Annotated in this window: 84 protein-coding genes and 1 pseudogene (2 of these 85 cut by a window edge); 82 read left to right on the top strand and 3 right to left on the bottom strand. The window is 68.5% G+C overall.

Features of this window, described 5'->3' with window-relative positions; all coding sequences use genetic code 11:
* The 15 genes and pseudogenes from ACIBQ1_RS09545 to ACIBQ1_RS09615 form a co-directional block, all read left to right on the top strand.
* A protein-coding gene (locus tag ACIBQ1_RS09545) for a hypothetical protein (protein ID WP_397275956.1) crosses the window boundary here: on the top strand, positions 1 to 65 show its end. Its footprint begins 139 nt before the window's first position; the window shows 65 of its 204 coding nt (coding positions 140-204); its start codon lies beyond the left edge, outside the window; it ends in the stop codon at positions 63 to 65.
* Complete coding sequence (locus ACIBQ1_RS09550; protein ID WP_397275958.1) at positions 62 to 448, top strand: hypothetical protein; 387 nt, start codon at positions 62 to 64, stop codon at positions 446 to 448. The genes ACIBQ1_RS09545 and ACIBQ1_RS09550 overlap by 4 nt, the downstream gene beginning before the upstream one ends.
* A gap of 38 nt (positions 449 to 486) precedes the next feature.
* Positions 487 to 1050, top strand: a complete 564-nt coding sequence (locus tag ACIBQ1_RS09555) for a hypothetical protein (protein WP_397275960.1) — start codon at positions 487 to 489, stop codon at positions 1048 to 1050.
* Positions 1047 to 1454: a hypothetical protein gene (locus ACIBQ1_RS09560; protein ID WP_397275961.1), complete on the top strand. Its 408-nt coding sequence runs from the start codon at positions 1047 to 1049 to the stop codon at positions 1452 to 1454. Before ACIBQ1_RS09555 ends, ACIBQ1_RS09560 begins: the two co-directional genes overlap by 4 nt.
* Positions 1451 to 1918: a hypothetical protein gene (locus tag ACIBQ1_RS09565; protein ID WP_397275963.1), complete on the top strand. Its 468-nt coding sequence runs from the start codon at positions 1451 to 1453 to the stop codon at positions 1916 to 1918. Before ACIBQ1_RS09560 ends, ACIBQ1_RS09565 begins: the two co-directional genes overlap by 4 nt.
* 117 nt (positions 1919 to 2035) lie before the next feature.
* The gene (locus ACIBQ1_RS09570; RefSeq protein WP_397275964.1) at positions 2036 to 2410 is read left to right on the top strand and encodes a hypothetical protein; all 375 of its coding nucleotides are present in this window, start codon (positions 2036 to 2038) and stop codon (positions 2408 to 2410) included.
* A 10-nt stretch (positions 2411 to 2420) separates the two neighbouring features.
* Complete coding sequence (locus ACIBQ1_RS09575) at positions 2421 to 2702, top strand: hypothetical protein (RefSeq protein WP_397275966.1); 282 nt, start codon at positions 2421 to 2423, stop codon at positions 2700 to 2702.
* Complete coding sequence (locus ACIBQ1_RS09580; protein WP_397275968.1) at positions 2699 to 2932, top strand: hypothetical protein; 234 nt, start codon at positions 2699 to 2701, stop codon at positions 2930 to 2932. The genes ACIBQ1_RS09575 and ACIBQ1_RS09580 overlap by 4 nt, the downstream gene beginning before the upstream one ends.
* Positions 2925 to 3152: a hypothetical protein gene (locus tag ACIBQ1_RS09585; RefSeq protein WP_397275969.1), complete on the top strand. Its 228-nt coding sequence runs from the start codon at positions 2925 to 2927 to the stop codon at positions 3150 to 3152. The genes ACIBQ1_RS09580 and ACIBQ1_RS09585 overlap by 8 nt, the downstream gene beginning before the upstream one ends.
* Positions 3145 to 4245 carry a DNA cytosine methyltransferase gene (locus ACIBQ1_RS09590; protein ID WP_397275971.1) on the top strand — a complete coding sequence of 367 codons (1101 nt, stop codon included), beginning with the start codon at positions 3145 to 3147 and terminating at the stop codon, positions 4243 to 4245. Before ACIBQ1_RS09585 ends, ACIBQ1_RS09590 begins: the two co-directional genes overlap by 8 nt.
* 372 nt (positions 4246 to 4617) lie before the next feature.
* Positions 4618 to 5097: pseudogene (locus ACIBQ1_RS09595) on the top strand (DNA methyltransferase); the annotation flags it as partial.
* Positions 5090 to 5335, top strand: a complete 246-nt coding sequence (locus tag ACIBQ1_RS09600; RefSeq protein WP_397276744.1) for a DNA methyltransferase — start codon at positions 5090 to 5092, stop codon at positions 5333 to 5335. The pseudogene ACIBQ1_RS09595 and the gene ACIBQ1_RS09600, both read left to right, overlap by 8 nt.
* 53 nt (positions 5336 to 5388) lie before the next feature.
* Entirely contained in the window at positions 5389 to 6075 is a 687-nt protein-coding gene (locus ACIBQ1_RS09605) for a WhiB family transcriptional regulator (RefSeq protein WP_397275973.1), read from the top strand.
* The gene (locus ACIBQ1_RS09610; RefSeq protein ID WP_397275974.1) at positions 6072 to 6344 is read left to right on the top strand and encodes a WhiB family transcriptional regulator; all 273 of its coding nucleotides are present in this window, start codon (positions 6072 to 6074) and stop codon (positions 6342 to 6344) included. The genes ACIBQ1_RS09605 and ACIBQ1_RS09610 overlap by 4 nt, the downstream gene beginning before the upstream one ends.
* Before the next feature lie 65 nt (positions 6345 to 6409).
* On the top strand, positions 6410 to 7312 hold the full coding sequence (locus ACIBQ1_RS09615) for a hypothetical protein (protein ID WP_397275976.1): 903 nt from the start codon (positions 6410 to 6412) through the stop codon (positions 7310 to 7312).
* Between the two features lie 262 nt (positions 7313 to 7574).
* Here ACIBQ1_RS09615 and ACIBQ1_RS09620 read toward each other — a convergent pair whose 3' ends face one another.
* Positions 7575 to 7790 carry a hypothetical protein gene (locus ACIBQ1_RS09620; protein ID WP_397275978.1) on the bottom strand — a complete coding sequence of 72 codons (216 nt, stop codon included), beginning with the start codon at positions 7788 to 7790 and terminating at the stop codon, positions 7575 to 7577.
* A 208-nt stretch (positions 7791 to 7998) separates the two neighbouring features.
* Here ACIBQ1_RS09620 and ACIBQ1_RS09625 point away from each other — a divergent pair, with 208 nt between their 5' ends.
* The 9 genes from ACIBQ1_RS09625 to ACIBQ1_RS09665 all read left to right on the top strand — a co-directional run bounded on the left by ACIBQ1_RS09625 (position 7999) and on the right by ACIBQ1_RS09665 (position 14010).
* Positions 7999 to 8961 carry a hypothetical protein gene (locus tag ACIBQ1_RS09625; RefSeq protein ID WP_397275979.1) on the top strand — a complete coding sequence of 321 codons (963 nt, stop codon included), beginning with the start codon at positions 7999 to 8001 and terminating at the stop codon, positions 8959 to 8961.
* A 2-nt stretch (positions 8962 to 8963) separates the two neighbouring features.
* Positions 8964 to 9545 carry an ATP-binding protein gene (locus ACIBQ1_RS09630; protein WP_397275981.1) on the top strand — a complete coding sequence of 194 codons (582 nt, stop codon included), beginning with the start codon at positions 8964 to 8966 and terminating at the stop codon, positions 9543 to 9545.
* Positions 9542 to 10906, top strand: a complete 1365-nt coding sequence (locus ACIBQ1_RS09635; protein WP_397275983.1) for a replicative DNA helicase — start codon at positions 9542 to 9544, stop codon at positions 10904 to 10906. The genes ACIBQ1_RS09630 and ACIBQ1_RS09635 overlap by 4 nt, the downstream gene beginning before the upstream one ends.
* Entirely contained in the window at positions 10903 to 11586 is a 684-nt protein-coding gene (locus tag ACIBQ1_RS09640; protein WP_397275985.1) for a hypothetical protein, read from the top strand. Before ACIBQ1_RS09635 ends, ACIBQ1_RS09640 begins: the two co-directional genes overlap by 4 nt.
* 78 nt (positions 11587 to 11664) lie before the next feature.
* Positions 11665 to 12174 carry a hypothetical protein gene (locus tag ACIBQ1_RS09645; protein WP_397275986.1) on the top strand — a complete coding sequence of 170 codons (510 nt, stop codon included), beginning with the start codon at positions 11665 to 11667 and terminating at the stop codon, positions 12172 to 12174.
* Positions 12171 to 12515, top strand: a complete 345-nt coding sequence (locus ACIBQ1_RS09650) for a hypothetical protein (protein WP_397275988.1) — start codon at positions 12171 to 12173, stop codon at positions 12513 to 12515. Before ACIBQ1_RS09645 ends, ACIBQ1_RS09650 begins: the two co-directional genes overlap by 4 nt.
* Positions 12512 to 12964 carry a DUF397 domain-containing protein gene (locus ACIBQ1_RS09655; RefSeq protein ID WP_397275990.1) on the top strand — a complete coding sequence of 151 codons (453 nt, stop codon included), beginning with the start codon at positions 12512 to 12514 and terminating at the stop codon, positions 12962 to 12964. Before ACIBQ1_RS09650 ends, ACIBQ1_RS09655 begins: the two co-directional genes overlap by 4 nt.
* A 129-nt stretch (positions 12965 to 13093) precedes the next feature.
* Positions 13094 to 13444: a hypothetical protein gene (locus tag ACIBQ1_RS09660; RefSeq protein WP_397275991.1), complete on the top strand. Its 351-nt coding sequence runs from the start codon at positions 13094 to 13096 to the stop codon at positions 13442 to 13444.
* The gene (locus tag ACIBQ1_RS09665; RefSeq protein WP_397275993.1) at positions 13441 to 14010 is read left to right on the top strand and encodes a hypothetical protein; all 570 of its coding nucleotides are present in this window, start codon (positions 13441 to 13443) and stop codon (positions 14008 to 14010) included. The genes ACIBQ1_RS09660 and ACIBQ1_RS09665 overlap by 4 nt, the downstream gene beginning before the upstream one ends.
* A gap of 4 nt (positions 14011 to 14014) precedes the next feature.
* On the opposite strand, the gene ACIBQ1_RS09670 is transcribed toward ACIBQ1_RS09665, so the two are convergent.
* Complete coding sequence (locus ACIBQ1_RS09670) at positions 14015 to 14257, bottom strand: hypothetical protein (protein ID WP_397275995.1); 243 nt, start codon at positions 14255 to 14257, stop codon at positions 14015 to 14017.
* A 118-nt stretch (positions 14258 to 14375) separates the two neighbouring features.
* On the opposite strand from ACIBQ1_RS09670, the gene ACIBQ1_RS09675 reads away from it, so the two are divergent.
* The 47 genes from ACIBQ1_RS09675 to ACIBQ1_RS09905 all read left to right on the top strand — a co-directional run bounded on the left by ACIBQ1_RS09675 (position 14376) and on the right by ACIBQ1_RS09905 (position 39564).
* Positions 14376 to 14909, top strand: a complete 534-nt coding sequence (locus ACIBQ1_RS09675) for a hypothetical protein (RefSeq protein WP_397275997.1) — start codon at positions 14376 to 14378, stop codon at positions 14907 to 14909.
* A 293-nt stretch (positions 14910 to 15202) separates the two neighbouring features.
* Positions 15203 to 15580 (top strand): hypothetical protein, encoded by a 378-nt coding sequence (locus ACIBQ1_RS09680; RefSeq protein ID WP_397275998.1) that lies wholly within the window; start codon positions 15203 to 15205, stop codon positions 15578 to 15580.
* 64 nt (positions 15581 to 15644) lie between these two features.
* The gene (locus tag ACIBQ1_RS09685) at positions 15645 to 15851 is read left to right on the top strand and encodes a hypothetical protein (protein ID WP_397275999.1); all 207 of its coding nucleotides are present in this window, start codon (positions 15645 to 15647) and stop codon (positions 15849 to 15851) included.
* 35 nt (positions 15852 to 15886) lie between these two features.
* Positions 15887 to 16240 carry a hypothetical protein gene (locus ACIBQ1_RS09690; protein WP_397276001.1) on the top strand — a complete coding sequence of 118 codons (354 nt, stop codon included), beginning with the start codon at positions 15887 to 15889 and terminating at the stop codon, positions 16238 to 16240.
* A 60-nt stretch (positions 16241 to 16300) separates the two neighbouring features.
* Positions 16301 to 16495 carry a hypothetical protein gene (locus ACIBQ1_RS09695; protein WP_397276002.1) on the top strand — a complete coding sequence of 65 codons (195 nt, stop codon included), beginning with the start codon at positions 16301 to 16303 and terminating at the stop codon, positions 16493 to 16495.
* 46 nt (positions 16496 to 16541) lie between these two features.
* The gene (locus ACIBQ1_RS09700) at positions 16542 to 16994 is read left to right on the top strand and encodes a hypothetical protein (protein WP_397276003.1); all 453 of its coding nucleotides are present in this window, start codon (positions 16542 to 16544) and stop codon (positions 16992 to 16994) included.
* A 78-nt stretch (positions 16995 to 17072) separates the two neighbouring features.
* Positions 17073 to 17333, top strand: coding sequence for a hypothetical protein (locus ACIBQ1_RS09705; RefSeq protein WP_397276004.1), 261 nt, complete (start codon positions 17073 to 17075; stop codon positions 17331 to 17333).
* A 3-nt stretch (positions 17334 to 17336) separates the two neighbouring features.
* Positions 17337 to 17597, top strand: coding sequence for a hypothetical protein (locus tag ACIBQ1_RS09710; protein WP_397276006.1), 261 nt, complete (start codon positions 17337 to 17339; stop codon positions 17595 to 17597).
* A complete protein-coding gene (locus ACIBQ1_RS09715) occupies positions 17594 to 18100 on the top strand; it encodes a hypothetical protein (protein ID WP_397276007.1) in 507 nt (168 codons plus the stop codon). Before ACIBQ1_RS09710 ends, ACIBQ1_RS09715 begins: the two co-directional genes overlap by 4 nt.
* A complete protein-coding gene (locus ACIBQ1_RS09720) occupies positions 18093 to 18302 on the top strand; it encodes a hypothetical protein (protein ID WP_397276009.1) in 210 nt (69 codons plus the stop codon). Before ACIBQ1_RS09715 ends, ACIBQ1_RS09720 begins: the two co-directional genes overlap by 8 nt.
* On the top strand, positions 18295 to 18774 hold the full coding sequence (locus ACIBQ1_RS09725) for a hypothetical protein (protein WP_397276011.1): 480 nt from the start codon (positions 18295 to 18297) through the stop codon (positions 18772 to 18774). The genes ACIBQ1_RS09720 and ACIBQ1_RS09725 overlap by 8 nt, the downstream gene beginning before the upstream one ends.
* A gap of 22 nt (positions 18775 to 18796) precedes the next feature.
* A complete protein-coding gene (locus ACIBQ1_RS09730) occupies positions 18797 to 19033 on the top strand; it encodes a hypothetical protein (protein ID WP_397276013.1) in 237 nt (78 codons plus the stop codon).
* Positions 19026 to 19295 carry a hypothetical protein gene (locus ACIBQ1_RS09735; RefSeq protein ID WP_397276014.1) on the top strand — a complete coding sequence of 90 codons (270 nt, stop codon included), beginning with the start codon at positions 19026 to 19028 and terminating at the stop codon, positions 19293 to 19295. The genes ACIBQ1_RS09730 and ACIBQ1_RS09735 overlap by 8 nt, the downstream gene beginning before the upstream one ends.
* Entirely contained in the window at positions 19288 to 19647 is a 360-nt protein-coding gene (locus ACIBQ1_RS09740; protein ID WP_397276016.1) for a hypothetical protein, read from the top strand. Before ACIBQ1_RS09735 ends, ACIBQ1_RS09740 begins: the two co-directional genes overlap by 8 nt.
* On the top strand, positions 19637 to 19843 hold the full coding sequence (locus ACIBQ1_RS09745) for a hypothetical protein (protein ID WP_397276018.1): 207 nt from the start codon (positions 19637 to 19639) through the stop codon (positions 19841 to 19843). The genes ACIBQ1_RS09740 and ACIBQ1_RS09745 overlap by 11 nt, the downstream gene beginning before the upstream one ends.
* Positions 19830 to 20207 (top strand): hypothetical protein, encoded by a 378-nt coding sequence (locus ACIBQ1_RS09750; RefSeq protein ID WP_397276019.1) that lies wholly within the window; start codon positions 19830 to 19832, stop codon positions 20205 to 20207. The genes ACIBQ1_RS09745 and ACIBQ1_RS09750 overlap by 14 nt, the downstream gene beginning before the upstream one ends.
* 35 nt (positions 20208 to 20242) lie before the next feature.
* On the top strand, positions 20243 to 20419 hold the full coding sequence (locus tag ACIBQ1_RS09755; RefSeq protein ID WP_397276746.1) for a DUF6011 domain-containing protein: 177 nt from the start codon (positions 20243 to 20245) through the stop codon (positions 20417 to 20419).
* Positions 20416 to 20814, top strand: a complete 399-nt coding sequence (locus ACIBQ1_RS09760) for a helix-turn-helix domain-containing protein (protein ID WP_397276021.1) — start codon at positions 20416 to 20418, stop codon at positions 20812 to 20814. The genes ACIBQ1_RS09755 and ACIBQ1_RS09760 overlap by 4 nt, the downstream gene beginning before the upstream one ends.
* Positions 20811 to 20972: a hypothetical protein gene (locus tag ACIBQ1_RS09765; RefSeq protein WP_397276023.1), complete on the top strand. Its 162-nt coding sequence runs from the start codon at positions 20811 to 20813 to the stop codon at positions 20970 to 20972. Before ACIBQ1_RS09760 ends, ACIBQ1_RS09765 begins: the two co-directional genes overlap by 4 nt.
* A 137-nt stretch (positions 20973 to 21109) precedes the next feature.
* Positions 21110 to 21883 carry a hypothetical protein gene (locus ACIBQ1_RS09770; RefSeq protein ID WP_397276025.1) on the top strand — a complete coding sequence of 258 codons (774 nt, stop codon included), beginning with the start codon at positions 21110 to 21112 and terminating at the stop codon, positions 21881 to 21883.
* A gap of 59 nt (positions 21884 to 21942) precedes the next feature.
* Complete coding sequence (locus ACIBQ1_RS09775) at positions 21943 to 22077, top strand: hypothetical protein (protein ID WP_397276027.1); 135 nt, start codon at positions 21943 to 21945, stop codon at positions 22075 to 22077.
* Entirely contained in the window at positions 22070 to 22387 is a 318-nt protein-coding gene (locus tag ACIBQ1_RS09780; RefSeq protein WP_397276028.1) for a DUF6221 family protein, read from the top strand. The genes ACIBQ1_RS09775 and ACIBQ1_RS09780 overlap by 8 nt, the downstream gene beginning before the upstream one ends.
* On the top strand, positions 22384 to 22557 hold the full coding sequence (locus ACIBQ1_RS09785; protein ID WP_397276030.1) for a hypothetical protein: 174 nt from the start codon (positions 22384 to 22386) through the stop codon (positions 22555 to 22557). The genes ACIBQ1_RS09780 and ACIBQ1_RS09785 overlap by 4 nt, the downstream gene beginning before the upstream one ends.
* Before the next feature lie 160 nt (positions 22558 to 22717).
* Complete coding sequence (locus ACIBQ1_RS09790) at positions 22718 to 22978, top strand: hypothetical protein (RefSeq protein ID WP_397276032.1); 261 nt, start codon at positions 22718 to 22720, stop codon at positions 22976 to 22978.
* A 265-nt stretch (positions 22979 to 23243) separates the two neighbouring features.
* A complete protein-coding gene (locus tag ACIBQ1_RS09795; protein ID WP_397276033.1) occupies positions 23244 to 23471 on the top strand; it encodes a hypothetical protein in 228 nt (75 codons plus the stop codon).
* A gap of 270 nt (positions 23472 to 23741) precedes the next feature.
* Complete coding sequence (locus ACIBQ1_RS09800) at positions 23742 to 24131, top strand: hypothetical protein (RefSeq protein ID WP_397276034.1); 390 nt, start codon at positions 23742 to 23744, stop codon at positions 24129 to 24131.
* Positions 24132 to 24279: 148 nt separating this feature from the next.
* Positions 24280 to 24786, top strand: coding sequence for a hypothetical protein (locus tag ACIBQ1_RS09805; RefSeq protein WP_397276036.1), 507 nt, complete (start codon positions 24280 to 24282; stop codon positions 24784 to 24786).
* 9 nt (positions 24787 to 24795) lie between these two features.
* Positions 24796 to 25962, top strand: coding sequence for a hypothetical protein (locus tag ACIBQ1_RS09810; protein WP_397276038.1), 1167 nt, complete (start codon positions 24796 to 24798; stop codon positions 25960 to 25962).
* Between the two features lie 14 nt (positions 25963 to 25976).
* Positions 25977 to 26270 carry a hypothetical protein gene (locus ACIBQ1_RS09815; RefSeq protein ID WP_397276040.1) on the top strand — a complete coding sequence of 98 codons (294 nt, stop codon included), beginning with the start codon at positions 25977 to 25979 and terminating at the stop codon, positions 26268 to 26270.
* Between the two features lie 10 nt (positions 26271 to 26280).
* A complete protein-coding gene (locus ACIBQ1_RS09820; RefSeq protein ID WP_397276041.1) occupies positions 26281 to 26694 on the top strand; it encodes a hypothetical protein in 414 nt (137 codons plus the stop codon).
* A 25-nt stretch (positions 26695 to 26719) separates the two neighbouring features.
* Positions 26720 to 27016: a hypothetical protein gene (locus ACIBQ1_RS09825; RefSeq protein ID WP_397276043.1), complete on the top strand. Its 297-nt coding sequence runs from the start codon at positions 26720 to 26722 to the stop codon at positions 27014 to 27016.
* Position 27017: 1 nt separating this feature from the next.
* Positions 27018 to 28766 (top strand): hypothetical protein, encoded by a 1749-nt coding sequence (locus ACIBQ1_RS09830; protein WP_397276045.1) that lies wholly within the window; start codon positions 27018 to 27020, stop codon positions 28764 to 28766.
* 8 nt (positions 28767 to 28774) lie between these two features.
* Positions 28775 to 29050, top strand: a complete 276-nt coding sequence (locus ACIBQ1_RS09835; RefSeq protein WP_397276046.1) for a hypothetical protein — start codon at positions 28775 to 28777, stop codon at positions 29048 to 29050.
* Positions 29047 to 30585, top strand: a complete 1539-nt coding sequence (terL, locus tag ACIBQ1_RS09840) for a phage terminase large subunit (RefSeq protein ID WP_397276048.1) — start codon at positions 29047 to 29049, stop codon at positions 30583 to 30585. The genes ACIBQ1_RS09835 and terL overlap by 4 nt, the downstream gene beginning before the upstream one ends.
* 11 nt (positions 30586 to 30596) lie before the next feature.
* Positions 30597 to 30764, top strand: a complete 168-nt coding sequence (locus ACIBQ1_RS09845; protein WP_397276049.1) for a hypothetical protein — start codon at positions 30597 to 30599, stop codon at positions 30762 to 30764.
* A gap of 117 nt (positions 30765 to 30881) precedes the next feature.
* Positions 30882 to 32957 carry a hypothetical protein gene (locus tag ACIBQ1_RS09850; RefSeq protein WP_397276051.1) on the top strand — a complete coding sequence of 692 codons (2076 nt, stop codon included), beginning with the start codon at positions 30882 to 30884 and terminating at the stop codon, positions 32955 to 32957.
* 9 nt (positions 32958 to 32966) lie between these two features.
* Complete coding sequence (locus ACIBQ1_RS09855) at positions 32967 to 34712, top strand: phage protease (RefSeq protein ID WP_397276053.1); 1746 nt, start codon at positions 32967 to 32969, stop codon at positions 34710 to 34712.
* A gap of 3 nt (positions 34713 to 34715) precedes the next feature.
* A complete protein-coding gene (locus ACIBQ1_RS09860) occupies positions 34716 to 35096 on the top strand; it encodes a capsid cement protein (protein ID WP_397276054.1) in 381 nt (126 codons plus the stop codon).
* 143 nt (positions 35097 to 35239) lie between these two features.
* Positions 35240 to 36169: a major capsid family protein gene (locus ACIBQ1_RS09865; RefSeq protein ID WP_397276056.1), complete on the top strand. Its 930-nt coding sequence runs from the start codon at positions 35240 to 35242 to the stop codon at positions 36167 to 36169.
* Between the two features lie 10 nt (positions 36170 to 36179).
* The gene (locus ACIBQ1_RS09870; RefSeq protein ID WP_397276057.1) at positions 36180 to 36524 is read left to right on the top strand and encodes a hypothetical protein; all 345 of its coding nucleotides are present in this window, start codon (positions 36180 to 36182) and stop codon (positions 36522 to 36524) included.
* A gap of 77 nt (positions 36525 to 36601) precedes the next feature.
* Positions 36602 to 37048: a hypothetical protein gene (locus ACIBQ1_RS09875; protein WP_397276058.1), complete on the top strand. Its 447-nt coding sequence runs from the start codon at positions 36602 to 36604 to the stop codon at positions 37046 to 37048.
* Between the two features lie 8 nt (positions 37049 to 37056).
* The gene (locus tag ACIBQ1_RS09880) at positions 37057 to 37506 is read left to right on the top strand and encodes a hypothetical protein (RefSeq protein WP_397276059.1); all 450 of its coding nucleotides are present in this window, start codon (positions 37057 to 37059) and stop codon (positions 37504 to 37506) included.
* Positions 37506 to 37922, top strand: coding sequence for a hypothetical protein (locus ACIBQ1_RS09885; RefSeq protein ID WP_397276060.1), 417 nt, complete (start codon positions 37506 to 37508; stop codon positions 37920 to 37922). Before ACIBQ1_RS09880 ends, ACIBQ1_RS09885 begins: the two co-directional genes overlap by 1 nt.
* Positions 37923 to 37968: 46 nt before the next feature.
* On the top strand, positions 37969 to 38295 hold the full coding sequence (locus ACIBQ1_RS09890; protein ID WP_397276061.1) for a hypothetical protein: 327 nt from the start codon (positions 37969 to 37971) through the stop codon (positions 38293 to 38295).
* Positions 38295 to 38570: a hypothetical protein gene (locus tag ACIBQ1_RS09895; RefSeq protein WP_397276062.1), complete on the top strand. Its 276-nt coding sequence runs from the start codon at positions 38295 to 38297 to the stop codon at positions 38568 to 38570. The genes ACIBQ1_RS09890 and ACIBQ1_RS09895 overlap by 1 nt, the downstream gene beginning before the upstream one ends.
* Entirely contained in the window at positions 38570 to 39124 is a 555-nt protein-coding gene (locus ACIBQ1_RS09900) for a hypothetical protein (RefSeq protein WP_397276064.1), read from the top strand. Before ACIBQ1_RS09895 ends, ACIBQ1_RS09900 begins: the two co-directional genes overlap by 1 nt.
* A complete protein-coding gene (locus tag ACIBQ1_RS09905) occupies positions 39124 to 39564 on the top strand; it encodes a hypothetical protein (protein ID WP_397276065.1) in 441 nt (146 codons plus the stop codon). Before ACIBQ1_RS09900 ends, ACIBQ1_RS09905 begins: the two co-directional genes overlap by 1 nt.
* On the opposite strand, the gene ACIBQ1_RS09910 is transcribed toward ACIBQ1_RS09905, so the two are convergent.
* The gene (locus ACIBQ1_RS09910) at positions 39555 to 39812 is read right to left on the bottom strand and encodes a hypothetical protein (RefSeq protein ID WP_397276067.1); all 258 of its coding nucleotides are present in this window, start codon (positions 39810 to 39812) and stop codon (positions 39555 to 39557) included. The genes ACIBQ1_RS09905 and ACIBQ1_RS09910 overlap by 10 nt on opposite strands.
* A 26-nt stretch (positions 39813 to 39838) precedes the next feature.
* Here ACIBQ1_RS09910 and ACIBQ1_RS09915 point away from each other — a divergent pair, with 26 nt between their 5' ends.
* The 11 genes from ACIBQ1_RS09915 to ACIBQ1_RS09965 form a co-directional block, all read left to right on the top strand.
* On the top strand, positions 39839 to 43435 hold the full coding sequence (locus tag ACIBQ1_RS09915) for a hypothetical protein (protein ID WP_397276068.1): 3597 nt from the start codon (positions 39839 to 39841) through the stop codon (positions 43433 to 43435).
* Positions 43428 to 44612: a hypothetical protein gene (locus tag ACIBQ1_RS09920; protein WP_397276070.1), complete on the top strand. Its 1185-nt coding sequence runs from the start codon at positions 43428 to 43430 to the stop codon at positions 44610 to 44612. The genes ACIBQ1_RS09915 and ACIBQ1_RS09920 overlap by 8 nt, the downstream gene beginning before the upstream one ends.
* A gap of 3 nt (positions 44613 to 44615) precedes the next feature.
* Positions 44616 to 47693: a hypothetical protein gene (locus ACIBQ1_RS09925; RefSeq protein ID WP_397276072.1), complete on the top strand. Its 3078-nt coding sequence runs from the start codon at positions 44616 to 44618 to the stop codon at positions 47691 to 47693.
* Complete coding sequence (locus ACIBQ1_RS09930; RefSeq protein WP_397276074.1) at positions 47690 to 47881, top strand: hypothetical protein; 192 nt, start codon at positions 47690 to 47692, stop codon at positions 47879 to 47881. Before ACIBQ1_RS09925 ends, ACIBQ1_RS09930 begins: the two co-directional genes overlap by 4 nt.
* Before the next feature lie 28 nt (positions 47882 to 47909).
* Entirely contained in the window at positions 47910 to 48059 is a 150-nt protein-coding gene (locus tag ACIBQ1_RS09935) for a hypothetical protein (RefSeq protein ID WP_397276077.1), read from the top strand.
* 140 nt (positions 48060 to 48199) lie between these two features.
* Positions 48200 to 48643 (top strand): hypothetical protein, encoded by a 444-nt coding sequence (locus ACIBQ1_RS09940; protein WP_397276078.1) that lies wholly within the window; start codon positions 48200 to 48202, stop codon positions 48641 to 48643.
* A complete protein-coding gene (locus ACIBQ1_RS09945; RefSeq protein ID WP_397276080.1) occupies positions 48636 to 49037 on the top strand; it encodes a hypothetical protein in 402 nt (133 codons plus the stop codon). Before ACIBQ1_RS09940 ends, ACIBQ1_RS09945 begins: the two co-directional genes overlap by 8 nt.
* A complete protein-coding gene (locus ACIBQ1_RS09950) occupies positions 49034 to 49183 on the top strand; it encodes a hypothetical protein (RefSeq protein ID WP_397276082.1) in 150 nt (49 codons plus the stop codon). The genes ACIBQ1_RS09945 and ACIBQ1_RS09950 overlap by 4 nt, the downstream gene beginning before the upstream one ends.
* A complete protein-coding gene (locus ACIBQ1_RS09955) occupies positions 49180 to 49938 on the top strand; it encodes a CHAP domain-containing protein (RefSeq protein WP_397276083.1) in 759 nt (252 codons plus the stop codon). Before ACIBQ1_RS09950 ends, ACIBQ1_RS09955 begins: the two co-directional genes overlap by 4 nt.
* A 2-nt stretch (positions 49939 to 49940) precedes the next feature.
* The gene (locus tag ACIBQ1_RS09960) at positions 49941 to 50153 is read left to right on the top strand and encodes a hypothetical protein (protein ID WP_397276085.1); all 213 of its coding nucleotides are present in this window, start codon (positions 49941 to 49943) and stop codon (positions 50151 to 50153) included.
* Between the two features lie 107 nt (positions 50154 to 50260).
* Positions 50261 to 50559 carry the 5' portion of a hypothetical protein gene (locus ACIBQ1_RS09965; RefSeq protein WP_397276087.1) on the top strand. Its footprint extends 259 nt past the window's final position, so 299 of the gene's 558 nt are visible here — the first part of the coding sequence; the start codon lies at positions 50261 to 50263; its stop codon lies beyond the right edge, outside the window.

Below are 50559 nucleotides of genomic sequence, written 5' to 3' on the forward strand. Positions count from 1 at the left end.
CGATCCGCAAGACCCGCCGCCAGCGCGGCGATCTCCTCCCCGACCACAGCAAGGAGCAGTCATGACCATCACTCTCGCTGAGGCCGCAGTTCCACTCACGATCGTGGAGAAGGGCCAGATGGAGTGCGACATCGCCGACTGCGCGAACATCTACGGCCACCCCGTCGTCGTCGACCACCCCACGCTCACTCCCCGCCAGCAGCTCCGTCAGGCCGCCGCCTTGTGCGGGTGGCGGGAGACCGTCGCCGGGCTCGTCGTCTGCCCCGACTGCGTGAACGGCCCGGTCGGGATCGTCGTCCCAGGCTGGGCGCAGAGGTGGGCGCCCCCGTCCGAGATCGAACTGCAGGTGATCCCGCCCGTCATGAACGGCGACACCCAGCAGACCCTCACCATCCCCGCCGTCGTCGAGCCCGCCGGCGGCCACCCGTACGAGAAGACCCCGGCCTGAGCGCCGGCCCCAACCATTTCGACTTCAGGAGAGACCTGATGAGCACCGAAACCCCCGAGACGAAGAACCCGTACCAGGCCCGCCGCGAGGCGATCTGCCGCGCTATCGAGGCGTGGCAGCAGGAGGACGGCAGCGACTCCGGCCACGAGTTGGTCGACGCTGACGCCCTGGACGCCTGCCTGAACGATGTGGGTCTGTTCCTGCTGCCCCGTTCGACTGGGCACGGCGCGTGGCGGGTGCTCGTGGACGGCCAGCCCGCCCCGTACCCCGGCCAGGAGGGGCCGTCGCACCCGATGGGCGCGGAGGAGGCCGTCGAGGCGTTCCTGACCGCGACAGGCGGCGACTACTACAACGAGAAGCAGATCGGGATCCGGCCTGCGACTGACCGGGAGATGGTCACGTCGGCCGTCATCGGCGACACCGCCGTCCACGAGGACCCCACGAGGATCGCCCCGACCGTGTTCATGGTCGAGACCGAGGAGAACGTCGGCGCGACCCTGGTCCGGATGATCGACAAGGACGGCCGGGAGGTCATGGTCGGCCTCGACGACAACACGCGGCGAGTGCTCTCGTCGATGCTCAGCCAGGACGGTGCGGCATGAGCTATGCCCACTTCAGCGCGGACTGCGACCAGCACCACGACCTCGTTCGAGACTTCGGCGGCGACCGCCCGCCGATCGTGGTCCTGTGCGGCAGCACGAGGTTCTTCCAGGCGTTCCGCCGGGAGAACCTGCGTCTCACCCTCGCCGGGACGATCGTGCTCAGCATCGGCTGCGACACCAAGGCCGACGAGGACATCGCCGAGATCCAGGACATGGAGCAGGTCAAAGCCGACCTCGATGAGCTCCACAAGCGGAAGATCGACCTCGCCGACGAAGTGTTCGTCCTCAACGTTGGCGGCTATGTCGGCGAGAGCACCCGCAGCGAGGTCGAGTACGCAGAGAAGCTCGGCAAGCCCGTCCGCTACCTGGAGCCCGTCGAGGCTGAGACGGCGGGTGCCCGATGAGCGACATCACCTCCGAGAGGGTCGCCGCCGCCGTCTGTGAGGGCGTCGTCGGCGGGTGGCGGGACAGCCTGGCGGGCGCCCTGTCCGTGACCGCCGAGGACGGCATGCTCAGCCTGTCGGTCGCCAGGTGGGACGCCGACGACACCGAAACGGTCCGCCACTACAGGGCGGTCGTCGTCCCGGGCGAGACCGAGCCGATCGTGCTGCCCCGCCCCGACCTTGAGGACGGCCTGGAGTTCGAGGGCGAACCCTACGACAACGTGGACGACTCGGACGGCTGGCAGGTGTGCGCCGCCGGGCCCAAGGGGCGCACGACCGGGCTGAAGTACGCGGACAGCATCCTGTTCCGGGGCTGCGGACACATCTCCACCGCTGAGGCTCGCCGGTTCGCTGCCGCTCTGGTCGCGAAGGCTGACGCTGTAGAGGCCGCTCAGGCAGAGCTGAACGGCGGCGGCCATGTCTGAGCCTGTCACCCCTGAGCCCCTGGAAGAGCCGGTGCAGGACACTCCCTCACCCTGGCCGGGAGACCACATGCGGGATGTCTGGGACGCCATGCTCGCCGACCCAAGAGGCGGTACACGATGACCGCCCTCGACCAGATCGCCCCATACCCGCGCACCGAGGAAGCGGCCACTGCGGAGGCGCTGAGAACGCACCTGCTGGCTTTCGCCTACACCGTCTTCTGGGCGATGCCCGAGAGGCCGGGAGGCAGCCTGGACGCCGCCCTGGTGGCGCAGACGTGCGGCGTCGCCCACCTGCTCGGCCGCATCACCGACAGAGACGGCCCAGCAGTCGCTGACGAGGTCGCCCGGCACCTGTGGCGGGAGTGGCAGGACATCGGCGCCCTCGGCTGGGACCTGACCAGATCTCTGGAGGAGGCCGGGATCCGCGCGGACGACGTCATCGCCGCCGCTGTCCAGGCAGACCCTCAGGACGGAGGCGACACCCGTGCCTGAACAGACGACCGTGGACTTCGACCTCCTCCGAGACATCGCCGACGCCACCGACAGGGAACTGGTCAGGCTCAACGCCGAACGCGCGGACCTCGCGGGCGAGCTGGCCGTCCTGCGCGACCACGTAGCCGCCATGGAAGCCGACACCCGCGTCCGGGTTGCTGCAGCCTTCGACCGGGACACCCTTCGGCACGAAATCGTCCGCATCTTCACGGCAGGCATCGCTGGCGGCTTCCCTCCAGCCCGTATCGCGGACGAGGCCATGTCCGCCTTCTGGAAGGCGGTCACGTCGTGAACCTCTCTGACATCGCCGCGTTCTTGAACTCCGCCGCAGGCTGGGCGTGGCTGGCCGGCGGCGGCGTGGTCGCGGTCCTCCTCGCCGCCGCCGCGGTGGCAGGGATGCGGCGCCGTGTCCGTCGTCTCCGCTCTGTCGCCGAGATGGCAGACCCGGCCTACAACCCGGCCCTGGACCGCCACCAGCGGATCCTCCGCGAGGCGCTGCGCGAGGAGGTCGACGATGTTTGACCTCCTCCGCGACATCTGCGCGGTCATCGGCGCCCTCGTCGTGGCTGCTCTTGGGTTCACCGCCACCTGGGCACTGAAGGACGCCCTGACCGGCTGGCGAGCCCGGCGCGACCGCCAGCAGCGGGAGACCGAGGCTGCCGTCGACCAATTGGCCACCGACATCACGGCCTTCGAGTTGCTGACGTCGGCCCGTGACGTTTGGGGAGACGGCGATGACTGAGCGCGCGACCCTGAACCTGTTCGCCGGCCCTGGCGGCTGGGACATGGGCGCCCGCCTCCTCGGCCTGTCGCAGGAGATCCGCGGCTACGACATCGACGCGGACGCCTGCGCCACGGCGGCAGCCGCCGGGTTCAACCGGGTCCGAGGCAGCGTGAAGGATCTCGACCCGGACAGCATGCGGGACGTGACCGGCGCGATCATCTCCCCGCCGTGCCCGACTTTCAGCGCCTCCGGCAAACGGACGGGTGTCAATGACGTCCCGCTGATCCTGGACGCGATCGAAGCGCTGGGGAACGCTCAGGCCGGCATGGGCCCGGACGACGCCTACGCCAAGGTCTACGACCAGGTGCAGGACCCCAGGTCCGCGCTGGTGATCGAGACGTTGCGGTTCGCGCTCCGGCTGCCGCATCTGCAGTGGCTGGTGTGCGAGCAGGTCCCCGCGGTGGACTGGATCTGGCAGAACGTGTGCGCCGAACTGGCGATGGTCCACGACTTCCTCTCGTGCGCAGTCGTCACTATCGACGCCGCGGATCTCGGTGTGGCGTCGAAGCGGGCGCGCTCGTTCGTGATCGCCACCCGCCACCAGGTCCGGGACCTCGCCTCACTGCCAGTGACGTCGTGGTGGACCTGCGGCCGGTTCCAAGCGCCTCAGGTCAAGGCCAACCTGTCCAGATCCGTTTTCCCTCGGGTGACGATGGCGCAGGCTCTCGGCTGGCCGGCAGGTGAGCGAGTCAACACCCGCGGGGCGCGCAGGACATCCGGCGGCAACGAGTTCTCCGCGGATCAGGTGTCGTGGTGCCTGACGGAGAAGGCCCGCTCGTGGAAGCGCGTCTCTGACGGCGCCCAGCTCACTGCGGCGCAGGCGGGACATCTGACCGGCTTCCCTCCGGACTACCCGTGGCGCGGATCCAGGAGCAAGCAGTTCCTTCAGGCCGCGGACGTCGTGTCCCCTCCCGTCGCCGCCGCGGTCCTCGGGACGGCGCTGGGACTCGACTGGGAGCCCGCCGTCCGCGCCTACCTGGCCGCCCTCTACCCGTCCGCTACGGAGCCGCAGGGCGGCTTCCAGCCCTCACTGTTCGAGGAGGTCGCGTGATGACCAACCTCCTCTCCTGCTGCCAGCGAGTCCTCTTGGACCACTACCAGGACTGTGACGCCCGCCGGGACACCCGACCGCGGGTCCAGACCTTCAACGTCCGCCAGTGCGCGGCCTGCCCTCACCCTGACGTGCTTCACAGCATTCGTTCCAACGGCTCCCGAGGTGGCTGCTCTGTCTCGACTGGGGCGTCGGCTGAGCCGTGCGGATGCCCTGGGTTCGCTGCGGCTCCTCCCGTGGACTCTCCGACCTCTTCCGGACTCGTCCGGACAGTCGAGTCCACCCCCACTACAGACGGACCCACACGGACGGAGAGCAGTGATGCCTGAGCCGTACTTCAAGAGCGACGGCGTAGAGCTGCACCTCGGAGACATGCGGGAGGTACTGCCCGCACTCGGCATCACGGCGGACCTCGTGCTCGCCGACCCTCCCTACCAGGAGACGAGCTTGGCGTGGGACCGCTGGCCAGACGGCTGGCTGAAGGTCGCCGCTGAAGTTTCGTCCTCGCTGTGGTGCTTCGGGTCGCTCCGCATGTTCGGCGACCGTTGGAGCGAGTTCCGCGACGCCGCATGGGCGCTCTCTCAGGACTTGATCTGGGAGAAGCACAACGGGTCCGGCTTCCAGAACGACCGGTTCAAGCGCGTCCACGAAGTGGCGACCCACTGGTACCGCGGCGCGTGGGCCGACCAGCACCGCGACGTCCCAGTCACCAACGACGCCGTAAAGCACCAGATGAGGCGAAAGGCGCGGCCGACGCACATGGGCGAGATCGGCGCCGCGACTTACCTGTCCGAGGACGGCGGGCCGCGCCTCATGCGATCGGTGATCTTCTGCCGGTCCATGCATGGCCGCGCTCTGCACCCCACCGAGAAGCCAGTCGGAATCCTTGACCCACTCATTCGTTACGCCTGCCCAACGGGGGGGGGTAGTGCTCGACCCGTTCGCCGGATCGGGCTCCACGTTGGAGGCCGCCCGCCTCTCCGGCCGTCGCGCCATCGGCATCGAGGCCGACGAGATGTACGCCGAGAAGGCCGCTCTTCGCCTGTCTCAAGCCCCTCTGGACTTGTTCTCGGAGGCCTCTGATGCCTGAGACCCCCTCCACCCCCTCCCCCCTGTCCTCTCCCTCACGGATGGAGACACGTGATGGCGACTGAGGCGTGGATCGATACCGCGTGCCGCACGGACGAGGAACTGGCTCGCCGCGGCGTCGGCCCGTCACCACTAGCGGACGCCCGGCACGTGGTGGGCGAACTCGAAGAAGAGATCGACCCCGTCATGCAGGGTCGCGGCTCCCGCTGGCTTCGCCGGAATCGGCCTGCCGAGTGGGAGTTGCTGATCGACGTCCTTGGGCTGCCAGAGGGTGAGGCGCTCACGCCATGGCCGCCCACAGACGATGACGCGTGGATGGTGGTGTGCGGTCGGGAGGCTCGCGCCGACCAGGCCGCCGTCGAGGCGGCATACCAGGCTGCGCTCGCCGAACCCGACCCCGTCCAGGACGGCACCGAGCCGGACGACAAGCCTGCGCCGATCCAGCGGATCAACTGGAAGTGGCAGGACGACGCGATCTGCACGGATGACCCGCTGCTCTTCTTCGGACCGGACGGCGAACGGCAGCCCGAACGAGACCTGCGAGAGAGCCTCGCCAGCGAACTCTGCTCGTGGTGCCCGGTCCGTACCGAATGCCTCGACTACGCGCTGTCCAGGCCCGAAAAGTACGGGTATTGGGCTGGGCTGAACGAGGACGAGCGGAAGACGGAACGCCGACGGCGGCAGCGACGGGCCTCCTACGAGGCTGAACGCCGAGCGGCTAGTCAGGCGGTCGCGTCATGAACGACTGGCGCTCCCGCGCGGCGTGCAAAGACGTCGACCCGGACCTGTTCTTCCAAGACACTGGCCGGCCATCGCAGCGGCTCACGCGAATCTGCCGCGGCTGCCCGGTGCTGATCACGTGCACTTTCGACGCGCTCCGCCGCAACGATCTCGGCTACCAGGCCGGGCTGTCGAAGCAGGAACGCGACCGGGTCCGCCGATGGGACCGGCAGGCCAAGGTGCGGGCCGCGGCAAGAACTGCACGTCAGGGGCTAGGGGAGCCGTCGTGAGCACGTTTAAGGGCCGCCCAGTGGATGGGCGGCCCCTTCAACCACAAGACGCAAGGGAGCACCTCATGTCAGCAACAACCGTAGCGTTCATACCCCCAGAGGCGGACACTGGCGCGGCACCGATCAACGCGGTCCGTACGGTCACGGGCAAGCACAACCCGCGCTCGTTCACCTCCCCGGACGGGGTCAACTACGAGCTGGTGTACGTCACGCCGGACCTTGCTCAACGCTGGCTGCACCGCAACAACGGCAACCGGCCGCTCCGCGGCGAGGTCGTCGCCAGGCTGGCCCGCGACCTGCAGGCGGGGCGGTTCATGGAGAACGGCGACGCCATCCGCGTCTCCGCCGACGGCGACCTGGCCGACGGCCAGCACCGGCTGAACGCGATCGCCGAGTCCGGGGTCGGCGTGTGGATGCTGGTGGTGTCGAACCTGCCGGCCGAGGCCCGCGCCACCGTGGACGACGGCGTGAAACGCACGATGGGCGACCGGCTCGGTTTCCGCGGCGAAGGGTCACCGAAAACTCTGGCTGCGGTCGTGCGGCGGGCTCTGCTGTGGGATCGGCGGGCGTACACCAACGCCACCTACCAGCCGTCCACGCTGGAGTCGTTCGAGTTCCTCGACCAGAACCCCGACCTGCGCCAAGCAGCGTCCGCGGCGGACCACTACCGCAAGGCGCGCATGCTATCCGGGTCGACGATCGGGTTGTGCTGGTGGCTGTTCGCCCGTCTCGACGCCGACCAGTGCAAGGAGTTCTTCGACCGGCTCCAGGACGGCGCGATGCTGGCCAGCGGCCATCCGGTCCTCACGTTGAGGAACCGGCTCAACGCCCTCAACGCCCAGCCCGGCCGGGTCCCGTTCTCCCACACGACCGCTTTGGCGATCAAAGCGTGGAACTACTACCGCGACGGTGCTGAACTGCGGACGATCCGTCACGCCGAGCATGAGAAGTTCCCGACACCGAAGTAGCCCATCCGAGGGGTGGGCTGCTGATGCTCACCCCTCCTCAACAGAGGGGGGACGTCGTGAACACGCCAGACTTCGTGGCTCGCACACCGCAGCACCTTCACGAGGCTCTCGATACCCGCCGCCGAGCCCTGCGCCTGCCGTGGTGGCGGATCGCCATCCAGTTGAAGACCACCGTTGACCAGGTCCGGCGCATGAAGCACGGACAGGTGACTGGGCCGCTTCGTACCCGGGTCGAGGCTTGGCTGGGCGAGAGGTGAAGACCTCAGTCCTGGGACGTGCTGCTCTCGTACTCGCGCTGGAAGCGGCGGACCTGCTCGCGGGTCAGCTTCAACTCCTTGGCGATCGCGTCCTGCGACACCTCTTGCTGGCGCGCGTCGGCGATGGCCCGGCCGAGGTCGAGGCGGGCGCGTTCGACGAGGGCCCGGGCGTCTTCCTGAGCCTGCTCGTACGCCTTGCGGGCGGCGACTACGTCTCCCATCGGATCCGACACCCCTTCATGGTCTCACGGGTTTGCCTACAACCATGATGGCACACTGTCAACGTGGCATATAGGCATACGCCACATGTGGCGTTGGCATATGATGTAACCGAACACCTAAGCGATCGGGGGGACTGCAGTGGACCAACCGCGAAGACAGGGCCCGCTCCGGACCTGACCGACCCACTCACCTACTGGAGCAAGGCACGTGGCACGCAGCGAGGCGCGGATCTTCACCACCATCTGGCAGGACGTGCAGTTCCTTGTTCTGTCGGAAGGTGCTCAGCGTCTGTACCTCTTCCTCCTCTCACAGCCGGACTTGAGCCATTGCGGGCTCATCGCCCTGCGGGAGAGGAGATGGGCTAGGTCCGCGGCCGGCCTCACCGTCGACCGTGTGACTGCCGCTCTCAAAGAGTTGGACGCAGCCCGGTTCGTCGTCATCGATGAGGACACCGAGGAGGTCCTGATCCGCTCCCTGATCCGGCGTGACCAGATCTGGAAGCAGCCGAACGTCATGAAGTCTGCTCGCGAGGCGGCGCAGCTCATCGAGTCGCCCCACCTCAGAGCGTCCCTGCTGGAGGAGTTGCGGCGCATCCCATCCGAAGAGGCGTCGGAGCTTGCCCGAAGGGTTCTGGCGGACTTCATGGGAGATCTCGCAAAGGGTTCCGGGAACCCTTCGTCTAACCCTTCGGGGAACCCTTCCGTCGAGCCTTCCGCCGACCCCTCGGGAGCCCCTTCCCAGGGGAAAGGGGAGGGTTACGGTGGGAAAGTAGAGGCTTCCCCTCTCCCCGGAATCCCTTCGCCCCTTCCGCCTTCGGCGGCCACGGCTCCGCCGCGCCGCGACCCGGCCAAGCCGATCAACGCAGGCGACGTCATCGCCGCGTACATGGACGGCGCCAAGGAAGCCAAACTTCCCCCACCTGCTGAGTCTCTCCGCAGCCGGGTCGGCAAGCAGGCACGCGCTCTCCTCGCAGACAAGAACACCGACCATGAAGCACTCCTGGTCGCAGCCCGAAACATGGGCGCAGGCGGGTGGCAGGACCTCGCAGTCCAGATGCAGCGCGACGCCGCCGCTGCCAGGGACTCGCCCAGCAACGGCAAGTACGCCCCCGGCTCGGATCCCCACCTGAAGCCCAGCACCACACCCATCGACCCGACGAAGGTGATCTAGATATGGCTGAACCGTACGACGACGACGCCGAAATGCACGCCGAGTGGCTCGAGCAGGCGCGAGCTTTCCGCGTGGCGGAGTGGCGCAAGCGCATCCCGCTGTCGATGCGGGCCAAGGGCGAGTTGCACGTTGAGGTGGCCGCGTGGGTGGCGGGCCTGGTGCATGACCGGTCCGCAGCGAACTTGCTGCTGGTCGGTCCGGTCGGGACGGGAAAGACCTGGTCGTGTTGGCACGCCGCCACGGTCGCGCTCGAGGCCGGCTGGCCCGGGGCTCCGGACTTCTACGGGGCGTACGAGTGGCGGCAGCTCACCACCCCGCCTGTCAACGAGCCGGACCTGCGTGACGCCGCCCGGTCGGACCTGCTCATCCTCGACGACCCGGGCGCGATGCGGCTGGGCGCATGGGAGCTCGAACACCTGTACGGCGTGATCGACTACCGGTGGAACCACAGGCTCCCCACCGTGATCACGTCGAACGTGCCCGACCTGCGCGGCATGCTTGGCGAGCGCATCGCCTCCCGACTGGCCGCGAACGTCGCGGTTGTTGTCCTGGACGGCCCGGACCGCCGCCGGGAGGGCGAGTGAGCGTCGAGACCTTCGTCGATGGGTGGACGCCGAGCCCCGCGGTCACCGCCGCCGAGCAGGCTCTGGTTGGTGCGGTGATTCAGAACCGCGAGAACGTTGAGGCCGCCGCCGACATCGTCCGCCCCCAGGACTTCCACAGTCCGCGGCACAGCGTGGTCTTCGCTGCCGCCGTGGAGCTCGCCGAGCACGGCAAGCCCGTGGATCCTGCGGCCGTCCTGAATGCCATCGCGGCTTCGGGGGACTTGGCCAGGATCGGCTCCAACGCTGGGCCTGCTGTGGCCGAGCTGATCGAACACGCCTGTGTGGGCCCTGCTGTGCCGTACCACGCTCGCCTGGTGAAGGCCGACTCCAACCGGCGTGCGCTGCTTGAGGCCGGCCAGCGGATCCAGCAGCTCGCCTCAAGACCTGGGTACGACGATGAGACTGACCCGGACATCGCGCGCAAGATCCTTGAGGACTCCCTGTCCGCGGCGACCGATCGCCCGCTGCTGACTGCCGCTGAACTGGTCGGTCCCGTTATGGACGACCTGGCAGACAAGAGCGCCGAGCAGACCGGCATTAAGACCGGCTATGCGGACCTCGACGACATCCTGCCGGGCATGCGGCCAGGCCAGCTCATCGTGGTGGGTGCGAGGCCCGGAATCGGCAAGACGACGATCGGACTCGACATCGCCCGCCACGTCGCCGTGCGACTCGGAGAACACGCGCTGTTCGTCAGCCTCGAAATGTCCCACACCGAGGTCATGCACCGGCTCATCGCCGCCGAGTCCCGCGTCGACCTTCACCGCATGCAGACCCGCGACCTGTCCGAGGACGACTACGTTCGCATGGCCAAGGGCGTGCCCCGCATCGCGGAAGGGCACTTGGCGATCGACGACACACCCGCCCTGGGCCTGTCGCACATCCGCGCCCGACTCCGCGGCATGGCGCGCACCGCCCCCGCCCGACTGGTGGTCGTCGACTACTTGCAGCTCATGGCCACCGGGAAGGCCGAGAACCGGCAGCAGCAGGTGGCTGACCTGTCCCGGGGGCTGAAGCTGATCGCTCGAGAATTCGAGGTGCCAGTGATGGTCCTCGCACAGCTCAACCGCGGCTCCGAGCACCGGCAGGACAAGCGCCCGCAGATGTCGGACCTGCGCGAGTCCGGCGCCGTGGAGCAGGACGCGGACGTCGTCCTGCTGCTGCACCGGGAGGCCGCGGCCAACCCAGAGTCCAAGCACGCCGGCACGGTCGAGGTCATCGTCGCCAAGCAGCGCCAGGGCCGTACGGGCTCGGTGACGCTCGGCTGGCAGGGCCACTACGGGCGTTGCGTCAACCACGTCCAGCCGTGGAGCCCCACCACCGCGCTGGAGGGCCGATGACCATCAAGGCGATCGACACCACGTACAAGGGCTGCCGGTTCAGGTCCCGCCTCGAGGCCAGATGGGCAGTCTTCTTCGACACGCTCGGCATCCGCTGGCAGTACGAGCCACAGGGCTACCTGGTCGGCGAGAAGCGGCGCCCGTACTTGCCGGACTTCTACCTGACCGAGCTGCGTTGGTGGGTGGAGGTCAAAGGCCCGCTCGAGCGGCTGGACGTCCCGCTGCTGCTCGACGCCGTCGACCCGGTGTACGGGTTAGGCCGCGAGGACCCGTTCTGCATGACGAACATGCTCGTGCTGGGCGACATACCCACGGGCGAGGTGCCGTCCGGGCATCTGTCGATCCGCCGCTCCCGCGCCATCGGAACCCCACTCCGCGGCCAGAACGCCATCGTCGGCGCCGGATGCGGCGGCCACTGCACCTTCACCGGACCGCTGTTCGGCTACCACTTCTTCGCCCCCGCGTGCGGCATCCTCCCTGACGTCGATGACGACGGCTTCCGCCACATGCTGTGCAAGGCCGGCGCCCTCCTGGTCCCAGCCTGCCGGTCGTCGACCGCGCAGCCCGCGGGCGACATCACCGAGCCGATCCCGCTGGCCGGCGCACCGTATGCCGAGTACCTCGAGCACGCCTATGTGGCTGCCCGTTCCGCCCGTTTCGAGCACGGGGAGCGCGGGTGACTCGTCTCTCCGTCCCCGACCCGGGGGAAGAGCCGGCCCCCGGACCTATCCCGAACACGACCACAGAGGAGACCCGCAATGACTGAAACCACGACGACCGAGACCCGCGTCGACTGCGCCAACCCGGGGCACTTCCGCCCGACGCCCGCCGTGGCGCGCATCTCGTGGCCGGACAACCGGTTCAACACCACCACGGCATGCGTGGGGGACCTTCAGACCAACGTGCGCACGTCGATCGACGAGGGCCGCGCGGTGCTGGTTGAGCCGCTCCGCGAGCACGACGCCGACCCGTACCGCACGTACGACGTGACGCGGCAGATCAAGGAGATCTCGAACCTGCACCGTCGCGCCTACTCGGAGCCGGTGAAGGCGATCCTGCTGGAGGCTCCCGATCACCCGGCCTTCGACGAGCTGCCGGAAACGCTGGAGGAGCGGCAGAAGCTTCCCGCCCGGTTCCACACCCCGCACTGGATGGGCGACTGCACCCCGACCGTGTGGGTGTGCAACGTCTGCTGGGACGAGGGCGCCGCCACCCTGTGGCCGTGCGCTACCGCTGCGAAGAACGGCGGCGAGGTGTTCGCGCGATGAGCGACACGAAGACGCTCGTGACGCCGCTAGAGGCATCGATCGCGTTCCTGCGGGAGCGGATCGACCAGGCCCGGGACGAGATGGCGACGAACCCGTACTGGGAGGGCGGCACTTTCCAGCAGGGCATCGACAACGCGTGCGGAGGAGCGGCCGGACAGTTGGCGGCCGTGTTCTCGCCCGAGTTGGCGGATCTGGTCGTGGATCTGCTGGAGGAGTTGCAGCGGCAGCAGGACATGCCGCCCTGCTCGGACCCGACCGGGGTGTGCAACTCGTGTGAGTGGCGTCCCGACTTCGTGATCGCGGACGCTCTGGCGGCGGTCGTGAACGGGTCCGCGTCGTGAGCCGCCTGTCCGAGTCCGCCGCCTGGCGTAAGAGCACCTTCTGCAACGGAGCCTCCGCCTGTGTGGAGGTGGCCCCACTCGCTGACGGCATGGTCGGGGTGCGCGACTCGAAGCTCGGCGATGCCTCACCGGTCCTCGTCGCCACGGCGGCCGAGTGGGAGATGTTCCTCGCTGCCGCGAAGGCCGACACGGGTTGCTGTGTCCTGACGGACCGGATCCGGTTGGACCACTGCGGGGACGGCTGCTGGCTGCTGAGCACTGCGGACGCGTGGCCGACCGCGTTGGAGTTCGACGACGGGGAGGTTCGAGCGTTCCTCGCGGGGGTCCGTGAGGGGCGGTTCGACTACCCGGCACCGCGAGAGGCGGGGGACGGGTCGGGCGTGGATGGCGACAGCCGGGGCCCTGTGGGGCCGTACGCGGCTCAAGAGTCGTCTCCGGTCTCCCAGTAAGACCCCGACCCCAAAAGGGGGCTCTCCGTGGATTCTGGGGCTCCGAGCTGTCCCAAGATCCAAACACCAGTGCCCATTTCGATCATGAAATGACTTATCAAGATCGCAATTCGAGGGGAAGTCCGAACGATGCGAGACATCCAAGAGCCGCCCGTGAAGGTCTGGCTGGTCTGGTCGAACGAGCACGGCGCCTGGTGGAAGCCGAACAGGCGGGGCTACACGGCCGACGTGTGGGAGGCGGGCCGCTACGCCGAGGCGGAGGCTGCCGAGGTGTGCCGAAAGGCGGCGTACGGATGGCGCGGCGGCTCACCCCCGCCCGAGGTGATGGTCTCCGCCCCGGAGAATGACCAGGCCACATTCACTCCGGACGACCTGCGGCACATGCCCGAGCGGATGTGGTCGCGGGCAGAGGAAGCCACCAAGGAAGCAATCGCCAAGCGCCGGGCTGCCGAGCAGGACGGCGAGGTGGCCGCCCGATGACCCGCCCAGCGATCGAGAAGACCGTCCGGGACTTCCCGTTCTTGGACTACGGCATCGGCGTGGTGGACCCGTCCGCCGACCTGCCCGCCGAGTGGGTGTCCGAACTCGCCAAAGCCATCGGCGACGCCCTCACCGCGGAGCAACTCCAAGGTGTCCCGACGGCCGCCTCAACCCTGTTCGCCTTGGTCCGGGACGTGGACGTGTCCGGCGTCTCCGGGACCGGCGTCGTCGCTGACGGCGTGATCTGGCCGGACGGCTCGGTGTCCGTGCGGTGGCGGGGCGAGCATCCGTCGATCGTGTTCTGGCGGTCGGTCGAGTCCGTGAAGGTGATCCACGGGCACAACGGGGCCACCAGGATCGTGCTGACCTCCTCCGCACGGGAGCGGCTCGGCCGGATCGCCGAAGCTCACAGCAAGGACACAGGACCGCACGGGACGACGTCCGGGCAGTGTAGCGAGTGCGGATGGGCTCACCCCTGCCCGACGTTCGTGTGGGCGACGACCGAACGGGATGGCAGCGCTACATGGGATCCACGCGACGACGAGCCTGAGGGGGAGTCCCGGTGAACGGCTACTCGCCGGCGGGCTGCTTGCGGGGGCCGCGAGAGAGCGGCTCCACGCCCCTGGCTCTCAACTCCTTGCGGATGGTGACAGCGGTCGAGAAGGAGCGCGGGGCGATGGAGTCTGCGGTGTCCAACTCGGCCTTCACCTGCTCGGCGCACAGGTCGAAGAACTCCTTCTTGGCCTTGTCGGCTGCGGCTTGCAGCTTCAGGTAGCGCTTGCTGGCTGCGGCGATCGGGTCGGTAGGGCTCATGCGAAAGATAGTACCGAAAGCGGCTTGCGAAACCTAGCGTCGTAGTCCATAGTCGTAAGTAGATTGCGAAACCAAAGATCGAAACATGGCTGCGAAACTCCCCAACGTAGGAGACGTGATGACGCTCATGGTCACCAGTACCAAGCCCGCCTACTCCGCTCTCATCTACTCGTTCTTCGGCGTCGAGCTGGCCCACCCCGGCCTGCTCAACCTCGACTGGGACGAGGACCGCACCGACGTCCACGGAGTCACTGCCGCCACCTACACCAACGTCCACCCCGTGACCAGCGAGATGCTCCCCAGCCCTGTGACCGGCCTGTCCTGCAACTGCGGCGTGACCACCGGCCTACACGACACCGTTGAGGAGGCGTTCGCCGAACTGGTCGAGCACGTCCCCTCCACGGTCGTCGCTACGGTCCCCGCCCAGCGCGGCATGTCCGGCTACCGGGTGCACGCCCTGCGCGAGGGAGCCCCGCTCCCCGGCGGGCACCGGATCACCCACGTCGAGGACTACGGCTCCGACACCCACCTGAACATCGTTAGCAGCGACGGACGCGAGCGCTGCATCCACCGCCACACCCAGATCCGCGTGCTGGACTCCGGCGTCGTGCAGGTCGTCACCCCCGACTACGCCGGATGGGCCGCCGACTAGGACTGACGCTGCGCCCGGCCGCCCGACACGATTCGGGCGGCTCGCGGAACGCCAGTCCACCCGACGAGGAGGCTCCCTTGGACGACGACTACCCGGACTACCACTCCGGCTGTGAGGACTGCTTCTGCTGCCCCAGCGGCTGCGCCTCAGGTAACTGCCCGACCGACAGCGTGGGCCGTTCGACCTGCCCTTGCACGTGCGACTGACCTCAGGGCCCCGGGAGACCGGGGCCACCCCCTCTCCCTGAACCCCGATCTTGATAGCCCCTCCCCGACGTAGGAGACCCGACGCTCATGGCCACCGATTCCGAAGCCGCCGCTGAAGCCCGAGCGATCCTCCGCGAGGACGCGCCGCGATCTGCGCCCGAGCAGGCCGCTATTGACGCCCTGGACCAGTACCGGTGGGTAATGGTGCACGCCTACGACTACAGCCTGGGCGTGATCCGGCTGCTGTCCAACGCCGGGCTCCTGCGCGACCTCGCCCATGAGAAGCAGGAAGAGGCGAACCTCATCTCCAACGCCCGGCTGATCGAGCGCGACCGCAAGAGGGACGCCCGCCGCATCACTGCCCTGGACACGGCGATCCAGCAGGCGTGCGACCGGCTCTCCACTGGCGACGATCCGGGCGAGGTGGCCGCGTGGCTGAAGGACGTCCGCGCTCGCCTCACCTGACCGCCCCCGGGAGATCTCCCCTCCCGGGGCTCCACTCTCAAGCCCCTCGACGTAGGAGACCGACATGAGCCTCATGGGCAATCACGGATACGACGAGACCGCCGACCTGGGCGAAATCCAGGGAGCGCAAGACGACGCCGAGTACTTCGCACGCACCGTGGACGAGGCCCGGTCGCTCACGCCCGACGAGCGGGCGGAGCGTCTGCTGGAGTCGGCGCGACAGGATCGCGCCCACGAGCGTGCCCTGGCCGACCGGTTCGGCTGGCGCTGACCACCCTCAACCCCCTCGACGACCAGGAGCCCAGCGTGGACGCACCGACCTACTACCGGCACCGCAACGAGGACACCTTCCTGCCTGAGATCGTGGTCCGCTCCTGGGTGCCTGGCGAGGGCGATCGGTGGGGGTTCACTGTGACCGACGTTGACGCCGCGTTCGAGTCGTGGGTCACCGTGCATGTCCACACCGGTCAGGCTGCCGCCTACACCGCGTTCCAGGCGTTCTTCGAGGCGTTCGCCGAGCGGCGGCCCGGCACGCTGGAGGCGGTCGCCGCCCTCCTGGACGAGCTGGGTGTGGTCGACGACACCGCCGGCCACGAGCGTCGCCGAGCGCTGGCCAACACCGCGTGGCGGGCTGAGGACGACTCGTGGCCGTACCTCTGACCTTTGGGCCTCGGCACTTCCCTGCTGAGCCATCCACCTACCCCTGAACGGAGAACCGACATGAGCGAGCAGGACCTCCCCACGTTCGAGCAGATGCGCCGCAACGCCCACCGTCTCCTGGGTGACGCCCAGGACGAGCTCCGCTCCGACTGGGCTTCCGGCACCGGACCTACCGACGCGCAGGCAGACGCTGCCGCTGAGGCACGCAAGTACATCGCCAAGGCGAAGGCTGCACTGGACCGCGCTGCCCGCTGACCGCGCACACCCGCTTCCCCGCCCCTACCTGACAGGAGACCGACCGATGAGCGACGAGCACCAGGGCTGCCGAGTGTGCGAGCGCACCGATGTGGGCCTGAAGAAGGACGGGACGCTGCGCCAGCATGTCCACGCCGCCTACAAGGGAAGTGGCTTCCTGCGCCCAGGCGGCAGTCGCTGCGATGGCGTAGGCCACCCGCCGAAGGGCGTTCTGGGCCACTACGCCCGGCGAGTGATCGCCAACCTGCTCCCGTTCTTCTCCGACCTCAAGGAGCCGTACGTGGCCGAGGTCATCGGCGAGGCGGTCCAGAAGCACCACACCAGCCCCAATGAAGCCTTCGAAGCGATCCTCGACACGTCGGCGAACTGGCGACTGAAGTCTGACGGACGCGACACCGGGCGAGTGAAGTTGGCCTGTTACCGGTTCAACGAGTCCGACGCTGACCGAACCCTGACAGAGAAGATCAACGCCGCGCTTGCAGAGATCCGCTACCGCTGACCGTCCGCCCTGCCTCCCGGTACGGCCGGGACAGGGCGCTACCAAGACCAAAGATCATCAACGACAAGAGGAGACCCAATGCCCCGCATCCTCTGGAGGAACGCCCCATACAGCAGCGTGAACGGCTACGTGGGCGGCATGTGCCTGTTCACCATCGATTGGAAGATCCGCCGCGAAGACCCCAATCACACGCTCAGGACGAAGCTTCCCGGCCTCGACACGCAGGCGTTGCAGGACGACGACGCCAACGTCCTGAAGCGCCGCGCCGAGCAGGTGCTTGAGGAGTTCGTTCACAAGCTTGGGGCGGTCTTCCCGGACTCCTCTACCGAGGAGGACTGACCCATGGCCATCGAGATCGACGACGACGCGGGCCGCATGTCCTCTGACGAGTGCGACACGGTAGCGGTTCGCCGGCCTGACGGCGGGTGGACGATAACCGGTCGGCGGGGCGTGTACTCCCGAAACCAGGCGATCACCGCGATGGTGCTCGCCGAACGCCGGGCTGCGGGAGCGACCGACGAGGACGTGTTCGTGCAGGGCTGGGAAGCCGAACTCGTGATGCCCTCGCACGGCTTTGAGACGCGACCGGAGGAGTCCAAGTGACAGCACCACAGCCGACCGACTGGCCGTACGACGCTGACCAGCATGACCCGCTGACGAAGCTCCGCATCCCGGTGACGTCCGCCTACCCTCACTGGCGGTACACGGCGTGCTTCGACCGCGAATCCGAGGACCGGCCCACCGACACCGAAGCCCGGATGCTGGCATCGTTCATCGAGGAGTACCGCGAACACTGGTTCAACAAGACCTACAAGGCGAAACTGTCGGAGCGCCCCTTCGATACCGACGCCGTGACGTGGGTCTTCCACAAGTGGGCGGGTGACGACTGGTCGTACCGGGTCGTCACCTGGGAGCGCGGACCGTTCTGGGTGCCGGTGGCCCCGCGCTTGCGTGGCGGCCAGTACGGATACCCGAAGGTGCCGGGTCCGATGACGCTGGTGCAGGTGATGGATCGCATCCACACGATCGTGGACGAGCCGATGAAGCACTGGACGGAGTGGAAAGCCGCCCACCCTGAGATCTTCGGCGAGGTGGCCGATGCCTGAGGGTGCAGACTTCCTGCGTGTCCCGCTGGCCGACGGGGGCGAGCGGGTCCGACTGGACAGGCTGACCGACGGCCGTGTCGCCTGCTGTGTGTGCTTCAAGTTCTGCCGCCACCACGAGCTGGAGCCGGTGGCCGGCGAGCCCGGCAAGGTGTGGGACGTGTGCCGCGAGTGCGCCCATGGCGGGGGTGTGGTCCATGCCTGACATCCCTCAGGAAGCTCTACAAGCCGCCACCGTGTGGCTCAAGGGCCAGTACGAGCGGACGTTCACAGGCGGTTGCCCACCTCTGGCCGACTTCGAGGACGACGCCCGCGATTTCCTGGAGGCCGCCGCTTCCATCCTCGCCGCCCACGCCCGCCATCAGGCCCTCCAGGACGCTGCCGCAGGCCGTGTGACCCTGGAGGAGTGGGCGACCGTTCAAGGCGTCACCGTCCCGCAGCGGATCGAAGACCTCCAGAGCAAAGAGTCGTTCACGCCCGAGGAGGTGGAGGCGTTCTTCGCGGTGCTCGACGAGCCGTCGTGCTGCGACCAGGTACGGCGAGAGACCGCCCAACAGATCGCCCGCGAGATCCTCCGCCAGAAACCATCCGGCAACACATCCCTGACCTGGGAGAGCGGGTTACGTCGAGGAGCGCGTATCGCCCGCCAGATAGGAGAAGCGCGTGACTCCCGTTGAGGTGATTCACACCGTCCTGTGTATGAACGCCAAGGACATGTGGCCTGACTGGAAGCAGCCGGGCGGACCCGTGGTCGTCCAGGTAGAGGCTGCCGCGATCTCCGAGAGGATCATCGACGCCTTCGCCTCACAGGGCATGGTCGTCGTCTCTGCTGAAGACCTCCGCACCTACTTGGATCGCGGCAAGAACCTCCCCGCTGAAGTCGCAGCGATGAACCGCCTCCGTGCTGCCCTACCCGAAAGGACCACCGATGCCTGACAACGTGACCGTCGTCGTAGACGAGGCAGAGGGCAGCCCGTTCGACCGGATCCGCCGCATAGCCGTGGGTGCCGCTGACGGCTGGACGCTCGGACGCAACGGCCCCTACCGGAATCCAGGGATGACCGGGTCCGACCTCGCACGCGGTCAGGTCCGCGCGGTCCTGCTTCACCTCCTGGAACTCGGCGTCATCCGCATCGACGAGCAGCGGCTCAACGAGATGCGCATGTACAAGCCTTGGAGGGATGAAGATCATGCCTGACGACCTCCGCCACCGCTGCGACAACTGCGAAGGCATCGACCCCGACTCGTGTCTGATGCGAGACCCCAAGGACGACCTCCGCCAGCGCTACGCCGAAGCGATCCTCGCCCGGCTCCGCCAGACCGCCGGCCCCACCCCGTCCGATGATGACCTCGCCGACGCTGTGTTGGCCGTACGGGATAAGGATCTGGAGAGTCTCCGCGCCCTCCTCGCCCGCGTCCGCGACCAGGCTGAGCAGTGGGCGGCAACACCCCCAGGCCGGGACATCGCCACCTACTCCGGCGTAGGCCGAGAACTCCTCAAGGCCCTCGCCGCTCTCAACGACACCGAGGGGCCCGAGCGTGACGGCTGAGAAGGTCATCGAACTCAAACTCCGGCTCACCGAGGAAAAGCTGGGGCGGGAACGGCAGCGCATCGCCCAGGTCCGCGCTGTCTGCTACAAGGCGATGGCCGAGAAGGACGCTCCCGGCATGTGGCTGGTGGCCCAACAAGTCCTCGCCGTACTCGACGACACCGCAGGGGAGGATAGACCTCATGTCGAACCCTGACGGCGTGCTGGACGCCATCGACGCCTGCCTTGACGACTACGCGCTGTCCGAGGACGCGATGCGGTGGGCGCCTGACGAGCCGGTCCCTGCGTCGATGCCGGTTCCTTCGGTGGAGATGTTGACGGCCTTCTCCGCCTTCGCTGAAGGGCTTGCGCGGACGGCGACAGCGCTGGCAGAGGGCATCGGCAACAGCCTCGCTCCGGCCCTGAAAGGCATGCAGACGGCGTTCCACAAGCAGGCCCGCCATGGGGACCGCAAGCACTACCGCCACTGCCCCACTTGTAACCCGGCAGGGTTCGCCAAACCACTACCGATCAACGGGCACGAGTACCATCGCCGCCAGCGCAGGAGAAACCGGCGGTGAACCTCCTCAACCTCGACGCCCCACCGCTGCCGCCGATGCTCTGTCTCGGCGGCAGCGGACGCCTCCTGTGGGACCCGAAGTCCCGCGCTCTCGGGTACGGGCCGGACTGCGCCGAGAAGCTAGGGATCATCCACCCGTCCTCGCCACGCTTCTCCCGGCGGGACGGAGGAGACTGTCCGGGCCAAGTCGACCTGTTGGAGGAGACGCCTTGACGAACCCCACCCCCGGGCTTCCGCTCCACCAGCGGGCCGAGTACGAGCGAGCCCGCCGTGGCCTCACCAAGGAACAACTCGCGAAGAAGACCGGCCTGAGCCGCGTCACCTACGACCGGATCGCCACCCAAGCCAACCCGCCCTACGCCGACACCGTGCGCAAGCTGTGCGAAGCCCTGGGCATTCCTCTGGCTGAAGGACTCCGCCTCGCCGGCGTCGCCCCCGACGCTGCGGCATCACAGCCGACCGTGGAGGCACTGCTGGTGGCCGAGCTCAGCCGCCGCCTCCCCGACGTCGACCAGGACACGCTCGCCCGCGTACTGGAACACACTGCGGACATCCTGCAAGGCGCTGCGGTCGTTCTCGCGGAGACTCCCGAAGGGACAGCACCATGAGCGACGACGCCTTCTGGGCACTGGTCAACGTCGGCGTGCTGGCCTTAAACCTGGTCGGCTACGGGGTGGCGCTTTTGCTCAACGAGAGAGCCAACCGCTGCCAGGCTCGCAGGCTGGAGAATCCGCAGGTGACCAAGATGCGACCTGCGGATTCGTAGCACTAATCTGGACCTTGAACGCGAAAGCGGCCCTCCGCCGTTACCCGGAGAGCCGCCTCGACCCCACTGCCCCTCGCCGACCTCTTGAGCATCAGGTCTTCCCGCAAGAGTACGACCCTCGGGGGAAGGTCAGCACCGTGCCCATCAGTCCTGAATCTTGCTGTGGTCCCTGCAACAACGCGGCTCGGAAAACCATCGCAGCCTACGAGCAGGCCCTCGAAACCCACGTCGTCGAAGTGGACGAGTGGATCGCCGGCGGCCAGCATGGCGCCTGCCCGCCCGCCCCTGAAGAGCCGAGCGTCGATCCCACGCCAGGCGAACCCATCTTCTGCGGACGCTGCAAGGGCCTCATCCGCGCAGCCCTGCTCGATCTCGACGTTCTCGCCTCCGAACTCGCGGCCCGCTCGGACGGGCACCGCGGCAGCATCCAAGAAGGGCGCGTGAGCGGCTCCAGAGGCTCCGCGAGCCCGTCGCCTACCGCCGACGCTCTGGACAAGCTGTACGGCTTCCTCGCGGACGTGGAAGACGAATGGCGGGGCGCCTGCGGGTACGCCCCACGGATCAACCGCACCCACCGCGGCGCCCACCCCCGATCCCGCACGATCGGCTGGCTGTCAGAGCACCTGAACAACCTGCTCGCCGACGAGGACCACATCAAGTCCGGGTTGGACATTCTCCGCTGGGAGACCGTCCTTCGCGCCCTCGCCAAAGAGGAGCCTGTGGGGAGCGTGTCGCCGATCCGCTGCCCTCGATGCGCCACCCTCCGCCAGGTTGTACGCGAGCAGGAGCACCACTGGGCGTGCAGGTCATGCGGCAGGCTCATCCCCGACTGGGAGGAGCGGGAGCTACGGGACAAGCAGGGACGCGAGTTGGAGCACCGAGAGAACGATCTAGTGTCTGGGGCGGTGTGACATGGGAAACTGGACGGACTGTGATTTCCTCTCCTCCCCGTCCGACCGTGGCCGGACATGTGATCCAACGCTCCGACGGCAGCGCCCAAATCGTCCCGTTCTTCCTCCCGCTCGACGTGGCCAAGGAGTCGATGACCATGACCGTTCAGGAATGGCTCGGACTCGAGGGCGACGAGGAGGTCGTGAATGGATGACCTGATCACCTTCCTGAAGGCGCGGCTCGACGAGATCGACCCCAACGACTTCCATGACAGAACGGAATGCGACCTCGGGAAGCTCCAGGTCTTCGGTGATTGCTCCTGCAAGGTCCCTGACCAGGTGCGCCGCTCTGTCGAAGCGGGCCGGAGGCTGGTGGACGAGTACGCTGAAGCGCTCCGCATCCAGGATGGGTTCCGGGAGACAGGCTGGGAAGAAGGGCGCCGGGAGGCGTTGGAGTTGGCCTGCCGCTTGCGCGCCCAGGACTACGCCGACCGTGAAGGTTTCGAAGAGAGGTGGAAGCTTTGATCACCAGAACCGTGAAGGCCGATGCCGCCGACCCCAAACTCGGCATGACTCTTGATGAACTTGCCGCCTACGTGGACGAAGCCCGCAACGCCGAAGTCCCCGGCGGGGCACACCTCCACGTGCGGGTGAACATGCGAGGCGGCATCAAGACCGTAGAGACCAAGCCGTAACCAGGGGCCCGAAACTGTCGGCACGTCATGGCACAATTCCCAGGCGTGTCCAACTTGCGTATCCTGCGAAAATCCTGCGACACTAAGCGTTGATCGTGGTGATTTACGCCCTGAGTCGGCAAGACGCTCGGGGCGTTTTCGCATGTTAGGGGGCACACGCATGCGGGAGTACGCTCAACCGATCACCCTGAAAGCCGCCGCCGAGCATTTCGGACGCTCCTGGACGAGCGTGCGTGACTGGCCGGCCCGCTACAACGCCCGCCGTCTCACAACCCCCCAGGTCCTCGGCAGTCGGCGCGTCTACTACGACCTCGTAGACCTGTCCACGATCGACGCCCACCTGCACATGGGTAAGCGCGTACCGAAGACGCCCGAACTCCGCGACGAGTACCGGGAACGTCTCCGCGCCACCGCCGCATAAAACTTCGTAGACGCTCTCCTCGGTGCTGGGGGAGAGCCGGGCTCTGCTCCCGCGTCCGCCCCCGTGGATGCCCTGCCCAGTGGAGCCCCCCGGGTGGCGGCCTGTCGCTTTGTTCCTTGCGGTTCGAGGGGTTCCGCAGGACTGCCGGGCCAGGCCGCCACCCCCAACGACTCCGGGCGGATGGTTTCAGCCGCACGCCGCACGCTTGCCGTCCGCCCGGCCCCACCTCGAATAGCCGTTCGACTCCCTGGGTAGGCTCGCCCACGTGCAAGACCCTCCCGTGGTACGCCTACCAGGCCACCCAGCGAAAGCCGGCTACCTCCTGGAATGGCGGAAGACGGCCCACGGCGAGTGGGAAGCCCTCGTCGAGTACGTGATCGACGTGCCCGGCTTCAGAGGCAGCCTCGAACCCCACACGTCGTGGATGAGAGCCCACGAGGTAGAGCCGGTCAAGGGTGAGGACTACAGCAACGTGCCACGCACCAGAACCTGACCGGTCCAGAGGAGGCACATCATGACAACAGCCTCCAACGAACCACCGCGTGATAGCCGATGCTGTGATGGGCCCTACTGCCACGGCAAGAAGCGGGACGGGTCGGGAACCTACTGCCACCGCCCGCGCGGCTGGGGTACTCCACATGCCGGTTCGGGCGCGTGCAAGCTTCACGGGGGCTGCTCGGAGACGCACGTTGTGGCCGCTCGGATGGAGCAGGCCAGGCGCGCTGTGTCCACGTACGGGCTGGCTCGCGAGGTGGATCCGGCGGTGGCGCTGCTGGAGGAGGTTCACCGGACGGCCGGCCACGTCGCCTGGTTGCAGCAGAAGGTCAGCGAGACCGAGGCCGATGATCTGGTGTGGGGTCTCGTCGAAGAGGTCGACAAGGGTGCCACCGAGTTTGCGGGCATCGACACGACCAAGGCGGCCCGGCCGAGCGTGTGGCTGGAGTTGTACCGGGCTGAGCGTAAGCACTTGACGGACGTGTGCAAGGCGGCGCTTGCGGCGGGTATCGCGGAGCGGCAGGTGCGTCTCGCTGAGCAGCAGGGCGCGCTCATCGTGGGTGTGATCCAGCGCATCCTTGACGATCTGGCGTTGACGGCAGAGCAGCGGTCGCTGGTGCCGAGCGTGGTCCCTAGACACCTCCGCTCGGTGTCGTAACAGCGAGTGACGCGGGCGGGTTGGTTGTCGGTTGCCCGCCGGTGGGCGAGGTTGACCGGGATCAAGGAGAGTGCAGGTCGGCGCAATACGGTGCTGATCACTGTGTGTAAGGGACGGCGAGCGCCGTACAGGTCCAGGTGGAGGTGACATGGCCATCGTCGAGCAATACCTCGCCCCCGAGGAAGCCGCTTTCCGCACCGGCCTCGCTTTCCCGCAGATGGTCCGCGTCGAAGGCACCAACCAGCCGGTCACCGGCCTCGCCTTCGACGGCGCCGGCACCACATCCGAGTACGCGTTCTGGAAGTTCAGCCCCTTCAAATACGGCTCCGGCAACCTCAGCGTAGACGTCATCTGGTACGCCGCCTCCGGAACATCCGGAACCGTCGACTGGGCTGCCGGAGTCGCCTGCATCACCCCGAACACCGACACCGAGGATGTCCAATCCGCAGGGTTCGGGTCATCGCCCCTCGCCACGGGCACACACCTCGGCACCACTGCCCGCCGCTTGCACAAAACGACGATCACGATCACGGACACCGACAGCATGGCGGCCGGTGACGAGTGCTGGCTCCGTCTGGCCCGCAACCCGTCCACCGACAGCATCACCGCCGACGTGATTGTCACCTCCGTGCGGCTCTCCTACTCCGACACGTAGGAGGCCCTCGTGGCGGTCCGCTTCGACGCCTCTGGCGAGGCATACACTCGGGCGATCAGCCTCGGCGCGACCACGCAATTCAGCATCTCCTGCTGGTTGAAGATCAGCGTCGACCGCAACGCCCTCAGCTCCATCTGGAGCCTCGACAACGGGTTCGCCTCCGGTTACGCCCTCCTCCAGACGGACACCGACGGCACCACTCTGCTGTACAGCGACGGCAGCGCGAACCGCACCCTCGGTTCGCTCACCGTCGGCACGTGGTGCTATGTCGGCATCGCCGTCAACGGCGCGAACGGCACGGCTGTCCTGCAGCGCACCAGCGACGCCACGGCCACGGCAACCACCTGGTCGAACGGTCAGGCGTCCACGAACGCCGACACGCTGCGCATCTGCGCCAGCGTCTTCTCGGGCCAGTTCCTCAACGGCTGCGTCGCAGCGTTCAAGATCTGGACGGGCGCCACCCTGTCTCAGGCGGAGCTCGAGGCCGAGATCTGGGCGTACGTGCCCCGGCGGACCGCGAACGTTAAAAGCTGGTATCCGCTCCTGGCCGCCGAAACGGTCGACTTCAGCGGCAACGCCCAAACCTTGTCGGGCGGCTCGGGCACGACCACCGAGGACGGGCCGCCGATCTCGTGGCGGTCACGCACCCGTACGGTCATCGTCCCGCCTGCGGCAGCGTCCGTCACGGGAGATCTTGCGGCGACTCTTCCGCCGCTGACCGCCAGCGCCACCGGCACGGTCGAAGTCGCCGGCCAACTCGCCGCCGCACTCCCGCCCATCGGAGCCAGCCTCACCGCGGTCGTCGACACCACCGCCGTGCTGGCCGCCACCCTCCCGCCGCTCACCGCAACGCTGAGCGGCGACGTGTCCGTCAACCTCCTCGACGCGACCCTGCCGCCTCTCACGGCATCCCTCACCGCCGACGTCACTGTCGACGGCACCCTCAACGCCCAGCTCCCGGCTCTCACCACCGCCATCGCCGGCGAGGTCGAGATCCCGCCCAACGACATCACCGTCACCTCCAGCGGGCCGGTTCGCGGCTGGGCGGCCGGCTCCCCGGGCGACGACTGGGCCACCGGCGACTCCGCCCGAGCCTGGGCATCGTCCTCAGCCGCCCGCTCGTGGAATGCCGACGGCGCTGCCCGCGCCTGGTCTGCACTGCCGCCCACCAGCTGACGGGAGGTCGCGGCGTGGCTGTCCTGAAGATCCCCAGCATCAGCGTCGAGTACGTCAAAGTCCCGGTCCTCGGCGGCCCGGCCAACCTGGTCACGCTGGATGTCGACATGGCCATCGTGCCCGACGGCCAGGACCCGGCCGGAGGCGACTGGAAAGCAGCCGACTGGATCGGCACCAGCGCCGCGATCCTCATCGGCCCGGCCACGCTTCTGCCGCTGACCAAGGGCACTACGTACGGCATCTGGGTCAAGATCACATCGTCGCCCGAGATCCCCGTCCTCGGCCCCTACCCGCTCCACATCACCTGAGGAGGGCCGGATGGCCACCCGCATCCCTACCGCGAGCCGCAACGCCGCCTGCGACGCGATCGTGGACAAGATCGACGTCGGCTCGACCAACCCGCAAGGCAGGCTGCGCATCTACTCCGGCAGCCAGCCTGCGAGCGCGAACGACGCCGCCTCCGGCACACTGCTGGCCGAGGTGAACCTCGCGAACCCGGCATTCTCAGCCGCATCCACCGGTGTGGCGACGCTGCTCGGCACCCCGCTGTCCACCACTGGCGTCGCGGCGGGTACGGCCGGGTGGTTCCGCATCATCGACCGCAACGAGGCCACCGTCGTGGACGGCTCGGCTGGCACCAGCGGCACGGAGCTGATCTTGAACACGGCCACGATCAGCATCGGGGTGTCCGTCCAGATCACTTCCGGCACCGTCACCATGCCCGCGGGCTGACATCCACAAACAGCAAGGGGAACGCATGGTTGCGGGGCTGCAAGTCACCCAAGCCGAGATCAACGCCGTATCCGGCACCATCGCACGCAGCGTCTTCGCCGCGCTCAGCGACGTGCAGGAGTTCAAAGCGTGGCTGGACTCGGTGTCCGTCACCGACCTGGAGGCGCTCGGATTCTCCACCGCCGACGCCAACACGCTGAAGTCAGCTTTCGCAGACCTCGCCGACCTCGCCGGCGTCTTCCAGAGTGGCGCGGCGGCGCGGACGCTGCCGTACGACTACCGCACCTTCGCCAAGAGGCTGATCGGAGTGGGGGTCTACTAGTGTGGCCACCCCCACGATCATCGAGGTCCTCTCAGACGCCGACAGCGGCGCCACCGCTTCCGTAACCACAGGCGCCGGCACCCAGGCCGGCGATCTCCTGGTCGCCGCGTTCGGGAACAACTACTTCGACGGCGCCGGCATGACCGCCCCGACCGGCACGGCGGGTACCTGGGTGGAGGAGGCGTACGGCGACGCCGGGACGAACACCGCTCACCTGCGCCTCTACACGCGTGAGGTGACCTCTGGCGGCGCGCAGACGGTCACGGTCAGCCCGGTCTCCAGCGAAGAGGTCTACCTCTTCGTGTACGTGCTGCGCGACTGGTCGGCTGTCGACGACGCTCAGTCCAACGCGTCGGCGTCGCAGACCACCAGCCCGGTCGCGCCGTCCGCGACGGCGGTCGGCGCCGATGACCTGCTGCTGTGCTTCTGGCAGACGGGCGCCCCGCACGGCGGCCCGACCTTCACGGCCGCGCCGAGCGGCATGACGAACCTGCTCCAGGTCGCCGACTCAGTCGGCCCCTTCAGCAGGCTCGGCACCGCCCGCCAGGTCCTGGCCGCCTCCGGCGCGACCGGCACCCGCACCGCTACCATCAGCGCCGCCTCGCAGTACGCGTCGGCGTCCATCGTCATCGCCGGCGCGGGCGGCGGCGAAACGATTTCCGGTGACGTCACCGCCGGACTTCCAGCCATCGCCGCCGACGCTGCAGGTGCTGCCACAGTCGAAGGCTCATCGACGGGTACGCTGCCCGCCCTGGCCGCTGGCGCGTCGGGGACCGTCACGGTAGTCGGGACGCCTGCCCCCACTCTGCCGTCTCTCGCCGCGGTGTTCGACGGCGCCGCGGCCGTCGAGGGCAGCATCACCGCAGGCCTGCCGCCGATCCAAGCGTCGCTTGCCGGCGCAGCCGCCGGCGGCGAGCTGGCCGCCACTCTGCCCGGCATCGCCGCCACAGCAAGCGGCACCGCCTACGCTGAAGGCGCGCTCGCCGCGGCCCTCCCGACGCTCGCTGGTGACCTGGCAGGCGCGGCCCAGGTCGACGGATCGATCGACGGGACGCTCCCCGGGCTGGTCGCTGACCTGGCTGCCGCGGCGCTCGTTGCGGGCACGGCAGACGGAACATTTCCACCGCTGGCGGCAGGCTTGTCGGCGGACGTCGAGGTGGCCAGCACCTTCGCCACCACCCTGCCCGCCCTCACTGCTGCCCTGTCGGGAACATCGCAGGCGGACGGCGGAACCCTCTCCGGCGTCCTCCCCTCGCTCACTGCGAGCCTTGCCGGGACGGCAGAGGTCGAGGGCGACACCGTGGCCACCCTGCCACCGCTGTCCGCCGCTCTACAGGGTGCCGCCACGGTCATCGGGACTGCGCAGGGCACCCTGCCCTCGCTCTCCGCGAACCTCACCGGATCGGCGCTCGCCGCTGGCGACATCGCGGCCCTCCTGCCGCCACTCAGCGCTGCGGTACAGGGCGACGCCACAGCGGCCGGCCAGGTACAGGCCTCACTGCCCACGCTTGCGGCCCTGCTGAGCGGCACGGTCACCGAGCAGCCCAGCGGGACCCTGGCGGGCTCTCTACCCGTCTTGGCGGCCGCGTTCAGCGGAACCTCGGACGCGGTTGACGACGTGCTCGGCGTCCTGTCGGTCGGCCCGCCACGGCTCGCCTGGGCGCACGGTCCAGCCGTACTGCGATGGCCCGCAGGGACCGTTGGCATGACCTGGCCCGTCGGCACACCAGACCTGGGGGGAGGCGAGTAGTGCCCTACATGCCCGCCTCATCGCGCGAGACGATCCGCGTGCCTTTCGGGCCTGACGCGGTCGGCATGCCCGTGGAGATCGCCATCGTCCTGGAGAGCCTCGACGAGCCGGCCGATGCCGACTACAAGCCCGCGACCTGGGACGGCGTCAACGCGGCGCTGCTCATCGGCGCGGGGACGAACCTCGTCTTGGCGGCGGGCGAGTACGTAGTGTGGACGCGCCTCACTGCGGGAGATGAGCGGCCGGTGCGCCGGTCGGGTGTGCTGACGGTCGGCACGCCGTGACCGTGATCAGCCCGTGGGAGGTTGCCGCCCGCCACTTCCTTCCGCGCACCAGACGTTGGGCCACGCCGGGCGAGATGGCCCAGGTCCTCGACCCGACGACCGTCCAGACACCCGCCCTCGACGTCATCGACCGCGAACTCGTCGCCCTGGCCGACGGCGACATCGACAGGTTGATGGTGTTCATGAGCCCCCAAGAGGGCAAGTCGGTGCGGGTCAGCCACCGGTTCGTCGAATGGCTCCTCGTCGAAAACCCCGACCTGCGCGTCGCCATCGTGAGCTACGCCGACGAGATGGCCCGCCGGTGGGGATCTGACATCAAGCTCGACTGCCAGACCTTCAACGGCGACGACGACACCGTAGACCTCGGCCTCCGTCTCCGAGCCGACAGCCGGGCCGCCGGCCGGTGGCAGATCGAGGGCCGCAAAGGCGGGGTGTACTGCGTCGGCGTTGCCGGCGCGCTGACCGGCAAGGCCGTCGATGTGCTCGTGATCGACGACCCGTTGAAAGACTTAGAGCAGGCTCAGTCGGCCGCCTACAGGGAGCGGGCGTGGCGGTTCTGGCAGGCGGTCGCCGTTCCCCGCCTGGGGCCCGGCTCCAAGGTGGTGCTCGTCCAGACGCGCTGGCATCAACTAGACCTCGGTGGGCGTCTCCTAGAACAGGATCCCGACCGGTGGCGCGTCGTCTCCATCCCCGCTGTGGCCGAGTCGGACGACGACCCGCTCGGCCGCCGCCCAGGCGAGCCGATGCAGTCCGCCCGCGGCGAGCGCGACTGGGCGAAGATCCGGGCGGACGTCGGCGAGTACGTGTGGGCCAGTCTCTACCAGCAGCGACCCGCACCGGCGGACGGCGGCCTGTTCAAACGGGCTGGCCTGCGGCACTGGACCAAGGGCGCCGATCAGCGTCTCCTCCTGGATGGCCGACTCGTGGACCTCCGCGACTGCTGGAAATTCCTCACCGTCGACCTCGCCGCGTCCATGCGGACGAGCGCCGACTACACCGTAGCCGCCGTGTGGGCGATCAGCGTCGACGGCGACCTGGTGATGCTCGACGGCATCCGAGAACGGATGGACCCGTCCGGGCACTGGCCCGCCGTGCGAGCCCTGCGTGAGCGCTGGTCCGCGGACGTCGTCTTCGTCGAGTCGCGCATGTTCGGCACCACGCTCGTGTACGAGGCGGGCCGGGCGGGCGTGCCGGTGCAAGAGCTGCACGCCGACACTGACAAGCTCACGCGAGCATTGCCAGCCACCGCGCGAGCCGACTCCGGTCGGCTCTGGTTCCCGCCCGCGGATCGTTTCCCGGCCTGGTCTGACTGGCAGGACGAGTTGCTCGCCTTCCCGAATGCGGCACATGACGACGTTGTCGACGTGGTCGCCTATGCCGCCCGAGTGGCCGGGGCGCACTGGCTGCCGTCGGGGACTGCCGACCAGGTGGACGCCCGCCGCGCCGCCCGGCACGACGACGGTCCGATCGGGCAGGCGTACGCGGCGGCGACCGGGGCGAGCGCAGGCGTGGACCTGATGAGCATGAACTACTGAACGGGGACGAGATGGCGGTCCTGCCGGTCACGCTCACCGTGGGTGACACAGCGTACGAACTCGGCACCGTCGAGACGCTCGACGCCGACGACGCCCAGCGGGAGGAGATGTCGCGGTTCCTGCGCGCGGTGGCTGACAACCTGGACGACGGCTACAGCCTTCGCGAGGTGCCGTCCTGATGTGCGTGTGCCCTGGTGACTGCGAGGGCGGCCCCGAGTGCCTCGACGATGAAGGCGGCCCGCTGGATCCGCCGCAAGCGGGCGAGGCGGACGAATTCAAGAAGGGGGTACCTGTCGATGGCGACTAGCGCCCCCACTCGCGACCTCGGCTACCTCGACGCGTCGTTCGGGTTGTGGCTGGGCGAGTGGCTGGAGACCATCCCCGACCTGATCTGGCCCAACAGCGTTCAGACGTACGCCCGCATGCGGCACGATCCGCAGCTCACCGCCGTCCTCGCCGCTTATACGCTCCCGATCAGGCGGGCGGCGTGGGCCGTTGACTCGGCCGGATGTCGCGACGAGGTCGTCCAGACGGTCGCCGACGACCTTGGCCTCCCGATCCTCGGGGCCGACGCCGAGCCCGGCCCAGCGCGACGGCGCGGAGTCCGCTGGGCCGACCACCTCCGGCTGGCACTGCAGTCGCTCACCTACGGGTTCATGCCGTTCGAGCGCCGCTACGAAATCCGCGACGGCCGGGCCCGTCTGGTGAATCTCGGGGAGAGGCTCCCGCACACGATCGGAGAGATCAAACTGCGGCGCGACGGCACCATTGCATCCGTCCATCAGGACCTGGTGCCCGCGTCGCAACCGATCCCCGCCGACCGGCTCGTCTGGTACGTGCGGGAGCGGGAGGGCGCCAACTGGGCAGGCCGCTCCATCCTGCGCTCCTCATACGGTGCTTGGCTGCTCAAGCACGAGGTGTGGAGAGTTCACGCCACGAGCATCAGGCGTTTCGGCATGGGCGTCCCCAACGTCGAAGCTCCCGCTGGTGCGACGCCCGGTCAGGTGGCTGAGGCTCAGCGTTTGGCGTCGGCGATGCGGGTGGGCGACCAGTCCGGGGTGGGCTTGCCCAACGGGTTCAAGCTGAACATCACCGGCATGACCGGGTCGGCTCCCGACGCCATGGGCTTCATCCACTACCTCGACCAGCAGATGTCCCGCAGCGCCCTCGCCGGACTCATGGACCTCGGGGACACCAGCAACGGATCCCGCGCGCTGGGAGAGTCCTTCCTCGACCTTTTCCTCTTGTCATTGCAGGCGGTGGCCGACGAGATCGCCGACACCGCCACCTCGGGCCAGCCTGGCATCCCCGGCATCGTCACACAGCTGGTGGACTACAACTGGGGCGAGGACGAGCCCGCCCCGAGGATCGTCGTTCAGGACGTCGGCTCTCGCCAGGAAGTGACTGCGGAAGCGCTCGAGCAGCTCATGCGGTCGGGCGCGATCAGCCCGGACCCGGAGCTTGAAGCGTACGTCCGGAAAGCCTGGAGACTGCCCGAGCGGGACACGGACGAGCCGCCACCAGCCCGGCCCGACCCGCCAGCGGGGAACGCCCAGACGGCATCTCAGCCCCGCCGACGCAGAACCTCCCGGACGAGGCAGCCTCGGGCCGCGACAGCCGAGGAGGGCGTCACACGGCAGCTCACCCTGGACGAATCCTCCGCGGGCATCGACCCGTCCGCGATCCAGGACGCCTGGCAGTCCGCCCTCGACCAACTCCTCACGCAGTGGGAGAGCGACGTCGCCGAAGCGTGGCGGCGCGACCTCGCCGATCAGATCGAGCGAGCCCTGGAGGACGGCGACCTTGAGGCGCTGGCCACGCTGACCCTCGATAGCGCCGTTGCTGCTTCGATCCTCACCGCCGCCATGGTGGCCCTCGCGACCGCCGCAGGCGTCCAAGCGGCAGCGGAGGCAGACTCGCAGGGCGTTCAGGTAGAGCCGCCTCCCGTGGAGGAGGATGCTCTCGCCGCGGTCGCAGCGGTTGTTGCCGTTCTGCTGGCCGCCTGGCTGGCCGCCGCTGCCGCCCGGGAGGCGCTGCGGCTGGCCGTGCCCGGAGCGACCGCCGCCGCGGTGGCCGCCGCCGTGCTGCTGTACCTCGCCGACCTGTCCGACCGGCACCTGAAAGACCAACTCGGAGCCGCGCTCTCCCAAGCACAAGCCAACGGGCGGTTCGCTGTGTTCCACGCGGCGCCGCCAGCCCGCTTCATCGCGAGCGAAGTCATGGACCTCAGCACGTGTCCCCCATGTGCGGAGATCGACGGCCACGAGTTCGACAACCTCGCCGAAGCCGAAGCCGCGTACGGGACCGGCTCCTACATCGACTGCCAGGGCGGGGTGAGGTGCCGCGGCACCGTGTACGCCCTGTGGACCTGAGGAGACGCGATGGACGACCTTGCGGTGCCAGCCGCGCCGCCGCTGGCCACGGTGCATGGCGTCGAACTCGTCCAGGCTGGCCAGTGGGACATCAGCTCCGGCAGGGTCACGTTCACCCGCGACGACCTCGCCTCCGCGGTCGCCGCGCTCGACTGCCCAGCCGTACGCCGGCCGGTCCTCAAACTCGGGCACGCCGAACCGGACCCGGACGAGCACGGCATGCGGTGGGACGGCGAACCCGCAGTCGGATGGATCAGCGACATGCACCTGGCCGACTCCGGGAACACGATCGTCGGCGACTACACGGGCATGCCCGGCTGGCTCGGCGACGTCCTCCCGTCCGCCTACCCCGACCGGTCGATCGAGGGGTATTTCGACTGGCGGTGCCAGCTCGGCCACACCCACCCGTTCGTGATCACAGCGGTGGCGCTGCTCGGTGTCGTCCCGCCAGGCGTCGGCACGCTCAAGTCGCTGCAGGACGTGGCCGCCCTCTACCAGGTGGCCGCGAGCCCCGACCAGCCGTCCGGCCTGCCGGTGGCCGTCACCATCCACGCCAGCAAAGGAGCAGGCATGCCCAACCCGTCGCCGCCGCAGGTGGCCGCCGGAGTCTCCAGCGAGGACGTGCGGCGCACCTACTACGAGCACGCCCCATGGCAGGAGTGGATCTGCGAGATCCAACTCTCCCCCCTGCAGTTGATCGTCGTAGACGATACGAGCGGCACCTACTACCGGGTGCCCGTCGAGGTCACCGGCGAAGACACGTTCACGTTCGGCGACAAGACCGCGGTCAGGGTCCGCTACGAGGACGTGCCCGCCGAACCGGTGGCCGCGTCCGCGCCGATCGTGTACGCCTCCCGCGCCGAATCCCGGCCCACACCCGTGCAGGCAGCAGTGTCGGACACGCCGTGGAGCGACTACAGCCAGGCCGACTACGACATCGACCAGTGGCATCGCGCCTGCCTCATCCACACCCACGACGGCGACCCGCAGTCGAAGAGCGACTGCAAACTGCCGGTGCTGGAGCCGGACGGCACCCTCAACCGCAACGCCGTCCACGCCGCAGCGGCCCGCATCAACCAAGTGGACGCCCCAGCAGACGACATACAGAAAGCCGCCCGGAAGCTGGTGGCCCTCTACCGCGGCGACCTCGACGAGGACCCGCCCGAGTCGCTGCTGGAACTCGCAGGCGAAACCGCCGCAACCGCCGCGCCTGTCGCGGCCTCCCAAACTCCCCCGGTCGAGCCGGCCGCGGGGCCCACCCCACCAACCGAAGGAGCGACTATGGCTCTGGACGAGGGCCTGCGTGAGCGGCTCGGCATCGACGCCGACGCCGACGACGAGGCCATCCTCGCAGCCGTTGACGACCTGCTCGACAAGGCGACCGCGCCGCCGCTCGAGCCCACCCCGCAGGCGGAGCCTGTCGCCGCGGCGCTGCCGCCTGGCACCGTCGCCGTGGACGAGGCAGTCCTCGCCGACCTGCGCGAGAAGGCCGAGCAGGGCGTTGCCGCCCGTGCCCGCCAGCTCATCGAGGACCGCGACCGCGCCATTGAAGACGCCATCCAGGCAGGTAAGACGCTGCCCGCGCGCCGCGACCACTGGAAGCAGGCGTGGGCAGCCGACGCTGAGGGCACCAGGCAGGCGCTCGCGTCTCTCCCGGCCGGGCTGGTCCCGCTCGAGGACTTGGGCGAGCCTGGCGGCGAGCCCGCCGACACCGACTCCGAGTTCGACAGCCTCTTCTCCCGGAAGGCGGTCTAGGTCATGGCCGACTACACGCCCGTCTACTACGGCGGCACCGAGCCGTTCAGCATGACCGCGTCCGCGACCATCACCGGCGGCCAGGTCGTCATCGCCTCAGGCGTCGGCACCGTCGCCCCGTCCGCGGGCGCTTCCGGCGCGTTCGTGGGAGTCGCCGCCCACGACGCCGCCTCGGGAGCCCGCGTCACCGTGTGGCCGATCTCCGGCGTCGTCCACGAAACCACCACGCCGGCCGGGGTTACCGCTGGCGCTGCGCTCGCCTCCTCCACCGGGGGTGGCGTCGACTCTGGCACGCTCGGCACGCTCGCCGCGGCAGGCCACCTGATTGGCACCGCCATCAGCACTGCGGCGCTGGGCGCAAAGGTCCGCTGGGTCGGCCGCTGATGTCGCTCTTGCCTGTCAGTCCGCTCGACGCAGCGACAACAACAGGACCCGTCACCGCACTTGGCGGCGGCGGCACTCCGGCAGTGACCGCCTGGATCGCAAGCAAGCAACTCAGCTGACGTCTCCCGAAAGGAGATCAGGACATGCCTGGCACCTACCCGGCGCCGCCGCCCACCCTTTCGGGCGACCTGCTCACCATCAACCGCCTCCTGCAGCAGCCGACCGCCATCCGGCGCCGCCTGCGCACCTTCACCGATCTGCGTTTCGTCTCCGACCAGATCCTCACCCAGCGCTTCCGCTCCTCCGGCGGCGCAGTGCTGTACGAGGTCAGCGAACCCATCGTCAACGCCCGGCCGGTCGAGTCCGTGTCCGCGGGCAGCTCCTACCCGAAGGACGTGCCCGGCACCGGCACCGCCGCCGTGGCAGCGGTCCAGAAGTGGGGCCAGGCGGTCGACCTGACCGACGAGGAGATCAAACGGTCGGTGTTCGCGGGTGACGCGCTGGACCGCGCCCTCCGCAAGGTCATCAACTCAGTAATCAAGCAGGTGGACAGCATCACCATGTCCGCGATCGGGTCGGCTATCACCGCGTCCGGCAACGCCACCGCCGCCTGGTCCAACGCCACGACGGCGACGATCCTGCGCGACATCGAGCTCGCCAAGGCGGCAATCATCGACCTGAACCAGGGCTACATGCCCGACACCATCCTGCTCTCGTCCACCAAGTACGCCTACATGGCGTCCGACCCGAACATCGCCAACCTGCGGCGGCGGGAGACGACCGACAACCCGGTCTACACAGGAAAGATCGACGTCATCGACGATCTCACCGTCGTAGTCGCCCCAGTGTCATCGCTGCCGTCCGACGACGTGTGGGTGCTCGACTCGACCCAGCTCGGCGGCATGGCAGACGAAGCCGACGTCGACCCCGGCTACACGGTCGGCGACATGGCCGTCCAGGTCGGCACCAGCCGGCTGGAAAGCCGGGACGCGTGGGAGTTGCGGGGACGCCGCCTGACCGTGTCGGTCGTGCAGGAGCCCGGCGCAGGCCGCAAAATCGCCAACACGTCGTGAGGTGGGTGACATGACCCGATACGAGGTGACGGCGTCGTGCGTCGCCCACATCCCCGTCATGACACCCGGCGGCCTGGTGCTCGACATGTTCTACAAGGGCGCGATACTGCCTGACGGCGTACCGGCGGAGCGTCTCAACCACCTGGTGGTGGCGGGAATGATCCGCGCAGTGGACGAGCCGGGGGCGCCCGCCCGGGAGCAGGCCAGCGACGACGGCGCCCCGCCGTCGGTGAACGCCCGCTCCTCCAAGGGCGACCTCGTCGAGTACGGCGTCAGCCAGGGCGGCGACCGCACCGAACTGGAGAGCATGACGCGGGAGCAGCTCCTCGACCGGTACGTCCGCAAGCCCGAGTAGAGACGTGGTCCCGGCCCGCCGGTCTTCCCCGTAACCGCGCGGGCCGGGGCCACTCCACAACCGCATAGGAGGGGATCGTGGCCGAACCCTGGACGCCGAGCCTCGAGCAGGTGGCCGACCACATCCCCACCCGCACCCGCGACCCCAACTCGCCAGGCGACACGAGCCTGCTCGGCACCTTCACAGGCGTGACCGAACCGACTGACGAGCAAGCCCGCCGCCACATCGCCGCGGCCGTCGCCGAGGTCCTGGCCGCCGTCGGCGGCACTGTCCCAGCCACCCCGACTTTCCTCGGGCATCTGGCGTCAGAGGCGGCGGCGCTGCGGGCGGCGGCCGACATCGAGCTGGCGTACCCGAACCGGAACGCCGACGCGGACCGGTTCGCCCAGCTGGACCAACGCGCCAAGGACGCGCTACAGCGGCTCATCGACGCCATCAACGACCAAGGCTCTGGGCCCGAAGGCTCCCTGCTGCCGGTCTGGTCGATGCCTGAACCCGTCTGGTACGGCGACTACCCGTTGTAGGAGGTGCCGTGGCCGACGTCACCATCATCTGGAACGAACCCGAACTCTGGCGCGTCCTCCGCTCCTACGAGGGCCCGGTCGGGCTGCACATCGCCAAGCTGGCCCGCCGGTGCACGCGTACCGCCAAGCGGCTGGCCAACGTTTCCCCGGCCGGCGACATCGAGGCGGGGCGGCCGCCGGGCTACATGCGGTCGAAGATCCGGTGGGACCGGGGCAGGGACGTGATCGGCGTGTACGCCGACATCTCCAGCCCGGCCCGCACCGCCCGCGATAACGCCCCGTACGGCCTGTTCATGGAGGTCGGCACTCGGCCGCACATCATCCGGTCGAAGCGGCCGGACGGCTGGTTGCGGTTCATGGTCGACGGCCGGATCGTCTTCGCCAAGGTGGTCCACCACCCCGGCACCCGCCCGTACGCCTACCTGCGCCGTGCCCTGGCCAGCCTGCGAGGAGCCTGATGGCGCGCGTCGCCGCGACCACGGCAGTGCTGGCGTGGATCAACAGCCACCCCACCCTCAAGCAGCCCGGCAAGCTCGATCTCGGCGCCTTCGACACGCAGACCCGCTCACCCTCCCGCGGCGCCTACCTGTGGCTCACCCGCATCGACGGCGCCGACGCTCTCGTGGCCGAGGACGCGATCGACGAGGCGCGGATGGCAGGCGTGGTCTTCTCGGCGACAAGAACGGCGGCCGAGAACGCCGCCGTCGCCTACTGCAACGCCCTCGCCGCTGTCTCCGGCGCGCACACGCCGATGGGCGACGCCACGTGCCTGGTCGTGGACGGCATCACGGGCCCGCAACTGATCGACGACCAGGCAGGCGCGCGCGGCGAACTCGTCGCCTACCAAGTCGACGCCACCTTCTACCTGCGCTGACCTGCCCTCTCCTCTTCCCCGCCGTGACTCGACCTGGAGGTTTCCGATGGCGGCTCTCACCCTGCAGACGCTGGTGCCTGGCGGCTCAGCGTCGACCCTTGTGGCCGCTGCCGGCGGCGGCGACACCTGCCCGGCCGGAGACGGCATCTTCCTCGAAGTCCTCAACAGCGACGCCTCCTCGAAAACCGTCACGCTCGTCACACCGGGCACGACCGTCGAAGGGCTGGCGATCTCTGACCGGCAGGTCACCATCCCGGCCGGCGAACGCTGGAAGATCCCCGTCGGCCGCGTGTACGCCGGCGCGGACGGCCAGTGCTCCATCACCTACAGCGCGGTCACATCCGTGACCGTCGGCGTGTTCAAGGCGTCCTGATGGCTGCCCGTCCGAGCAGGCAGCCCGTCGCCGTGACCGCCGATCGAGAGCAGCCCCGCCCGCCCTACTACGTCGCGGTCGAGCCGCTGTTCATCGGTGGCCAGTTCGGTCGCGCCTTCAACGTCGGCGATCTGGTGCCGGCGGACCACGTCGACACGTACGGCTGGGCCGACAAGGTTCGGCTGCCCGAAGGCGTCGAGACGCCTGATCAGAGCAACGACGAGCCTGACACCGCAGACAGCGGCCAGGCCACCAGCAAGGAAGGTGAAGCCTGATGGCTCGTGGAAACCCCGCCAACCTGGCGCTCGGCCCGGGATCGCTGTACATCGCGGTGCTCGGCACACCGGAGCCCGCCGATCTGTCGACGCCGTGGGCGACGGTGTCGGCGAACTGGCTGCAGCTCGGCTACACGGACGAAGGCTCGACGTTCAACTACAGCGTGGACTCGGAGAATGTCGAGGTCGCAGAGGAGTTGGACCCGGTCGCGGTCGCCCTCACCTCCCGCGAGCTGTCGCTGGCGTTCGCGCTGGCCGAGATCACCGCGAAGAACCTGCAGCGCGCCCTCAACGGCGGCACCATCGTGTCCGGCGCTGGCACCGTCATCTTCGAGCCGCCAGATCTTGGCGAGGAAGTTCGGGTGATGCTCGGCTGGGAGTCGGAGGATCACACCGAGCGGTGGGTGTACCGCAAGTGCTTGCAGGTCGGCAACATGGAGATGAGCAGGGCGAAGGGTGCCGCTAAGGCGACGATCTCGTGCGAGTTCCGGCTGGAGCGGCCCGCCGCGGCGAAGTCCTTCAAGGCGATCATGACGACGGCGAGGGCCGCCTGATGCGCTCCTACACATCCGAGGGACGGCAGGCTGGCGGCGACCGCCCAAAGTTCGAGATCGACGGTGTCGAGTTCCATGGCGAGGGCGAGATCTCGCTCATGGACATCAGTGAGTTCGCCCGGCTCGCTGCTGCAGGATTCGACTCCGGGAGCCCCGAGGGCATCGGCATCCTCGCGGACATCTACCGCAGCCTGCTGGGCGACAGCGAGTTCGCCCGGTTCCGGCGGCACTGCCGCGACCATGGCACCAAGGGCAAAGTCCTCGTCGAGATCCTCGGCGGCCTGATCGCGGAGGCGAGCGACCGCCCTACCAGCAGGCCCTCGGACTTGCCCGATGGGCCGCCGGTCGATGGGGGTACTGCTCGGGTCGTTTCCTTGCAGCGGGGCACCGTCGAGGAGAAGCCAGTGGAGGAGAAGCCGCCGGTGGTCTCCTACGGCTGAGCGATCTCCCGCTCGCCGACCAACTCGACGTCATCCACGCACTGTGGATCGAGTGGCGCGAGCAGACCCTCCAGACCACGGCGCTGCTCACGCTCGCAGGCGGGCTGGAGAACGTTGAGCCGGACGCTCACAGGGCGTTCGACGACCTGTACGGCCAGCCCCACCCGCCTGCCCGGCCGCCTAGGCAGGACCCCGAAGAGCGCATGCGGATCGTTGCCGCGCTTGCCGCCGCCAAATAGCCAACCCATCTCACAGAGACCCGGCAGGGGGTGCGATGGCTGGCACCCCGCTCGCCGAGGCTTTTGTCAGGGTCAGGGCGCTGACCGACAAGTTCAAGGACGACATCCGCGACGGCCTCAAGGGCGCGGGTGACGACTTCGGCCGCCAGTTCTCCCGCGAAGTCTCCGCCAGCCTGCGCGGCGAACGGGACGCCTTCGAGACCGAAGGCGAGCAGATCGGCGACGCGTCCGGGACCGCCGCCGGCCGCGAGTTCGCCGACCGGATGAAGGACAACGGGGTCCGGTTCGGGGACGACGCCTCCCCGTTCGTCGCCGTCGGCCGGAAGCTCGGAGCTCAGGTCGGCGACGCCGCCGGCAAGGAGTTCGCCAAGGCCATGGGCAAGCAGGCCGGGGAGGGCTTCTCCCAGGCGCTCGACCCGATCAGGCGGTTCGAGCTCCAGCTGGCGCAGGCGGAGCTGGCCGCGCGGCGGGCTGGGCTGGCGTCGGCCGAGGCCGGGGAGCGGGCCGAGGCCGCGAGCAAGCGGGCGGCGGAGGCCGCTGCCCAGGTAGCGAAGGGCGAGGGCGACAAGGAGGAAGCGACCCGGCTGGCCGCGGCGGCGGCGAGGGAGCAGGAGAAGGCCGAGATCGCCGCAACGAACGCGGCCCTGGCCAAGGTGACCGTGTCCCAGCGGGCCGCGCAGGTGTCGCAGGCGTACGCCACAGCGCAGGCGGACGCGAGCCGGGAGACCGACCGGCTGGGCGACGGGGTGCGCAGGCTCAACCCGGACCTGGACCGGTCTGGGTCGTCGATGTCCGGCCTGCTCGGCGTCGCGAAGAGTCTCAGCGGGGCGTTCGCTGGTGTCGCGGCGTCATTGGCCAAGGTCGGGGCAGGCGCCGCCGCGTTCTCGGCCCTGGGCGCCGGGGCGGCATCAGCGGCCGGGTACACGATCGAACTGGCCGCCGCTCTGGCGCCGCTGTCGGGGCTGCTGGCCGGACTGCCCGGCATCGCGCTCACGGGCGCCGCCGCGTTCTCGGTGTGGAAGCTAGCCACCTCCGGGCTGGGCAAAGCCTTCAAGGAGGCGCTGGCCGGCGACTTCGAGGCCTTCTCCGAGGCGATCGTCGACATGAGCGACGCTGGCAAGGCATTCGCTCTGGAGTTCTGGAAGGTCGCCGGGTCCCTGCGCGAGTTTCAGTCGCAGGTCCAGGGCGACTTCCTGGCCGAGTTGTCGGGCCGATTGAACGATTGGGCGTCGGCGGCACTGACTCTGCAGCCAGCCGTGTCCGGCTTGGCCCGTGAGTTCGGCGGCCTCGTCAGGGCTGCGCTGGATTTCGCGACGAGCGGCCCGTCGCTGGCCTCGTTCAACAGCATCCTGGGCGGCACCCGTGACCTGGTGGCCGCTATCCGGGGTGCGCTGGATCCGCTGCTACGCGGGTTCGTGGATCTGGGCGTGGTCGGCAACCAGTGGCTGGCTGGTTTCTCTGGCTCGCTGCGCGATGTGCTGACGACTTTCGGCCAGTGGATGTCCGAGGTCTCCCGGTCGGGGCAGGCGCTCGCGTGGTTGAACGATGCGGCTGGGGTGCTGCGACAGCTGGGCACGCTCGTCAAGGACGTGTGGCAGACGTTCACCGGCCTGCTGGACGCCGCCGCGGCGGCGGGCGGGAACGCGCTCGGCGTGCTCGGCTCGCTGGCCGGCGCGATGAACGAGTGGGTCAATTCGGCCAAGGGCCAGGAGGTCCTGGTCGAGATCTTTCGGGCGTTGCAGGACATCGGGCGCGCTCTGCTGCCTGTGATCACGTCGCTGGCTGGGGCGGTCGCCGAGATAGCGCCGCATGCGGCCAAGGTCGCGACCGCCTTGGGTCCGGTGCTGGCCGACGCCATCGGGGTGCTCGGCACTGGGATCGCCGCGCTCGGTCCCGGCCTGGTCAAGATGGTCGAATCCTTCGGCCGCATGGTCGCGGCGATCGGTCCGCTTGAGCCGCTCGGCCGGGCGGTCGGCGACATCTTCGCCGCGTTGGGCGAAGCCTTGGCGTTGATCGTCCCCGAGGTGGCGAAGATCGCACTCGCGCTCGCGCCCGCCCTGGCCACCGCTATCCGCGCCCTGGCGCCCGCGCTGGCCGCGCTGGGCCCTGGGCTGGTGGCCGTAGCTGAGTACTTGGGGGACGCGTTCGCGAACCCCGCGTTCGTGGACGGGCTGCTCGCCATCGGCAAGGGCCTCGCCGATGTACTGGTCGCGGCGGCTCCGCTGCTGCCGTTGATCGCCCAGCTTGCCGGGATCCTGGGCCAGGTCCTGGGCGGTGCGCTGACCAATCTGGGCACGGCTCTGCGGCCGATCATCGAGGCCCTGGGCGCAGCGCTGCGACCTGCGTTGGACTCGATCTCGAACGCACTGAACCTGCTGATCCCGCTGATGCCGCCGATCTACCAGGCGTTCGGCGAGATCGGCGCCGCACTGATCACGCAGCTGCTGCCGCCGATCCTCGACCTGATCCCTGCCCTGGTCAACGCGCTGATCCCGGCCATGGCCGAGTTCGCCCGCCAGCTGCAGCCGCTGATCCCGCTGCTGGCCGATCTCGCGGTCCAGCTGATTCAGCAGGTGCTGCCCGCGATCCTGCCGATCCTGCCCCAGCTCACCGAGCTGAGCTTGGCTCTCGCCCGGCTGGGCCTCACCCTGGCGCAGCTGGTCGCGGATGCCGCTCCGTACATCCAGGCGATCATCGCGATCTTCCAGCACCTGTACGACGTGCTCGTCGGGAATTCGATCATCCCCGATTTGATCAACGCCATCCGGGATTGGTGGCAAAAGGGCGTCGACTGGGTCAAGTCGATCGTGAGCTGGTTCGGCGACCTGCCCGGCTTGATGTCCGGCTGGCTGGGGGGTGTCCTCGGGGTGGTCCAGCACCACTGGGACAACATCCGCAACGCCATCTCCGACCGGGTCGGCCAGGCCCGAGACACGATCTCCCGCACCCTCGACGACGTCGGCACCCGCTGGTCGCAGGGGTGGAGCAACGTCCAGAACATCGTCCACAACGCCTGGAACAGCATCCGCAACGCCGTGACCGACGGCGCCAACAACGTCCTCAACGTCGTCCGCTCCCTGCCGGGCTGGATCACTGGCGCGCTGGGCGACCTGAGCGGCTTGCTGTACGGGTCAGGGGCGAGCCTCCTGCAAGGGCTGATCAACGGCATGTGGTCGATGTTCAACTCGGTCTGGAACACCGCCGTCGACATCCTCAACCGGATCAGGTCGCTGTTCCCGTTCTCGCCCGCCAAAGAGGGACCGTTCTCCGGGAAGGGGTGGACGCTCTACTCCGGCCAGTCGCTCATCTCCGGCTTCGCCGAGGGCGTGCGCCAGCAGGAGGGCGAGCTCACGTCCGCCATGGATCAGGTGATGCGGGCGGGCGCGGCAGCGCTGGCCCCCGCGTTGCCGACGCTGGCGGGCCCGTCGGTGGCCCCTGAGTTTTCCGGGGCGTTCGGCGCGCCGGTGACTGGCGGCGGCGTTGCGGCTGCGGCTCCCCGCGTGATCAACGTGGAGAACATCACCCTCCAGGGCGTCCTCGACCCGACGAACCCCGTCTCGTACAGGCGGATGGTGGAGCGGCTGCGTGAAGCGATCCGGGAGCTCGAGCGGGAGGTGTACGCGAGTGGCTGACCTCCAACTCGGCCGCCTGGTTCTGCGGGAGACGCAGCGTTTCACCGAGTCCGCCTACCAGGGGTGGAGCATGCACATCGAGGGCGTCGAGGTGTGCCCGATGCTGACCCGCGAGGAGACGTGGGACCGCTTCGACGGCGTCCTCGGCGGTCAGGGTGGGCTGGTCGCGGCGCTGTGGGAGGAGAAGTCGGAGCGGAACGGCTACTACACGATCTCCAGCGCGTCGGGCGAGGTGCGGGATCGGAAGCCGCAGAACATCACCGAGATCGCGTGGAAGGTCTCGCTGCAGCGGCACGGCCCGGACACTGACGTCGACCTGGAATCGCGGCTGTCCGGCGCGGTGCGGGCCAACGATTTCTCGTTGACCGGCGAGAGGTGGAGCGCGCCGAGCATCGGCCACTACGCGTACTTCACGGGTGCCACGATCCCGTCGGTGCTGACCCGCGCCTCGACGGACGGCACCATCACGGTGTACCGCGGCGTGCCGGCCGGGGTGTCGCCGCGGTGGGGCTGCCGGGTGGAGGACTATCTGCGCGGCCGGGTGCGGGTGCTCAACGCCGGGTTCGAGCGGGTGGGTGCGGCGCATCCGCTGCGCACGGATCAGTGGGAGATGTCGAACGGTCTCGTCCGGGTTCGGCCGTTGACCAGCGGCGGCAGCATCGAGGTGGCCAGCTTCACGTCCGGCGCGTGGCGGCCGAAAGCCTGGTGGATCGACATCGGTGGTACGCAGGTCACGGACTGGGATTCGGCCAGCGTGCTGCAGAACGACCTCGAACGGTGCACGGTCAGGCTGGCTGTCCGCCGGTCTCCGGTCGGCCGTGCCTACCTGGACCTCACGCTCCGGCGGGGCAGCCGGTTCGTCGAGGGGTACTTGCAGCGTGGTGACAGCGGCAACCTGAGCGTCTACCTGGCCACGTCGGAGACGTGCACGGACAGTACCTCGTACGTGGTGCGCAGCACGAACGACAGCGACGGCAACCGCGTCATAGCCGGCAGCGCCCGCGACTTCGACCCCCACGCGAATGGCGGGCTGACCCGGACGAGCAACACGGCCATGGACTTCTGGCTCGGCGTCGTCGCCAGCGGCTCTGGCGCAGTGTCTGGCGACGCTGCCACTGACCTGCGCAACCAATATGTCGGCGCCTTGCCGGAAACCGTAGCGGCCGTCAGGAGGTAACAGGTGCCGGTCAATGAGAAGCTCATGGAGCTCGGCAGTTGGACGCTGACGCTGGTCGAGGAGACGCCCAAGACGATCCTCGACCAGTTGGCGTACTTCGGGCACATAGCCTTCGTGCCGGGCAGGCTGGAGCCCTCCCAGTACGGCGACCAGCTCCTCACCATGGCCCGCTACGTCGGCGTGCTCACCGGCCGCGACGTCGACCACATCCGCAAAACCATCGACGGCCAGGGCATGGCGCTGTGGCTGTCCGATGGCGACGACAAGGGCGACCTGCTCGAAACCCCAGTGCAGATCACCGGGCAGACGTTCGCCAACGCCATCCGGGCCATCCTCGGCAGCGGCACCGCCGTCGTCGAGGGCACCCTGTACAGCGGCATCGCAGGCGTGTACACCGGCCGCCACGTGTACCAGTCGCGCCGCAAGGCGATCAACTTCATCGCGACAACGATGGGCGGCGAGTGGCGCGTCAACGGCGACGGCACGCTCGACGCCGGCCCGGCCACGTCGCTGTACAGCGCAACCCCGGACACCGTCATCGTGCGCCGCCGGCCGAACCGGCACACGGACGGCGATGACCTGAACCTCCACGGGCTGCGCGGCGACATGGGTGTGGCCACTGACGTGGACGACTGGACGACCCGGCTTGTGCTCCTCGCCGAGGGTGAGGGCGACGCCATCGCGACGGCGGCGGCCGACAATCCAGCGAACCCGTACAAGGATTTGCGCGGCCAGCCGGTCAAGCGGGTGCGGGTGATCAGCGAGTCGACGACGGCGCCGGGGAATGCGCAGGCGCGGGCGAACTACCAGCTGGCGAAGTTCATCAGCCCGCGCACCAGCATGCGGTTGACCACGGACGACTACGACGTTGTCGGGGCTTTCGCTGTCGGTGACTGGGCGTGGGTTTACGCGCCTGACGAGGGCCTGGTGGACCCTGGCGTTGAGATCACGTTCAGGGGCGAACGGATCAACCCGATCAAGCTGCGGATGGTGGGCGCGAGCTGGCCGATCCGGCGCGGGATGACGGTCGCGTACCGGAACAAGGATGGCGGCTGGCTGGATCTCACTCCGTACGTGGATTGGGAGGGCGGGGAGACGACGGTCACGGTCGGGGATCTGCTCAGGGCTCTGTCTGAGAGTGGTGTGGAGCCGGTCGGGCCCAGGCCGATCCCGGACAGCACGATCCCGGGAGTTGTCTCGTGGGATTTGCCGTTCGAGACCGGTGTCTACGTGGGGTCGGACGGCTCGACACGGGCGAAGATGCTGGTCAAGTGGCTGTTGCCGCTCAACGTCGACGGCTCGACGATCCTCGATGGCGATCATTATGAGGTGCAGTTCGCACCGTCCCCGGCCGGTACTGAGTGGCAGACCGCGTACGCGCCGTGGGGTTCGCTCCAGACGATGATCGTGGATCTGACGCCTGGGATCGACTACGACTTCAGGATCCGGGCGGTCGACTCCAGCAACAACCAGGGCGCGTGGTCGACCGTGCAGACGGAGCAAACGAATGCGGACACGATCGCGCCGTCGACGCCTGCGCCGCCCACGGTGGCGGGGTCGCGGTTGGCGATTCAGATCACGCACACGCTGGGCAAGGCGTCGGGCGGCACCTACAACCTTGAACTCGACTTGGACCACTTCGAGGTGCACGTCGGATCGTCCAGCGGGTTCACGCCGGACAACACCACACTCCGGGGCAAGGTGCTGGCCAACGCTGGAATGATCCACGCGAACATTCCCGCCGTGGGGACGGTTGACGTTGAGGAGACGACCACACGCTACGTCAAAGTGATCGCGGTGGATATCGCGGGCAACGCGAGCAGTCCGTCTACCGCTGCGACCGCGACCGCTCTGCTGATCGATGACGCGCACATCACGGACCTCACCGTGTCCAAGGTGACGGCGGGCACCATCTCGGCGAACTGGCTGATCGGCGCGTCCATCCGCACCGCTTCCAGCGGCCAGAGAGTGGAGCTCAACGCCACCGGACTGCACGGCTTCAACGGCGCAGGCACCGAGTTGGTGACGCTTTCGAACACCGGCAGCTTCATCCTGAAGAGCGCGGGGTCGGGCGCACGGACCGAGTTGGATGCGACCAACGGCTTCCGGGCGTTTAACTCGGGCGGTGTTCAGACGGTGGCCCTGACGACGAGCGGCACATTCACGCTCCAGACCGGTACGTCGGGTGCAAGGACCGTATTCGATGCCAACGGCTTCGCTGCCTATAACTCCAGCAGCCAGCCGACGGTGGATATCGACGCGGGGACTGGCGACGTCACACTCGTAGGCCAGATCGCGACGGGCTTCTCGGGCAAGCGCATGATCTTCAACCCCACCGGGGCGAGTTTCCCGGAGATCCGGTTCACACCCACGACTGGAACACAGGTCGCGAAGATCGTAGCCACCAGCGACACGACCACCGACTACATCGGCGTGACGATGGAATCCGGGGTGACGTCAGGCCTGTACTCCAAACTGTCGCTGTGGCCAAACACAGCGCGACTCGACCACATCAGGACCTCGGACAACTTCGGTGGCGCCTTCGTCGCTCAAGACGGCGGTGCCACGATCCAGTTCTACACGTCGGGTTCGCTGCTTGAGCGCTCGGTCATCCTCAACAACGCAGGGGTGCACATCTTCAGCTCCTCTGGGGTGGTCAACGTCAACGGCTCGTCGTACAAGAGTTTCGTGATCGACCACCCCATCGACTCCGACCGGTATCTGGTGCACGCCTGCACCGAGAGCCCGGCCCCAGGTGTCGAGTACTGGGGCGAGGTCGAGCTTGACGCCGACGGCCGGGCGATCGTGGAGTTGCCCGGCTACTTCGAGGCACTCACCCGCCCTGACGGCCGGTACGTGTCCGTCAACACCTGCTCGGACGAGATCCGCAACGCGTCCGCCACATACCCGACTGACGGCCGTTTCACCATCCACGGAGGCCCGGGGCTGCGTGTCGCATGGCTGGTGAAAGCTATCCGCTCTGACGCCGGAGACATGCTCGTTGAACCCCGCCGCGACGAGGTGACCGTTCGCGGCGATGGCCCGTACCGCTACTACACCCGCAGGGAGACCCGCGCATGACCGACCAGCCGACGTCCGTACCGTTCGAGCCCTACGCTCAGGCGCTGTCCGCCCAGCGCAACCAGGCGCTCGACCAGGTAGCCCAACTGCAGGCCATCATTCACGAACTCAGGACGGACAACGACCGGCTCACCGCCGAGAACGGGAAGCTTCGCGCTGACAGCGACGATGGGCCGTTCAGTTCCTGATCAGCGATGCTTGGTGATCATCGTGCGCTTGCGGCGACGGTTCCACACCCACGGCCACGCCATCCCGCACGTACAGGCCATCCACATGACATCGCCGAACGTCCACGCAGGCTTCGACACCGACCTGCCGACGTTCCGCACCTCTAACGGCTTGTCACGCCCCATGCGCGCCTCCTGATCACTCGGCTGGGGTGAAGGGGACGCTTTAAGCATCCCTCTGGTTGACGCTCAACGCCTGTCCACATCCGGACACGATCGTGCCGCCCGTTGTCGAGGATGCCGGACGGGCGGCACCCCAACCCTCAGCGAGGGGAGCGCATGAAACGATTCGTCCCCATCGTTGAGCATCCGTTCGAACTGCTGATCGGACTGCTGTTCCTACTCAACGGGCTCGCCCTCACGCTCGGGGCCGGGCCGCCGGCCAGCCTCAACGCCACCCTGCCGGCCGCCCTGGTGTGGGCGTGGGGTGCGGTTCAGTTCTTCGCCGGCGGCCTCATCGTCGTTGGCATCGTCATCCGCTACCTGAAGCCCGCCCTGCTCGTCGTCGGGTTCCGTCTCGAACGCGCTGGATTGTGGCCGCTCGCCGCCGCAGCCGCCGTGTACGGGGTGGTCGCGGTCAGCTATGCCGGGGCTCGCGCCCTCTACCCGGTCAGCGTGCTCGTCGCAGTCGCTGCCGCCTGCATCGCTAGGGCCGTGGCCGTAGGCCGCTTGGAGAAAACCATCCTCAGACACACACAAGGAGGTCCGATTGGCGATGAGTGAGTGGCTCACTCCCACAGTCGTTGGGCTGCTCGCGAGCGCCATCGGAGCCATGGTCACCATCCTTGTCCGGGCCCGCGTGGACCTGCGCAAAGCCCGTTTGGATGAGGAACGGCAGCCGGTCGAGCTGGAGAACGTGTTCATCGGCGGCGCCGAGAAGGCCGTCCAAGCGTTGCAGGTGGCCTTGGACAGAGCAGAGGCGTCGATCGGCCGGCTCGAACAGGCGCTGACCGAGCGCGACGAGAAGCTCCAGGAGCGCGATCGCAGGATCGCGGAGTTGGAGTTGCAAGTCACCCGGACGTTGGCGCGGGTGGCGTTGGTGCAGGAGCAGTGCGAGCAGTTGAAGGACCGGTTGGCTGCGCTGCGGATTGATCCGCGTGAGGGGGAAACGCTGTGATCGCCAAGAACGAAGCGGAACTCACCGCGGAGAGCGTGGACGTCCACGAGTGGGGCCCCACCGAGGGCGACGAGGAGACGGTCCTGGCCGGCCTGTACGGGGCTGCTGACGAGGACGGCATCTACCGGGGCGAGGGGGCCGCGTGACCGCTGAAAGCATGCTCGCCGCGGCGCGGAGAAGCCTGGGCTTGTCGGGCCGCCCGAACTACATCACGCAGGACTACGCCAGGCGGCACGGCGCCGAGTTCCTGTCCGCTCCCTGGTGTGCGATGGCGGTCACGTACTGGGCGCGCGAGTCCGGCAACGCTGCCGCTGTCCTGCCGGACGGGGACAGAGCGTACACGGTGTGGTTCGCCGAAGACGGCAAGGACCTGGGGCGCTGGTACCCGGGCACCGCCACCGCGATCAGGGAGCACGCGGAGCCTGGCGCGATCGTGTTTTTCGACTGGGACGGCACCAACACCATCTCGAAGATCGACCACGTCGGCGTCATCGAGAAGAACCTGGGCGACGGCAGGGTCCAAACGATCGAGGGCAACACCGGCGACGCCTGCAAGCGCAGGGTGCGCGCGGCGGCCGTCATCGCCGGCTTCTGGAACCCGCCCTACAAGACCAGCGTGCCGACCTCGACTACGGAGCAGATCGTGAAGGACCTCCCGCTGCTGGGCCTTGGGTTCGACAACTGGGACGTGAAGACCGTCCGCGGTTGCCTGAACGCCCGCGGATACGTCCCTCCCGCCGCCTACGCGGCCGTTGAGGGTGGCATGGAGGGCTGGTTGAAGTCCACCATGTTCGACGTGGAGCTCGTGGAACTCGTGCGTGTCTTCCAGCTCGCTAAGGGTCTCGACGATGACGGCTGGGTCGGCCCCTTGACCTGGCGGGCGCTGCTGCGGGTGTCGTAGCCGTGGACGGCCTGTTCATGCGCGGCTGGCTGCTCCACCAGGAGCGCCTGCCGGTTTTCTCCCGGGCGTGGGACGACTGGAATAGTCCGGAAGACGCCCTCTACGACGAGTTCGCCGCCGTCGATGACGACGGTCTACGTGAGCACGCCAAGACGTCTGTAGCCGTTGCCTGGGCTGATGGCCTGGTGCCCGGCTGGTACGACGAAACCAACTGATTGACGACTGAGAGGCGGCTTCCCGAGCACGGTTCTCAGTCCCTGGGGCGGTCCTGCCAGATGCGGGACCGCCCTTCGTGTTTCCCAAATCAAGGAGCATCCTCGAAATGCGTCTCAACAAGAGCGCGATCCTTCTCGCTGCGGTGGTCATCGCTGCGAGCCTGCCTGCTGGTCCGGCGTCGGCGTCCACCGCCACCGCTGACGTCCCCGGCGACGTCCTTAAGATCGTCGAGGTCGGCACTGACGCCATGGGCGCGGACTCCTACGCCAATCGCAATCGCGAGTTCGTGCGGTTCCAGAACGTGTCCGGCGTCCCGGTCGACGTCGCTGGCGTCCTGGTCGAGGACAACTGGGCGCACGCCAAGACGGTGGCGGGTGACGCCCACACCTGCAACACGTACAAGAT

It is taken from the genome of Nonomuraea sp. NPDC050153, from assembly GCF_044460125.1.
GTDB lineage: Bacteria > Actinomycetota > Actinomycetes > Streptosporangiales > Streptosporangiaceae > Nonomuraea.

Coding starts and splice junctions, on each gene's coding strand:
- ACIBQ1_RS09550 (WP_397275958.1), top strand. CDS start 62: ATGACCATCACTCTCGCTGAGGCCGCAGTTCCACTCACGATCGTGGAG.
- ACIBQ1_RS09555 (WP_397275960.1), top strand. CDS start 487: ATGAGCACCGAAACCCCCGAGACGAAGAACCCGTACCAGGCCCGCCGC.
- ACIBQ1_RS09560 (WP_397275961.1), top strand. CDS start 1,047: ATGAGCTATGCCCACTTCAGCGCGGACTGCGACCAGCACCACGACCTC.
- ACIBQ1_RS09565 (WP_397275963.1), top strand. CDS start 1,451: ATGAGCGACATCACCTCCGAGAGGGTCGCCGCCGCCGTCTGTGAGGGC.
- ACIBQ1_RS09570 (WP_397275964.1), top strand. CDS start 2,036: ATGACCGCCCTCGACCAGATCGCCCCATACCCGCGCACCGAGGAAGCG.
- ACIBQ1_RS09585 (WP_397275969.1), top strand. CDS start 2,925: ATGTTTGACCTCCTCCGCGACATCTGCGCGGTCATCGGCGCCCTCGTC.
- ACIBQ1_RS09590 (WP_397275971.1), top strand. CDS start 3,145: ATGACTGAGCGCGCGACCCTGAACCTGTTCGCCGGCCCTGGCGGCTGG.
- ACIBQ1_RS09600 (WP_397276744.1), top strand. CDS start 5,090: ATGGCCGCGCTCTGCACCCCACCGAGAAGCCAGTCGGAATCCTTGACC.
- ACIBQ1_RS09605 (WP_397275973.1), top strand. CDS start 5,389: ATGGCGACTGAGGCGTGGATCGATACCGCGTGCCGCACGGACGAGGAA.
- ACIBQ1_RS09610 (WP_397275974.1), top strand. CDS start 6,072: ATGAACGACTGGCGCTCCCGCGCGGCGTGCAAAGACGTCGACCCGGAC.
- ACIBQ1_RS09615 (WP_397275976.1), top strand. CDS start 6,410: ATGTCAGCAACAACCGTAGCGTTCATACCCCCAGAGGCGGACACTGGC.
- ACIBQ1_RS09620 (WP_397275978.1), bottom strand. CDS start 7,790: ATGGGAGACGTAGTCGCCGCCCGCAAGGCGTACGAGCAGGCTCAGGAA.
- ACIBQ1_RS09630 (WP_397275981.1), top strand. CDS start 8,964: ATGGCTGAACCGTACGACGACGACGCCGAAATGCACGCCGAGTGGCTC.
- ACIBQ1_RS09640 (WP_397275985.1), top strand. CDS start 10,903: ATGACCATCAAGGCGATCGACACCACGTACAAGGGCTGCCGGTTCAGG.
- ACIBQ1_RS09645 (WP_397275986.1), top strand. CDS start 11,665: ATGACTGAAACCACGACGACCGAGACCCGCGTCGACTGCGCCAACCCG.
- ACIBQ1_RS09650 (WP_397275988.1), top strand. CDS start 12,171: ATGAGCGACACGAAGACGCTCGTGACGCCGCTAGAGGCATCGATCGCG.
- ACIBQ1_RS09660 (WP_397275991.1), top strand. CDS start 13,094: ATGCGAGACATCCAAGAGCCGCCCGTGAAGGTCTGGCTGGTCTGGTCG.
- ACIBQ1_RS09665 (WP_397275993.1), top strand. CDS start 13,441: ATGACCCGCCCAGCGATCGAGAAGACCGTCCGGGACTTCCCGTTCTTG.
- ACIBQ1_RS09670 (WP_397275995.1), bottom strand. CDS start 14,257: ATGAGCCCTACCGACCCGATCGCCGCAGCCAGCAAGCGCTACCTGAAG.
- ACIBQ1_RS09675 (WP_397275997.1), top strand. CDS start 14,376: ATGACGCTCATGGTCACCAGTACCAAGCCCGCCTACTCCGCTCTCATC.
- ACIBQ1_RS09680 (WP_397275998.1), top strand. CDS start 15,203: ATGGCCACCGATTCCGAAGCCGCCGCTGAAGCCCGAGCGATCCTCCGC.
- ACIBQ1_RS09685 (WP_397275999.1), top strand. CDS start 15,645: ATGAGCCTCATGGGCAATCACGGATACGACGAGACCGCCGACCTGGGC.
- ACIBQ1_RS09695 (WP_397276002.1), top strand. CDS start 16,301: ATGAGCGAGCAGGACCTCCCCACGTTCGAGCAGATGCGCCGCAACGCC.
- ACIBQ1_RS09700 (WP_397276003.1), top strand. CDS start 16,542: ATGAGCGACGAGCACCAGGGCTGCCGAGTGTGCGAGCGCACCGATGTG.
- ACIBQ1_RS09705 (WP_397276004.1), top strand. CDS start 17,073: ATGCCCCGCATCCTCTGGAGGAACGCCCCATACAGCAGCGTGAACGGC.
- ACIBQ1_RS09710 (WP_397276006.1), top strand. CDS start 17,337: ATGGCCATCGAGATCGACGACGACGCGGGCCGCATGTCCTCTGACGAG.
- ACIBQ1_RS09720 (WP_397276009.1), top strand. CDS start 18,093: ATGCCTGAGGGTGCAGACTTCCTGCGTGTCCCGCTGGCCGACGGGGGC.
- ACIBQ1_RS09725 (WP_397276011.1), top strand. CDS start 18,295: ATGCCTGACATCCCTCAGGAAGCTCTACAAGCCGCCACCGTGTGGCTC.
- ACIBQ1_RS09730 (WP_397276013.1), top strand. CDS start 18,797: ATGAACGCCAAGGACATGTGGCCTGACTGGAAGCAGCCGGGCGGACCC.
- ACIBQ1_RS09735 (WP_397276014.1), top strand. CDS start 19,026: ATGCCTGACAACGTGACCGTCGTCGTAGACGAGGCAGAGGGCAGCCCG.
- ACIBQ1_RS09740 (WP_397276016.1), top strand. CDS start 19,288: ATGCCTGACGACCTCCGCCACCGCTGCGACAACTGCGAAGGCATCGAC.
- ACIBQ1_RS09750 (WP_397276019.1), top strand. CDS start 19,830: ATGTCGAACCCTGACGGCGTGCTGGACGCCATCGACGCCTGCCTTGAC.
- ACIBQ1_RS09755 (WP_397276746.1), top strand. CDS start 20,243: ATGCTCTGTCTCGGCGGCAGCGGACGCCTCCTGTGGGACCCGAAGTCC.
- ACIBQ1_RS09765 (WP_397276023.1), top strand. CDS start 20,811: ATGAGCGACGACGCCTTCTGGGCACTGGTCAACGTCGGCGTGCTGGCC.
- ACIBQ1_RS09780 (WP_397276028.1), top strand. CDS start 22,070: ATGGATGACCTGATCACCTTCCTGAAGGCGCGGCTCGACGAGATCGAC.
- ACIBQ1_RS09790 (WP_397276032.1), top strand. CDS start 22,718: ATGCGGGAGTACGCTCAACCGATCACCCTGAAAGCCGCCGCCGAGCAT.
- ACIBQ1_RS09805 (WP_397276036.1), top strand. CDS start 24,280: ATGGCCATCGTCGAGCAATACCTCGCCCCCGAGGAAGCCGCTTTCCGC.
- ACIBQ1_RS09820 (WP_397276041.1), top strand. CDS start 26,281: ATGGCCACCCGCATCCCTACCGCGAGCCGCAACGCCGCCTGCGACGCG.
- ACIBQ1_RS09825 (WP_397276043.1), top strand. CDS start 26,720: ATGGTTGCGGGGCTGCAAGTCACCCAAGCCGAGATCAACGCCGTATCC.
- ACIBQ1_RS09835 (WP_397276046.1), top strand. CDS start 28,775: ATGCCCGCCTCATCGCGCGAGACGATCCGCGTGCCTTTCGGGCCTGAC.
- ACIBQ1_RS09845 (WP_397276049.1), top strand. CDS start 30,597: ATGGCGGTCCTGCCGGTCACGCTCACCGTGGGTGACACAGCGTACGAA.
- ACIBQ1_RS09850 (WP_397276051.1), top strand. CDS start 30,882: ATGGCGACTAGCGCCCCCACTCGCGACCTCGGCTACCTCGACGCGTCG.
- ACIBQ1_RS09855 (WP_397276053.1), top strand. CDS start 32,967: ATGGACGACCTTGCGGTGCCAGCCGCGCCGCCGCTGGCCACGGTGCAT.
- ACIBQ1_RS09860 (WP_397276054.1), top strand. CDS start 34,716: ATGGCCGACTACACGCCCGTCTACTACGGCGGCACCGAGCCGTTCAGC.
- ACIBQ1_RS09865 (WP_397276056.1), top strand. CDS start 35,240: ATGCCTGGCACCTACCCGGCGCCGCCGCCCACCCTTTCGGGCGACCTG.
- ACIBQ1_RS09870 (WP_397276057.1), top strand. CDS start 36,180: ATGACCCGATACGAGGTGACGGCGTCGTGCGTCGCCCACATCCCCGTC.
- ACIBQ1_RS09885 (WP_397276060.1), top strand. CDS start 37,506: ATGGCGCGCGTCGCCGCGACCACGGCAGTGCTGGCGTGGATCAACAGC.
- ACIBQ1_RS09890 (WP_397276061.1), top strand. CDS start 37,969: ATGGCGGCTCTCACCCTGCAGACGCTGGTGCCTGGCGGCTCAGCGTCG.
- ACIBQ1_RS09895 (WP_397276062.1), top strand. CDS start 38,295: ATGGCTGCCCGTCCGAGCAGGCAGCCCGTCGCCGTGACCGCCGATCGA.
- ACIBQ1_RS09900 (WP_397276064.1), top strand. CDS start 38,570: ATGGCTCGTGGAAACCCCGCCAACCTGGCGCTCGGCCCGGGATCGCTG.
- ACIBQ1_RS09905 (WP_397276065.1), top strand. CDS start 39,124: ATGCGCTCCTACACATCCGAGGGACGGCAGGCTGGCGGCGACCGCCCA.
- ACIBQ1_RS09910 (WP_397276067.1), bottom strand. CDS start 39,812: ATGGGTTGGCTATTTGGCGGCGGCAAGCGCGGCAACGATCCGCATGCG.
- ACIBQ1_RS09915 (WP_397276068.1), top strand. CDS start 39,839: ATGGCTGGCACCCCGCTCGCCGAGGCTTTTGTCAGGGTCAGGGCGCTG.
- ACIBQ1_RS09930 (WP_397276074.1), top strand. CDS start 47,690: ATGACCGACCAGCCGACGTCCGTACCGTTCGAGCCCTACGCTCAGGCG.
- ACIBQ1_RS09940 (WP_397276078.1), top strand. CDS start 48,200: ATGAAACGATTCGTCCCCATCGTTGAGCATCCGTTCGAACTGCTGATC.
- ACIBQ1_RS09945 (WP_397276080.1), top strand. CDS start 48,636: ATGAGTGAGTGGCTCACTCCCACAGTCGTTGGGCTGCTCGCGAGCGCC.